The organism is Geodermatophilus sp. SYSU D00703 (genome assembly GCF_054050155.1).
Genome location: NZ_JBJGYU010000036.1, coordinates 1 through 47,925, shown reverse-complemented (window position 1 = coordinate 47,925; position 47,925 = coordinate 1). Strand labels below are relative to the sequence as shown.

The following is a 47,925-nucleotide window of genomic DNA, read 5'->3' as shown; positions in this document are numbered from 1 at the left end:
GCCCCCCCCCGCGCGGCCGGCGGCCCCCCGCACCCCCCGCGACACCCCCCCCCACGCCCGGGGGGCGGGCCGCCCCCCCCCCCCCCCCCCCCCCCACCCCGGCGCCTCACTCGGTCGGCGGCTCGTCCTGCCCCGACTCCTCGGCCGCGTCGGCCTCCTCCTTGGTCTTGTGCACCGCGCCGTCGGCGTGCTCCGGCGGGCCGTAGACCGTGTAGAGGACCAGCGGGTTGGGCCCGGTGTTGACGAAGTTGTGCTTCGTGCCGGCCGGGACCACCACCAGGTCACCCTGCGCGACCTTCTTCTTGCTGCCCGAGATCCGCGCCTCGCCGGTGCCGCTGACGAAGGTGAGGATCTGGTCGATGTCCTCGTGCACCTCCTCGCCGATCTCGCCGCCCGGCGGGATGGTCATGATGACCAGCTGGGTGTTCTTGCCGGTCCACAGGACCCGGCGGAAGTCGGCGTACTTCTCGGCCTCGGTCGCGATCTCGTAGTGGATGACGGACGCCATTCGAGGGCGCTCCTCTCGTCGGCGGACAGGGGGCAGCTGCGCCCGGGGTGCGACCCCGGCGGCTGCGCTGCTCCTGCCCGCCGACGTGCGCGGCTACTCCTCGGTCGGCGAGGAGTCGATCACGCTCACCCGGCCAGGACGAACCCCTCGTAGTCGTTGGCGGCCACCTCGTCGCACCGCTGCCGGTAGGGCCCGACGCCGCCGATGTAGGGCATGAACACCCGCGGCTTGCCCTCGACGTTCGAGCCCATGTACCAGGAGTTGGCGGTCGGGAAGAGGGTGGCGTTGCCGACCTCCTCGTTGTGGTCGACCCAGGCCTGCTCGGCCTCGGGAGTGGGCTCGATCGTCCGCAGGCCGTGGTCGCGCACATGCCGGATGGCGTCGGAGACCCACTCCACGTGCTGCTCGATCGAGACCATCATGTTCGACAGCACCGAGGGGCTCTGCGGCCCGGTGATGACGAACGCGTTGGGGAAGCCGGCCATCGCGATCCCCAGGTAGGTGCGCGGCCCGGCCGACCAGTGGTCGGTGAGCCGCTGCCCGCCGCGGCCGCGGATGTCCATCGCGGTCAGCGCGCCGGTCTGGGCGTCGAACCCGGTGGCCAGCACCAGGGCGTCGAACGCGAACTCCTCGTCCGTGGTGCGCACGCCGGCCGGGGTGATCTCCATCAGCGGGGTCTTGCGCAGGTCGACGAGGTGGACGTTCTCGCGGTTGTAGGTCTCGTAGTAGTCGGTGTGCACGCAGATTCGCTTGGTGCCGATCGGGTAGTCCTTGGGGCACAGCGTCTCGGCGACCTCGGGGTCGTGGACGATCTCCCGGATCCGCTCGCGGACGAACTCGGCCGCGGTGTCGTTGGCCTCCTGGCTGACCAGCATGTCGGTGTAGGCGGCCATCAGGTCGACCAGCGTGTTGTCCCGGTCGTGCCAGGCCTTCTCGTACCGGCGCCGGCGGCTCTCGGCGTCGTCCTCGAGCGCGGCCTTCTCGGCCGGTGGGTGCGGGATGCCGAGCATCGAGGTCCGCGCGTCCTGGCGGAACTCCGGGTAGTGCGCCTTCATCTGCTCCTGGTAGCCCGGCGGGAAGGCGTGGTTGTGCGCGGGGACGGCGAAGTTCGGCGTCCGCTGGAAGACGGTCAGGTCGGCGGCCTGCCGGGCGATCAGCGGGATGCTCTGGATCGCCGAGGAGCCCGTGCCGATGACCCCGACCCGCTGCCCGGTGAAGTCGACCCCCTCCCGCGGCCACCGGGCGGTGTGGAACCAGGGCCCGCGGAAGGTCTCCAGTCCGGGGATCTCCGGCTTCTTGTAGATGGACAGGCAGCCCGAGGCGTGCACGACGAACTGCGCCGAGAGCACGTCCCCGCGGTCGGTCCGGACGATCCAGCGCTCGGCGTCGTCGTCCCAGACGGTGGACTCCACGCGGGTCTCGAAGCGGATGTCGCGGCGCAGGTCGTAGCGGTCGGCGACGTGGTTGGCGTAGCGGAGGATCTCCGGCTGGGTCGGGTACTTCTCCGTCCACTGCCACTCCTGCTCCAGCTGCGCGTCGAAGGAGTAGGAGTACTCCATGCTCCGGACGTCGCAGCGCGCCCCGGGGTAGCGGTTCCAGTGCCAGGTGCCACCGACCCCGTCGGCCATCTCGATGACCTGGACCGAACAGCCCAGCTGCCGCAGCCGGTGGAGCATGTACATGCCGGAGAACCCGGCACCGATCACCACCACGTCGACCTGACCGGTTCCAGAGGTCTCCTGCTGGGCAGGCGCGGACTGGGTCATGGACGGGTCCTCCTCGTCGAGGCCGGGGACAGCCCGCGACCCGGCTGCCCGGTGTCGCGGGAGCGGGGGAGGGGCGATCGCGGCACCGCCCCTGTGTCCTGGGTCACACAAGCTAGGAGCGGGGCTCTGACGTGGTCAAGGCCGCCCGGAGGGGGTGCGACGTGCCCGCGGCGGCCCGGCGGACCCCGGCGGTGAGGGATCTCACGGCCGGAGCCGGAAGCTCTCGAGGGACGACGGCGTCGTCCCTGGGGTGACGACGCCGACCGCCGCCCGACCGACGGCCCGTGCCTACACCGTGTGGCTGGTGGCGCTCGCCGCGTACGCGGTGGCCGTCTTCCACCGCGCCTCCCTGGGCGTCGCCGGGGTGGAGGCGCAGGAGCGGTTCTCGGCGGGGGCCTCGGCGATCTCGCTGTTCCTCGTCCTCCAACTCGTCGTCTACGCCGGCATGCAGGTGCCGGTCGGCGTGGCCCTGGACCGGTTCGGCTCCCGCCGCCTGGTCCTGGCCGGGGCGCTCACCATGGCCGCCGGACAGGCGCTGCTCGCCGTGGCCGGGGATGTCCCCACCGCCGTCGCCGCGCGGGTCCTCGTCGGCGCCGGCGACGCGATGACCTTCGTCAGCGTGCTGCGGGTGATCCACTTCTGGTTCCCCGGCCGGACGGTGCCGCTGATTACCCAGCTCACCGGCATGCTCGGCCAGTTCGGGCAGATCGTCGCCGCCTACCCGCTGGTCGCGCTGCTGCACTCGACGTCGTGGCAGTCGACGTTCCTGGGCGCCGCCGCCGTCGGCGTCCTGGTCGCCGCCCTCGTCGTCGTCGCGCTGCGTGACGCGCCGCCCGGCACGGTGCTCAACCCCCCGGCCGGGCTGGCGGAGGTCCGCCGCAGCCTGGCGCTCACCTGGCGGGAGCCGGGCACCCGCATCGGCTTGTACACCCACCTGGTCACCCAGTTCTCCGGCACCGTCTTCGCCCTGCTGTGGGGGTACCCGTTCCTCGTCGTCGGGGAGGGCCGCAGCCCCGAGACGGCGGCGGGACTGCTGACCCTGCTGGTGGTCGTCGGCATCCTGGTCGGCCCCCTGCTCGGCCGGCTGTGCGGTCGTTGGCCGCTGCGCCGCTCCACGCTGGTCTTCGGGATCCTCGTGCTCACCGCCGCCACCTGGACCGTCGTCCTGCTGTGGCCGGGCCGGGCGCCGCTGCCCCTGCTGGTGCTGCTGGTCGTCGTGCTCGGCACCAACGGTCCCGGCTCGATGATCGGGTTCGACTTCGCGCGCACCTGGAACCCCGCCGAGCGGCAGGGCAGCGCCAGCGGCGTGGTCAACGTCGGCGGGTTCCTGGCGTCCCTGCTGACCATCCTGGCCGTCGGCGCGGTGCTCGACCTGCTCACGCCGGGCGCCTCCACCGACTACTCCCTCGACGCGTTCCGGGCGGCCTTCTCCGTCCAGTACGTGTTCTGGGCGATCGGCTTCGTCGGGGTGCTGCGGCACCGACGGCAGCTCCGGCAGCGGCTGGCGGGCGACGGCGTGGTCCTGGCGCCGCTGCACGTCGCCGTCGGGGCGCGGCTGCGCGGGAGCTCGGCCTACCGCTGACCCCGGCTCACCACCCGTAGCCGACCCGGCACGGGTGGTGGGACTACGCCGATGTCATCCCGACCCGCGTGTCGCGACGCGGGTGTCGTCCTGGCGAACCGCGCGGTTCTGGCACTGTGCGCAGCACCGAGCAGTCGTCGAGCTGTCCCGATGCCGGGCCGGACGAGACGGGGGCACGGGTCGTGGGTCGGGGGAGAGGGAGGCCCGGATGTTCCAACACGGTGAGGCCGGCGTCGCCGACGGCAGCGGACAGCCGGAACCCCCGCCGTCCGACGGGACGTCCCGTCGGCCCAACCTCGCCGGGGACCTCGAGGCCCTGTTCGGGCCGCGTCCCCTCTTCCGGACGGCGCTGCGCGGGTACGACCGGTTGCAGGTGGACAACTACGTCGCCTGGGCCGAGTCCGAGCTGGGGACCACCCGCCGGGAGAACGAGGACCTGCTCGCCCGCTACGGCGCCTGCTCGGCGGAGCTGGAGCTCTCCCAGCGCCTGCTCGCCTGCTCGCCCGAGGGCCGGGAGATGGTGCGCACCTCCGAGCGCGTCGGCGAGATCCTCCGCCTGGCCGCCGACGAGGCAGCCCAGCTGACCGAGGCCGGGCAGGTCGAGGCCGACCGGATCCGCGGGCAGGCGCGCAGCGAGGCCGACCTCCTCCTGCGGCGTGCGCGCGAGGTCAAGGACGCGGCGGTGGCCGAGGCCGACCGGATCCAGGAGGAGGCCCAGCGGGTTCGTGAGGACGCCGCCTCCGAGTGGGAACTCGCGGGGGCCGAGGCGGTCCGGATGCGGGAGGAGGCGGCGGCCGCGGCGGCCGAGGAGCGGCGGCGGGCCGCGGAGGAGGCGGCGGCGACCAAGCAGGCCGCCGGCGAGCAGGCGGCGGAGGAGCTGCGCCGGGCCAGGGCGACCGCCGCCCGCGTGCGGGCCGAGGCCGAGGCCGAGGCACGGCGGCTCACGGAACAGGCCGCGGCCGAGCGGGCCCGGGAGGCCGCCGAGGCCGCGGCCCGGATCTCCGCACAGGTGGAGCAGACCCTGGCCGAGCTGGCCGAGACCTGCACGTCCCGCGTCGAGGCGGCCCAGGCGCGGTTCGACGACCTCGTGCGGCGGCGCACCGAGGCGCGGGCCGCGCTGCGCCGGCTCACCGGCCAGATCGGCGACGCTCTCGGCACGCTCTCCGGCGTGCTGGCCGCGGAGGACGAGGCCGAGCGGGCGGAGCAGGGCACGCAGGGGGAGTCCGCGCAGGACGAGTCCGCGCAGGAGGAGCAGCTCGCCTCCTGAGCCCCCGGTGGCGGCTCGCCGCCGACCCGAGCACGATCCCCCCAGGGAGCTGGGCCACTCGAGAGGGGTGTCGTGGACGTCGTCGTCGGGCTCGACTCCGGGACGACGGCGACGAAGGCGGTGACCGCCGGGACCGACGGCCGGGTGCGTGACCTCGCCAGCGTCGGCTATCCGCTGCTGGTGCCCGCCCCCGGCCGGGCCGAGCTCGACGCCGCCCGGCTGCAGGCCGCCGCCGTGGAGGCGCTCGCCGCGGTGGCCGCCCGCGCGCGGGACCGCGGCGACCGCGTCGTCGGCATCAGCCTGAGCGCCGCCATGCACGGCCTGGTCCCCATGGACGACGACGGCCGGCCGCGGGGGCCGGTGGTCACCTGGGCCGACGGCCGCGCGGCCGAGTGGGCCTCGGCGCTGGTCGCCGACGGGCGGGCCGCCGACCTGCACGCCCGCACCGGCACCCCGGTGCACGCGATGTCCCCGCTGGTGAAGCTGTCGTGGGAGCGGGCGCAGGACCCGCACCTGGTCAGCGGGACGCCGCGGTGGGGCGGGGTCAAGGAGCTCGTCGTGGCCGCGCTCGTCGGCGGACGGCAGGTGCTCGACCGGTCGTGCGCGTCGGCGACCGGGCTCTACGACATCCACGGCAGCCGCTGGGACGACGAGGCGCTGGCGATCGCCGGGGTGCGGCCCGACCAGCTCGGCGAGGTCCTCCCCACGACGGAGGTGCTGACCGGCCTGCGCGCCGACGTGGCCACGGCGACCGGGCTGCCCGAGGGGCTGCCGGTGGTGATCGGCGCCGCCGACGGCGTCCTGGCCAACCTCGGCATCGGCGCGGTCCGGCCGGAGATCGCCGCGGTCTCCCTCGGCACCAGCGGCGCGATGCGGGTCGTCGTCCCGGCGCCCACCGTGGACGCCGGCCGGCGGCTGTTCTGCTACGCGCTCACCGACGACCAGTGGGTGGTCGGCGGAGCGGTGAACAACGGCGGCTCGGTGGTCCGGTGGGCGGCCTCCGCGCTGGCCGCCGGCCCGCCCACCTCGCCGCCCGGTCCGGGTCCCGAGCCGCACGGGGAGGACGCCGACGACCTCGACGCGCGGCTGCTCGACGAGGCCGAGCAGGTGTCGCCGGGCAGCTCCGGCCTGCTGTGCCTGCCCTACCTGCTCGGCGAGCGGGCCCCCTGGTGGCGCTCGGGGCTGCGCGGTGCGTACATCGGGCTGCGCCGGGAGCACCGCCGTCCGCACCTGGTGCGGGCCGCGGTCGAGGGCGTCTGCCAGCAACTGGCGCTGGTCCGCGACGCGTTCGCCGCCACCGGCCTGCCGGTGTGCGAGGTGCGGGCCACCGGCGGCGCGGTCGCCTCCTCGCTGTGGGTCCGCACGCTGGCCGCCGCCCTGGACCTGCCGGTGCGGGTCGCCGACTCACCCGAGGGCACCGGGCTGGGCGCCTGCCTGCTCGGTCTGCACGCCCTCGGTGCGCTGCCCGACCTCGACGCGGCCACCGCACTGGTCGCCGTGAACGACCCGGTGGAGCCCGACCCCGAGGAGGTCGCCGTCTACCGCCGGCTGCGACCGCTCGTCGACCGCTCCACCCAGGCGCTCACCGACGTCCTCACCACGCTCGACGCGTTGGACGACGGCCCCGACTGACACTGGAGGAACCGTGCCCGAGGTCGAACCGGCGCTGGGCGCCGGCCCGCTGCTCGCGATCGCCGCGGCCGCGGTCGCCGTCCTGCTGTTCCTGATCATGAAGCTCAAGCTGCACGCCTTCCTCGCGCTGGTGCTCGTCAGCCTGCTCACCGCGCTGGCCACCCGGATCCCGCTCGAGGACGTCGTCACGACGCTGACCGCGGGCTTCGGGACGACGCTGGCCAGCGTGGCGCTGCTGGTCGGCCTCGGCGCGATGCTCGGCCGGCTGCTGGAGCACAGTGGCGGGGCGCAGGTGCTCGCCGACAGCCTCATCGGCCGGTTCGGCGAGCAGCGGGCGCCGTTCGCTCTGGGCATCGCCGCACTGCTGTTCGGCTTCCCGATCTTCTTCGACGCCGGCCTGGTGGTGTTCCTGCCGATCGTCTTCACCGTGGCCCGGCGCCTGGGTGGCTCGCTGCTCACCTACGGTCTGCCGGTCGCAGGCGCGTTCGCCGTCATGCACGCCTTCGTGCCCCCGCACCCCGGGCCGGTGGCGGCGGCCGAGCTGATCGGCGCCGACATCGGCCTGGTGCTCGTGTTCGGCCTGCTCGTCGGGCTGCCCACGTGGTACCTCGGCGGGTACCTGTTCGGGCTGTGGGCCGGCCGCCGGTACGACGTCGCGGTGCCGCACCTCCTCGAGGACGAGAAGCCGCTGGACGACGAGCCCGACCCGTCGGTCGAGGGCACCTCCCCGGCCGTCGCCGATCCGGTCGGTGGACGGCGCACCGAGACCGCGACCCGTCCCGCGCCGCCCCGCTTCGGCACGGTGGTCGGCATCCTGCTGCTGCCGCTCGTGCTGATCTTCCTGAACACCGGACTGACCACGCTGGCCACCGCGGGCGCGCTGGACGAGGGGTCGTTCGTCGTCCGGGCCGGTCAGCTGCTCGGGGCCACGCCGGTGGCACTGCTCATCACGGTGCTCGTCGCGATCGTCGTGCTCGGCGTGCGGCGCGGGGAGAGCGGCGCGCAGGTGGAGTCGATCGTCAACAGCGCCCTCGGTCCCGTCTGCGCGATCATCCTCATCACCGGCGCGGGCGGCATGTTCGGTGGCGTGCTGCGGGCCAGCGGCATCGGCGAGGCGCTGGCCGACGTCCTCGCGGACATCGGGCTGCCGGTCATCGTGGCGGCGTTCGTCATCTCCGTGCTGCTGCGCGTGGCCCAGGGCTCGGCGACCGTCGCGCTCACCACGGCGGCCGGGCTGTTGGCGCCGGTCGTGGAGGCGACTCCCGGGCTGTCCTCCGTCGACCTCGCGCTCATCGTCATCGCCATCGCCGGGGGCGCGACCGTGCTCTCGCACGTCAACGACTCCGGCTTCTGGCTGGTCAGCCGCTTCTTCCAGATGGACGAGAAGACGACGCTGAAGACCTGGACGGTGATGGAGACGCTGCTGGGCACGATCGGGTTCGTCTTCGCGCTGGTGCTCAGCCTCTTCCTCTGACATCGCGGGTCCGGCGGCCGTCCACCCGGCGTGAGCAGCCCACCCGTGCCAGGGTGAGCGCATGAAGCGCGCGTCGCGTGCCGCCGTCACCGGTCTCTCCGCGCTGGCCGCGGTCGCCGCCCGCGACCTGCTCCAGCGGGAGCACACCCTGCTGCGCAACTTCCCCGTGATCGGGCACGCCCGGTACCTGCTGGAGTCGATCGGCCCCGAGCTGCGGCAGTACCTCGTCGCCGGCAACAACGAGGAGCGGCCGTTCACCCGCGACCAGCGGCGGTGGGTCTACGCCTCGGCGAAGAAGGCGAACAACTACTTCGGGTTCGGCACCGACAACGACCTCGAGTACACCGCGGGCTACCCGGTCATCAACCACCGGACGTTCGGCCGCGCGGTCCCGCCGTCGCACCCCGCCTCGGCGCACGACGTGCAGCTCCCGGCGGCGAAGGTGCTCGGCGGCCCGCGCGGCCGCGCGGCGGCGTTCCGGCCGGCGTCGGTCGTCAACATCTCGGCGATGAGCTTCGGCTCGCTCTCGGGTGCGGCCGTCGAGGCGCTCAACCGCGGCGCGGCGCTGGCCGGGTGCCTGCAGAACACCGGCGAGGGCGGGCTGTCATCGCACCACCGGCACGGCGGTGAGCTGGTCTTCCAGATCGGCACCGCCTACTTCGGCTGCCGCGACGAGCAGGGCCGCTTCGACCTGCAGCGGCTCAAGGACCTCGTCGCCGGCGCTCCGGTCCGGGCGCTGGAGATCAAGCTCAGCCAGGGCGCGAAGCCGGGCCTGGGCGGGGTGCTGCCCGCCGCGAAGGTGTCGCCGGAGATCGCCGAGACGCGGGGCGTGCCGGTCGGCGTGGACTGCGTGAGCCCGTCCCGGCACGCGGAGTTCTCCGACACCGACAGCCTGCTCGACTGGGTGGAGCTGCTGGCCGCCGAGACCGGCCTGCCGGTGGGCATCAAGTCCGCGGTCGGCGACATGACCTTCTGGGACGAGCTCACCGACCTCATGGACCGCACCGGCCGCGGGGTCGACTTCGTCACCGTGGACGGCGGCGAGGGCGGCACCGGGGCGGCGCCGCTGATCTTCACCGACTCGGTCTCACTGCCCTTCCAGCTCGGCTTCGCCCGGGTGTACTCGACCTTCGCCCGCCGAGGGCTGCAGGAGCAGGTCACCTTCGTCGGCGCCGGCAAGCTCGGCCTGCCCGACAACGCGATCGTGGCGTTCGCCCTGGGCTGCGACATGGTGAACGTGGGTCGCGAGGCGATGCTGGCGATCGGCTGCATCCAGGCCCAGAAGTGCCACACCGACACCTGCCCGACGGGGGTCGCGACGCAGAACCCCTGGCTGGCCCACGGCCTGGACCCGACGGTGAAGTCGGTGCGCGCGGCCAGCTACGTCGAGACGCTGCGGCGGGACCTGTTCAAGGTGGCCGAGGCCTGCGGCGTCGAGCACCCAGGGCTGATCCCGGTCGACGCGGTGGAGATCCTCGACGGGCGGACCAGCTCGACGCCGTTGGGCGAGGTCTACGGTTACCGGCCCGGCTGGGGCCTGCCCTCACCGGCCGACCAGGCGGAGATCGTGCGGTTGATGACCGGCAGCGCGCCGCAGGGCGACTCCGCGCCGCAGTCCGCGGACGCCGTCGGCTGACAGCGACGGGAGCAGCGCAGCGAGGAACGAGCGAGGAGCGGACCGGCGCGCGGAGCCGACCGGGGGCACCGCCGGCTGACCCGGGGTCACCTGCGCTCGGCCGGCTGTAGCGACGCGCGAGGGGGACCGATCCGTCCGCGTGCAGGGGTCAGGAGCTTCTCCGTCCGGAGGTCGGCGCCACTAGCTTCGCCCGAACCCGAGCGGTCTCGACGTCCGGAGGCCTAGATGGCGGCCTACCTCTACCGGTGCACGGCGTGCGGTCCCTGGGAGGTCCGACGTCCCATCGGCACGGCGGAGAGCACCAGCCTCTGTCCCGCCTGCGGGGCAGCCGGCCGGCGGGTCTACACCGCGCCCCTGCTGGCCCGCACCCCCGCCCCCGTGGCCGCCGCGCGGCTGCGTGAGGAGACCAGCCGCGACGAGCCCGCCGTGACGACGGCGGTGCCGCCCGCCGCGCGCCGTCCTGCACCGCGGGATCCCCGGTGGAGCGCACTGCCCCGTCCCTGACCAGCCTGCGCGGCGACCCCGCGGGCCGGGGTCGCCGTCCTTCCCCGCCGGCTCTCGAGCCGCCACGAACGGCCCGCACCCCGCGGGCCTGCTCCTCCCGTCAACGCAGATCGGAGAGTGGGGGACATGCCAGACGTCGTCTTCACCGTCGACCAGGCCAAGTCCATGCGGGACCAGGCCGTGCCGGGTCACAACCGCTGGCACCCGGACGTCCCCGTCGCCACGATGGTGCGACCCGGGCAGAGCATCCGGGTCGAGTGCCGGGAGTGGACCGACGGCCAGATCGGCAACAACGACTCCGCCAACGACGTCCGCGACGTCGACCTCAACCGGGCGCACATGCTCAGCGGCCCGATCGGCGTCGAGGGAGCCGAGCCCGGCGACCTGCTCGTCGTCGACATCCTCGACCTCGGCCCGGTGCAGGCGCCGCAGGAGTTCGGGGACGCCCCCGGTCAGGGCTGGGGCTACACCGGCATCTTCGCCAAGGTCAACGGCGGCGGCTTCCTGACCGACTACTTCCCCGACGCCTACAAGGCGATCTGGGACTTCCAGGGCCAGGTCGCGACCTCCCGGCACATACCGGGGGTGCGCTACACCGGCCTGACCCACCCCGGGCTGTTCGGCACCGCACCGTCGGCCGAGCTGCTGGCCCGGTGGAACGAGCGGGAGAAGGCGCTGGCCGACACCGACCCCGACCGGGTGCCCGCCCTGGCTCTGCTCCCGCTGGAGGACCAGACCCTCGGTGGGACGGCCGCGGGAGACGAGCTCGGCCGCATCGCCCGCGAGGGCGCGCGCACCGTGCCGGCCCGTGAGAACGGCGGCAACCACGACATCAAGAACTTCTCCCGCGGCTCACGGGTCTTCTACCCGGTGCACGTCAAGGACGCGAAGCTCTCCGGCGGCGACCTGCACTTCAGCCAGGGCGACGGCGAGATCACGTTCTGTGGCGCCATCGAGATGGGCGGCTTCATCGACTTCCACATCGACCTGATCAAGGGCGGCATGGAGACCTACGGCGTGACCACCAACCCGGTGTTCATGCCGGGCAACGTCGAGCCCCGCTACTCGGAGTTCCTGACGTTCATCGGGGTCTCGGTCGACCACGAGAACAACACGAACAAGTACCTGGACGCCACGCTGGCCTACAAGCGGGCGTGCCTGAACGCGGTCCGGTACCTGGAGAAGTTCGGGTACTCGGGGGAGCAGGCGTACCTGCTGCTCGGCTCGGCGCCGATCGAGGGCCGGGTCAGCGGCATCGTCGACATCCCGAACGCCTGCTGCTCGCTGTACCTGCCGACGGCGATCTTCGACTTCGACATCAAGCCGTCGGCGTCCGGGCCGGTGCGCGCCGACCGCGGGCAGTGCGCCGTGACCTCGTGAGCGGTCGCGGGGGTCCGGTGGCCACCGGCTGACCCCGCCCCGAGCGGGACACCGCCCCTCAGGCGGCGTCCCGCTCGGGGAGCCGCCGGACGGTGGGCCGGGCGGTCACGACGACCGGTCCACCGCAGTTCCAGCAGGTCGGGTCGGCATCGCCGCCCTCCTGCACGTCCTGGCCGCCCACCTCGCACGGTGGGCACGTCCAGACGACCTCGACCCGGTGCTCCACGGACACTCCCTCACGTGTTCCTCTGTGGCCGCCGGTGTTCGAGGCCGGCGAAGGCGGTACCCCAGCGCGCCGTCTCCCAACCGGGAGCGGACGGCACCGACCGTGACGAGGAGGGACCGTGACCGACGCGCCGCCGCCGCACGAGCGGCACGAGGCCACCGACCGCTTCGGCAAGGCGGCGCTGCGGGCGGCTCACCGGCTCACCGAGGCGCTGGACGACGACGAGGACGGTGTGCCCGGGCCGGTCGTCGTCCGCCGCAACGGCCCGCACCGCTCCCTCGACGGGCTCGCCGCGCTCCTCGACGAGGCCCTGCAGGACGACGAGGACGGGACCGGTCCCGACGACGCGGCGGGGGATCGCCCGGCCCGTTGACGCGGCAGGGGACCAGCGCCATCGTTGTCCGGCGATCGGCCGGAAGAAGCGCCGAGGCCGGCTTCGGCGGCCCGATCGGCAGGAGGTCGAGATGACTCCGGACCTGCACCCGACGACGCGGGGCGCCCTGGCCCCGGTCGCCGTCCCGGGGCGCGCCGGCGCCCCCCGCCCGCGCGCCACGCTCTCCTGACCGCTGCGTGGAGCGGCCGTTGCGCCGCCCGCGGCCGGCGCCTCGCGCCGCCGCCATCCGTCACGGGGACATCCGCACCCTTGCGGGACCGAGGAGATGAGTGCACATGGGAGCTGTCGGACTGCTGTACGTCGGAGCCGTCCTGGTCGTCAACGGCCTGATGCTGCTGGGGAAGGTGGATGCGCGGTCGGCGGCGCCGCTCAACCTGTTCGTGGGCGCGCTGCAGGTGTTCACGCCCACGTGGCTGATCGTCAGCTCCGGCGGGGACCCGGCGGTGATCCTGGGCGCCTCGGGGATCTACCTGTTCGGGTTCACCTACCTCTACGTGGGGATCAACCTGCTGGGCAACCTCGACGGCACCGGGCTGGGCTGGTTCTCGGCGTTCGTGGCCGTGTGCGCGGTGGTCTACTCCGGCCTGAACTTCTTCTACGCCGTGCCGCGCGACCCCGGGTTCGGCGTCATCTGGCTCTACTGGGCCGCGCTGTGGTTCCTGTTCTTCCTCGTCCTCGGGCTCAAGCGGGAGGAGCTCACCCGCTACACCGGCGCGATCGCGGTCGTCGCCGGCACGGTGACCACGGCCCTGCCGGCGTTCCTGCTGCTCACCGGCTCCTGGGCGCAGTACAGCGGCACGTGGGCGGTCATCCTGGCGATCGTGTTGATCCTCAGCCTGGTCGTGTCCTACCCGCCGCTGCGGGCCCGCCCCGAGCCGGCCGTGCCGCCGTCGGCACCGGTCCCGCAGGGCGCCTCCGAGGCGCCGGAGGGCGTGCCGGTGGCCCGTCACTCCACCGAGCGCGGCGGGGCCGGCACCACGACGCCGGGTCCGTCCGGACGGACGGGCGGTCCGACCGCCTGACCGGGGAACCCGTCGGGCCCCCTCCGCTGCTGCGGAGGGGGCCCGACGCGCGACGGGTCAGTTGCCGCGGAGCAGCTCCTCGAAGGACGGCACGTCCTCGAACGGGTCGGCCGGACGGCGGGCCGCGGTCGGCCGGCCGGCGACCAGGTCGGCGAGCTCACCGGCAGCGCGGTCGATCCGCGCGGCCAGCGCCTGGTCGACGCCGCCGGCGCCGGCCCAGTCCTCGGAGGCGGCGAACACCCCGGTGGGGACGGCGATCGCCCGCAGGTACGCGAACAGCGGGCGCATGGCGTGCTCGATCACCAGCGAGTGCCGCGCGGTGCCCGCGGTGGCGCCGAGCAGCACCGGCGTCCCGGTGAGCGAGTCCTTGTCCAGCACGTCGAAGAACGTCTTGAACAGGCCGCTGTAGGAGGCGGAGAACACGGGGGTCACCGCGATCACCCCGTCCGCGCCGGTCACGGTCTCGATCGACGCGCGCAGCGCGCCGTTCGGGAAGCCGGTGACCAGGTGGTCAGCCAGGTCGCGGGCGTGCTCCCGCAGCTCGACGACCTCCACGGTCGCCTCGTCGCCCCGCTCGCGCAGGGCGGCGACGGTGGCCGCGGTGAGCCGGTCGGCGAGCAGCCGGGTGGACGACGGCGTCGACAGCCCCGCGCTGACGACGGCCAGGGTGCGGGTGGTCATCGGACGGTCACCTCGGCGGAGACCTCCTCGGCGGTGCGGCCGGTGACGTCGTCACCGGCGACGTGCACGGTGCTGTCCACCGCACCGCCCCGGGCGGCGACGAGGGAGGCATGGGTGGGGGCGTCGGGCACGTGCGCCGGCTTGAGTGCGGCGAACTCGCGGCGGAGCACCGGCACGACCTCCTCGCCGAGGATGTCCAGCTGCTCGAGCACGGTCTTCAGCGGCAGGCCGGCGTGGTCGACGAGGAACAGCTGCCGCTGGTAGTCGCCGACGTAGTCGCGGAAGCCGAGGGTGCGCTCGATGACCTGCTGCGGGCTGCCGACGGTCAACGGCGTCTCGCGGGAGAAGTCCTCCAGCGACGGGCCGTGGCCGTAGACCGGCGCGTTGTCGAAGTAGGGCCGGAACTCGTTCACGGCGTCCTGGCTGTTCTCGCGCATGAAGACCTGGCCGCCGAGGCCGACGATCGCCTGGTCGGCCGCGCCGTGGCCGTGGTGCTCGAAGCGGCGGCGGTAGAACTCGACCATCCGCTGGGTGTGCTCCTTGGGCCAGAAGATGTGGTTGGAGAAGAAGCCGTCGCCGTAGTAGGCGGCCTGCTCGGCGATCTGCGGGGAGCGGATCGAGCCGTGCCAGACGAACGGCGGGACGCCGTCCAGCGGCCGCGGGGTGGAGGTGAAGCCCTGCAGCGGGGTGCGGAACTGGCCGGACCAGTTGACGACGTCCTCGTCCCAGAGGCGGCGCAGCAGCGCGTAGTTCTCGACCGCCAGCGGGATGCCGTTGCGGATGTCCTGGCCGAACCACGGGTAGACCGGGCCGGTGTTGCCGCGGCCCAGCATCAGGTCGACCCTGCCGTCGGCCAGGTGCTGCAGCATCGCGTAGTCCTCGGCGATCTTCACCGGGTCGTTGGTGGTGATCAGCGTGGTCGCCGTCGACAGCTGCAGCGTGCTCGTCCGCGCCGCGATGGCGGCCAGCGTGGTGGTGGGGGAGGACGAGAAGAACGGCGGGTTGTGGTGCTCGCCGAGCGCGAAGACGTCGAGCCCGACCTCCTCGGCCTTCTGCGCGATGGCGAGGACCGCCTTGATCCGCTCTCCCTCGGTGGGCGTGCGCCCGGTCGTGGGGTCGGTCGTGATGTCGCTGACCGTGAAGATCCCGAACTGCATCTCGTGCTCCAGGTGGTTGAGAGCGCAACTACTGCTGCGTGCAACGGTCTCACAGCCTGGGTATTCCGCCGACGCCCGCACCAGTGCGCGAGGTAACTCACGTGGCGGATGTGACTCGCGGGATTGTCACGGGACGGTAACGGCCCATACGGTGGCTGTCGTCCGGTCGGTGGAGCGCCCCATCCGGGGAGCCTGGCCGGACGCCGCCGAGTCGTGCCCGCACAGCCGCGGGCGCGAGCCGGGGACCCACCGCAGTACTGGGGTGAGTCCTGTCCGCCGAGCCTCGCTCGGAGGACAGGTAGGGCACCTTCCCGCCCGAACCCGTCAGCTAACTCGGTAGGCGGCCACGGAAGGAACGGAGAGCACCCGCTTGCCTCACCCACGGGCCCTCGCGGCCCGCAGGGTCACCCGGCCACGCGCGCCCCGCGCCTCCTCCCTGGCCCGCTGACCCCGCCAGCCCGCGACCGCCGGCGTCCGCGCGTCCCTCGCTGACCGCGCCCGGTACCCATCCGCACACCGACCACAGCACCGGGCTGTCCTCGCCCCGCCGAGGACTGCCCGCGCGCGCCCCCACGCCCTGGAGCACCACACCCCGATGACCTCCCGCACGCCGCACACCCCGCGCCCGGCCGACGCCGCCCACACCGAGCCCGCCACCCTCGAGCTCACCGCCGCCGAGCCGGCCACCGCCGAGCTCTCGACCACCGAGCTCGCCGCCGCCGACGCCCCCGCCGCCGACGCCCCCGCCCGCCGCCGCCTGCGGCTGCCGGCCAAGGGGCGCCGTCCGGCCTTCCTGCTGGCGACCGCCGCCGCCGGCGCCATCGTGGTCAACGTGCTGACCACCGGTCAGCCGGCCGCCGAGGCCGACACCGCGACGGTGGGCGCGCCCACCAGCGTCGCCGAGCAGCTGGGCCTCGCCGGCTCGTCGGCCGCCCCGGCGTCCCCCGACCTCGCGGCGCTCGAGGGCCTCACCGCCTCGCGCAGTGAGCGCGAGGCCGCGCAGGCCAGCGCCGCCCAGGCCCAGGCCGCGGCCGATCAGGCCGAGCTCGACCGCCAGGCCGCCGAGCGTGCCGCGGCCGAGCAGGCCGCCCGCGAGGCCGCCGAGCGCGCCGCCGCCGAGCAGGCCGCCCGCGAGGCCGCCGAGCGCGCCGCCGCCGAGCAGCAGGCCGCGGCTGCCGCGCCCGCCGCGGCCGCCGCGCCGGCGCGGAGCGGGTCGTTCAAGGACTACGCGATGAGCAAGGTCGGCAGCGCCGAGCAGTTCTCCTGCCTGGAGAAGCTGTGGGGCAAGGAGAGCGGCTGGAACCCCGACGCGCAGAACCCCTCCAGCACCGCCTACGGCATCCCGCAGTTCCTCGACTCGACCTGGGCCGGCACGGGCATCGCCAAGACCTCGGACGGCTACCGCCAGATCGACGCCGGCCTGATCTACATCGAGAAGCGCTACGGCACGCCGTGCGGCGCGTGGTCGCACTCCCAGTCGACCGGCTGGTACTGAGCCGACACCTCGCGCGCGCAGAACGTGCGACGCGCGCCGAGAGCCGCACGCCTCCCGAGAGGAGGGGTGCGGCTCTCGGCGTTGGTGGACACTGATGGGGTCTGTCCCGTCGGCGACGGGACGGTGGGAACCGAGACGCAGGTCGGTGGTGATCGCCGACCGTCGACACCAGGGAGATGCAGCGTGGTCCGGCGCGCCGTCCAGCAGGCTCCCGAGTCCGGAGCCGCCACCCGGCTGCCCGAGCGGGCGCCCCGCGACCGGGCTGCCGCCCTCGACCGGCCGATCTCGACCGGCAACCTGCTGGCCGACTGCGAGCGCTGGTGCCGCGACTCCCTGCCCCGCCGGGAGCCGCGCCCGCCGCAGGGAGCGCAGGTGCTGGAGTTCCCGGGGTGAGACTCGTCCCGTCCCGGTTCGTCCGCGCCCACACCCAGGTCCGGCGGCCGTCGTCCGTCCCGGAGGTCCGGCTGCACGTGGCCGACGACGTCGTGGCCCTCTGGGAGGCGATGGAGACCGACGGCGGCGCCGGCGAGACGCCCCCGTTCTGGGCCGCGGCGTGGCCGGGCGGGCAGGCGCTGGCCCGCTTCGTGCTCGACCGGCCCGCGGTGGTCGCCGGCCGCGCGGTGCTCGACCTGGGCTCGGGCAGCGGGCTGGTCGCCATCGCCGCCCGGCTGGCCGGCGCCCGCTCGGTGCTGGCCAGCGACGTCGACCCGTTCAGCCGGACGGCGATCGGCGTCAACGCCGGGCTCAACGGCGTCCCCGGGGTCAGCGTGACCGGCGACGTGCTCGGCCGCGACCTCCCCGGCGTCGACGTGGTCCTCGCCGGGGACGTCTGCTACGACCGGGAGATGACCGAGCGGGTGCTGCCCTTCCTGGACCGCACCCGGGCCCGCGGGGTCGAGGTGTACGTGGGCGACCCGGGCCGGCCCTACCTGCCGCACGACCGGCTGGTCGCCGAGGCGGTGTACGAGATCCCGGAGACCGAGGGTCCCGGCCTGCGCCGGACGACGGTCTGGCGCCTGCCGTGACCCGGCGCCGTCGATAGGGTGCGCCGCGTGGTTGCCGAACTCTCCGCCGCCGAGCACGTCGACGTCCTCATCGTGGGGGCCGGGCTGTCCGGCATCGGCGCCGCGTGCCACTTGCAGCGCGAGTGCCCCGACCGCAGCTACGCCGTCCTGGAGGCGCGGGACGCCATCGGCGGGACGTGGGACCTGTTCCGCTACCCGGGGGTCCGGTCGGACTCGGACATGTTCACCCTCGGCTACTCGTTCCGGCCGTGGACGCAGGCGCGGGCCATCGCCGACGGCGCGTCGATCCGCAGCTACGTGCAGCAGACCGCCCGGGAGCACGGGGTCGACCGGCACATCCGGTTCGGGCACCGGGTCGTCTCCGCCGAGTGGTCGACCGCCGAGGCGCGCTGGACGGTCACCGCCGAGCGCAGCGACACCGGCGAGACGGTGCGGCTGACCTGCGGGTGGTTGTCGGTCTGCTCCGGCTACTACCGCTACGACCGGGGACACCGCCCGCGGTTCCCCGGCGAGGAACGGTTCCGCGGGCCGATCGTCCACCCCCAGCACTGGCCGGAGGACCTGGACTGGGCCGGCGAGCGGGTCGTCGTCATCGGCAGCGGGGCGACCGCGGTCACCCTCGTGCCGAGCCTGGCCGCGACCGCCGCGCACGTGACGATGCTGCAGCGCACCCCCAGTTACGTGCTCTCGCTGCCCGGCCGCGACCCGCTGGCCGACGCGCTGCGCCGCCGGCTGCCGGCGCGCGCGGTCTACCCGGTGGTGCGGTGGAAGAACGTGCTGGTCTCGATGGCGTCCTACCAGTTCAGCCGCCGGCGCCCGGCCGCGATGCGGCGGTTCATCCAGCGGCTGGCCGGCAGGCAGCTGCCGCCCGGGTTCGACGTCGACACGCACTTCGGCCCGCCCTACGACCCCTGGGACCAGCGGCTGTGCCTGGTGCCCGACGGCGACCTGTTCCGCGCCGTCCGCGAGGGCCGGGCGTCGATCGTCACCGACCGGATCGCCACCTTCACCGAGACCGGGATCGCGCTGGAGTCCGGCGAGGAACTGACCGCCGACGTCGTCGTCACGGCGACCGGGCTGGTGCTGCTGCCCATCGGCGGGATGACCCTCACGGTCGACGGCGAGCTGGTCGAGCTGTCCGAGCGCGTCTCCTACAAGGGGATGATGGTCTCCGGCGTCCCCAACTTCTCGATGACCATCGGCTACACCAACGCCTCCTGGACGCTGAAGGCCGACCTCGTCGCCCGCTACGTGTGCCGGCTGCTGCGCCACATGGCCGCCGCCGGGTACGCGACCTGCACGCCGGTGGCCCCGCCCGGCGGAGGCACCGAGCCGTTCATCGGGCTGAGCTCCGGCTACGTGCAGCGCAGCCTCACCGCCCTGCCCAAGCAGGGCTCGCGGGCGCCGTGGCGGCTGTACCAGAACTACGTCCGCGACGTCCTGCTCATGCGGCGCGGACCGCTGGAGGACGAGGGGGTGCGCTTCGCCCCGCGGCAGCCGGCCCGCGACGCCGCGGAGGTCGCCGCGTGAGCCTGGGCCCGTACCGCTTCGCCGGCGGGACGGCGGTCGTCACCGGCGCCGCCGGGGGCATCGGCGCGGCACTGGCCTCCGGGCTGGCCGCGCGCGGCAGCTCGCTGGTCCTGCTGGACCGGGACGCCGACGGGCTCGAGGCGGTCGCGGCGGGGATCCGCGCGGCGCACCCCGTGCTCGCCGTCACCACGTACGTCGCCGACCTCTCCGACGCCGACGACACGCGCCGGGTCGCCGACGCCGTCGCCACCGCGCACCCCGAGGTCACGCTGCTGGTCAACAACGCCGGTGTGGCCCTCGGCGGGCGGTTCGACCAGGTGACGGCCGAGGAGTTCGACTGGGTCCTGGCGGTCAACCTGCGGGCCGTCGTGACGCTGACGTGGGCGCTGCTGCCCACGCTGCAGGCGCACCCCGGGTCCCACCTGGTCAACGTGTCCAGCCTGTTCGGGCTGATGGCGCCGGCCGGCCAGGCGGCGTACGCGACCAGCAAGTTCGCCGTCCGCGGGTTCACCGAGGCGCTGCGCCACGAGCTGGCCGACGACGGGGTCGGCGTCACGTGCGTGCACCCCGGCGGCATCCGCACCCGCATCGCGGAGAACGCCCGCGTCGGTTCCGGCGTCCCGGCCGCGGAGGGGGAGCGGGGGAAGCGCGAGTTCGCCCGGCTGCTGACGATGGACCCGGCGCGGGCCGCGGAGGTGGTCCTGACCGCGGTGGAGCGGCGCCGGCCCCGGCAGCTGGTCGGCTGGAGCGCCGTCGTCCCCGACGTGCTCGTCCGGCTCGCCCCCGGGTCGGCGGGCCGGGTCCTCGCCCGGCTCACCGCCCTGGCAGGACGCGGCCGCTGACCGGGTAGGAGGTGCACGTGGCGGTGCACATCGGGACCTCGGGCTGGAGCTACGACCACTGGGACGGCGTCCTCTACCCGCCGGGCACCCCGCCGCGCGACCGGCTGGCCCACTACGTGCGCCGCTTCGGCACCGTCGAGCTCAACGCCAGCTTCTACCGCTGGCCCCGGACGGCGACCTTCGCGGGCTGGCGGCGGCGGCTCCCCCCGGGCTTCCAGCTGTCGGTGAAGGCGCCGCGCGGGCTGACCCACGCCAAGCGCCTGTACGCGCCGGAGACCTGGATCGACCGGATGACCGCGTGCTGGCACGAGCTCGGCGACAAGCGGGCGGTCCTGCTCGTGCAGCTGGCCCCGACCCAGGAGCGCGACGACTCGCGGCTGGACTTCTTCCTCTCCCTGCTCCCGGAGTGGATGCGCGTCGCCGTGGAGCTCCGCCACCCGAGCTGGCACGACGAGGGCGTGTTCGCGCTGCTGGAGCGGCACGGGGCGGCCTACGTCGTGATGAGCGGCGCCGGCCTGCCGTGCGTGCTGCGGGCGACCGCGCCGTTCGTGTACCTCCGGATGCACGGGCCGGACGCCGACCACCTCTACGCCGGCTCCTATCCCGACGCCGACCTGCGCTGGTGGGCCGACCGGGTGGGGGAGTGGACCGCCTCCGGCCGGGACGTCTACACCTACTTCAACAACGACGGGTACGGCCACGCCGTCCGGAACGCCGAGACGCTGCGCGCCCTGGTCGGTGGTTGACCGGGCGGTTCACCGGTCGTCGGCGACCTCGTTCCACAGGTCGAGGAGCTCGTCGATCCGGGCCCGGCAGCGGTCGATGCGGGCTGCCGACTCGGGGGTGGGAGCCCTCCGCTCCACGGCGCGGGCCTCGGCCAGGTCGACGCAGGCCTGGCGGAGGTCGACGACGACCGCCTCGTGCGGGCTCTCGTTGACCACGACCATGACTGCCTCCTGACGCTGCGGCGGGCTCCCGGGGTCGTCGGGTCCGTACGTCTCCAGGGTGACTCTCCCGCGGCGTGGTTGCCAGTGCCCGGTGCGTGTGGTGACGCTTCCGAGACCGCTCACGAGGGCGAGTGCGTGTGCGGCGCGGACCGGGCGGGACAGGACGCCCCCCGGCCTGCGCCGGACGCCGCGGCGTCTCCCCGAGGGCCGGCATCGAGCCCGGTCCCGTTGCAGCGGCGTCTGCGCGCGCCCTAGCGTCTCCCGCCTCGAGGGCAGGACGACGTGCCTGTCCGCGGACCCCCGTCAGCAGATCGGAGACGCGAGAGCGGGATGCCTCCTCAGCTCTGGGCACTGTCCCTCGATGCGACCGACCCGTCCCGCCTGGTGCACTTCTGGGCCGGCGTCCTGGGCTGGGAGGAGGCCGACGACCCCGACGGCATCGCGATCTCGCCGAGCGACGACACCGGCTTCCGGATCCGGTTCCTCCCCACCCGGGAGCCGAAGGCCGGCCAGAACCGGATGCACCTCGACCTGACCAGCACCTCCCTCGAGGACCAGCAGCAGACGGTGGCGCGGTCGCTCGACCTCGGCGCCCGGCACATCGACGTCGGTCAACGCCCGGAGGAGGGGCACGTGGTCCTCGCCGACCCCGAGGGCAACGAGTTCTGCGTCATCGAACCGGGCAACCGCTTCCTCGCCGACTGCGGGTTCGTCGGAGCGCTCGCGTGCGACGGCTCGCAGGAGGTCGGGTACTTCTGGAGCGAAGCGCTGGGCTGGCCGCTGGTGTGGGACCAGGACCAGGAGACCGCGATCCGCTCGCCGCACGGCGGCCCGAAGATCACGTGGGGCGGTCCGCCCGTCGCGCCGAAGACGGGGAAGAACCGGCTGCACTTCGACCTGACCTCGCCTGCCCACGGCGAGGTGCATGCGGAGGTCGACCGTCTCGTCTCCCTCGGGGCGACCCGGATCCACGTCGGCCAGGACGACTCGGGCCGGGTGGTCATGGCCGACCCCGACGGCAACGAGTTCTGCGTGTTGCCCCCGCAGTGACCCGGCCGGATCCGGGCGCGCCCTCCGACTAGTCCTCGATGACGTCCAGTCCCTGTTCCCGAAGCAGCGCCAGGTGGTCCAGCATCTCCTTGAGGACCTCCGGGTCGTGACCCTGCCAGCTGTCCACCTCGCCGACGACGCGCAGCGGATGGCGCGTGCGGTAGGACTGCGTGGGGTTGCCGGGGAACCTCTTGTCGGTCACGTTCGGGTCGTCCTCGAAGGGGCCCAGGGGCTCCACGACGTAGATGCGTCCCCGCTCTCCGCTCCCGGCCAGCGCGGCCGCCAGCTCCGCTCCCCAGGTGGCCGTGTCCACGAGCGTGGTGAAGTAGATGTGGTTGGACACCCGACCCTCCTGGAAGTTGGAGCCGTAGCCGGGGACAAGCTCGTCGCCGACCTCGAGCGCGGACTTCGTCCCGTGGTAGAAGGGTCCTCCGATGTGCCCGCAGCGTTCGTGGGTCACGGGGACGTGGGTGGTGCTGTTCTCGCCCGTCGCCGCCTCCTCCGCCATCACGGCCGGCCGGGCGGGATCCCGGCCGGGTCGGGTCGACGACTCGGGCAGCACGGACGGCGGCGCCGGCTGGTCGCGGCGACGCGCGCCGATCTCGATCACGACGCGACCGTGTGCGTGCCGGGACGGTCCTGCCGCACCGGCGGGCCGGCGTCGAGCTCGTCCACGTCCGGACCGGCGTTCCGCCGGCGGTGCAGCGCCCGGACGGCGAGCAGCCCGTAGCCCACCAGGTTGGGCAGCAGCACCACCACGGGCAGCAGGGTCTGCACCGCCGGGCTGCCGACGTCCAGGCCCAGGGGCGCGAACACGTAGTGGCCCAGGAACCCGCCGGTGTAGGGCGGCAGGCCGGCGCCGGCCCGCAGGGCCAGCTCCCACTCGGTCAGCGGGCACGGCGCCCCGGCCAGGTACACCGCGACGACGGCGGCCGCCACCGGCGCGTGCAGGAGCGGCAACCGCGGCCACCGCAGGGCCAGCAGCCCGCCGGTCAGCACGAGGACGACGACGGCCGCGTGCACGACGGCGACGGCGGTGGCCCCGACCACGGCACCAGCCTGACACGCGTGGGAGCGCGGGAGGTACCTCCACGGCGGGAGACTGGGGCGGCCGGCCACCGGGGTGCCGGGACGACGCGAGGAGGACCGCATGAGCGAGCAGGCGGACGGCAGCCGCGAACCGGGCTCGGGCAACCGGGTGAGCCGGTCGGTCGAGGAGTTCGTCAGCCAGCTGCGCGCGTTCACCGACCGCGCCCGGGGACTGGCCGCCGGCGCCGTCCCGTTCTCGCTGCCGCGGCTGCCCTCCCCGCCGGGAGCCCTCTCGGCGGCCCAGCTGAAGGCGATCGACAAGGCGGTGCGGGGCCAGCGCCAGCAGATCCAGGCGATGTCGGCGCAGCTGCAGGCCTTCGACGAGCAGCTGGCCGTCTTCGAGCGGATCCTCGACCCGCTGGTGGAGTGGAGCGCCACCTGGGCCCGCCTCGAGGAGTCGGTGGCCGACATCGTGCGCCGCCAGCCGTCCGAGGACCGCCCGGCCGGCGACCGCTCGGCCGGGGAGGCCTGACGCAGGTCAGCGCTGGTCGCGGCGCAGCGGGTGGTCGGGCGGCACCTCGACCAGCACGATGCGGACGCCGTCGGGATCGGCCACCCACGCCTCCACCAGACCCCACGGCTCGGTCCGCGCCTCGTGCAGCACCGGGACGCCGGCCCCGCGCAGCCGCTCGACCTCGGCGGCGGCGTCGCGCACCTGCAGCCACAGGGCGAGGCCGCGCGGCGCCCCGTCGCCGCGACCGGACACCTCGAGCAGGCCGTTGCCGAGGAAGAACACCACGCCGGGGTCGTCCCGCGGCCCGAACTCCCGGTACACCGCGAGCCCGAGGACGTCGCGATAGAAGGTCCGCGAGCGCCGGGGGTCGCTCGGCCGCAGCAGGATCCGGCTGCTCAGCACGTCCACCCCGGCATCATCGAGGCGGACAGCCCCCGACGACAGGAGGAACCCGTGGCGCAGCGCTACGAGTACAAGGTGGTCGAGCTCCGGGAGGGGCTCATGGGCGGCAAGATGTCGGGTGACAAGCTGGAGAAGGTGCTCAACGAGCACGCCCGGCAGGGGTGGCAGCTCAAGGCCGTCACGTCGGTCGAGGTCAAGGGCCGGATCGGCCCCGGCGGCGTCGAGGGCGTGCTGGTCACCCTGGAGCGCCCCACCAGCTGACCCGCGGAGGAGGCCCGTGCCCGACGTCGTCGACGAGCGGGCACAGCTGCGCGCCGACTGTGCCCGGTGTGCCGGCCTGTGCTGCGTCGCGCCCGCGTTCGCCGCCTCGGCGGACTTCGCGATCGACAAGCCGGCCGGCCGTCCGTGCCCGAACCTGCAGGCCGACTCCCGCTGCGGGATCCACGCCGACCTGCGCGAGCGCGGGTTCCCCGGGTGCACGGTGTTCGACTGCTTCGGAGCCGGCCAGCAGACCGTGCAGGTCACCTTCGGCGGCCGCGACTGGCGCGGCGGCTCCGCGTCCGCCGACGAGGTGTTCGCGGCGTTCGGCGTCCAGCGCCAGCTGCACGAGCTGCTCTGGTACCTCACCGAGGCCCTCTCCCTCGAGGCCGCGGCCCCGTTGCGCCGCGAGCTGACCGCGGCTCGCGACCGCGCCGAGCGGCTCACGACGGCGGGGCCGGAGGAGCTGGCCGCCGTCGACACCGGCGCCCTGCGCCAGGAGGCCGGAGCGCTGCTGACCTCGGTCAGCGAGCTCGCGCGGGCGGGCAGCCGTCGCCGGGCGCGGGACCGGCGCGACGCCGACCTCGTGGGCGCCGACCTGCGCCGGGCCGACCTGCGCGGTGCGAGCCTGCGCGGCGCCCACCTGATCGGCGCGGACCTCCGCAGCGCCGACCTGCGCGGGACCGATCTGCTCGGCGCCGACCTCCGGGCCGCGGACCTGCGCGGCGCGGACCTGACCGGCGCGCTGTTCCTCACCCGCCCGCAGGTGGCCGCGGCCCGCGGGGACGCCGCGACGACGCTCCCCGCGGGCCTCGGGCACCCGGCGCACTGGGCATGAGCGAGGACGCCGCCCGCTGGCTGGCCCGCCACCGCGGCGGGGCGGCGCCGGCCGACGTCCTGGCCTTCTTCGACCGGCTGCCGCCGGTGCAGCCGGCCGCCCTGGCCGGCCGCTGGCGGGGCGCCGAGCTGCCCACCGGGTCGCGGCTGGACGGGCTGCTGGCCGCGCACGGCTGGTACGGCAAGGAGGTCGTCGACACCGAGACCGTCCACCCGCTGCTGTTCGCCGGCCCGGGCGGCGTCCCGCGGCCGGTCGACCCGGCCCTCGCCCCGCTGTCGCTGCTGCTGCGCCGGCCGGGCCTGGGCCGCAGCCGCGCCGCGCGGGCCGCGTTCGCCGTTGTCCGCCCGCTGCTGCGCACGGACCGGCCCGCCGCCCGGGTGCGGGTCGTCACGCACCGCGGCGTGGCCACCGGCGCGCTCGTCTACGACCGGCTGCCGGTCGTCGACGCCTTCCGCAGCGTCACGCCCGACCTGCTCCTGGGCCTCATGGACCTGCGCGGCCTGCCCGAGGTGTTCGCCTTCCTCCTGGAGAGGGACGGCTGAGGGTTCAGGGCGCCGGTGAGGCCTCTCCGGGTTCCTCGGGGCGACCCCGGCGGCGGAGCACGCCCCCGACCGACCCGAGCCGCGTGGTGGCCTGGCGGAGCGTGTGCACCAGCGGCAGCAGGTCCTCCGAGATGCGCCGCAGGGTGTCGGGGACGGTGTCGATCGCCGGGTCGTCGAGCACCTTGCCCACCCGCTCCAGCCCCGGGCGCAGCGACCGGACCGGCTCCTCGAGCTCCTCGACGAGGGTCTCCAGCCGTTCGGCGGTGCGCTGCGCGGAGGCGATCGTCTCGGTGGCGACAGCGGTCGCCGCGATCAGCTCCCGGACGGCGGTGTTGAGGTCGGTCATCGTCTTGGGGAGCTGCGCCAGCGCCTCGGTCTGGGCCTGCAGCTGGGCGATCAGCTCGGACAGGCCGGGGATGCGCGGCATGCCCAGGCTCCGGAAGGGGTCCACGCCGCAACGGTCGGGGACGCGGCGGCCCGCCGCAACCGTCAGCGCCAGGTGGTGATGCGGACCGTCGTCCCGTCCGGCGTGCTGCGGACGGCGACCAGGTCGCAGAGCTGGTGCACCAGGTAGACGCCGCGGCCGCCGACCTGCGTGGGGTCGGGGAGCCGCCGGCCGACCAGCGGGTCGGTCAGCCGGCCGGTGTCGGAGAACTCGACGACGGCGGCGCCGGGCTCGCTCCACATGGCCAGCGTCCCGCCGCCACCGCCGTGCCGGACACTGTTGGTCGCCAGCTCGGAGGCGGCCAGGGCGAGCGCCTCCACCCGCTCCGGGGGCAGGTCGCAGGAGCGGGCCCAGGTCGCGACGGTGCGCCGCACGGCGGGGAGGTCCGCCTCCCGGAACTCGCCGCGCAGCACGACGTCGGCCGGCGGCGGCAGGACGGCGGCCATCAGGTCGGCCGCCGTCAGCAGCCCACCGCCCGTCGGCTCGGGGCCCTCCGGGCCGGACCGGTACGGGTGCGTCCGCTGCGCCCGCGCGCACACCGCCGGAGGGAGCCCCTCGGCGTCGTAGGGGCACAGCAGCCGCCAGGCCGGCCCGCCGCCGAAGGCCTCGTCGAGCAGCACTTCGTGCAGCTCGCACTCGGCGAGCTCGGCGGGCGTCCGGGCCCGGTGCGCCGGCTCGCCGACGCCCCGCAGCACCCGGCCCTCGCGGACGGCGCGGTCGAGCGCCGCGGCCCAGACCCCGATGATCCGGCCCGGGTTGGCGCCGACCTCGGTCATGTCGAGCAGCCGCACCGCGGGCGCGTCGGACCCCAGGGCGTCGCGCAGGAGCTCCAGCCGGGGGCGCGGCTCGACGACCACGACGACCTCGTCGCGCTCGAGCCCCTCGCGCACGAACCCGCGGACGCCGTCGAGGAAGCTCTCGTCGCCCGAGTAGGTGACGGTCTCGTGCACGAATCCGGCGGGTGCGTTCACGCGCTCCCTCGCTGCGGCACGACCGGGACCAGGACGTCGTAGCCGAGCAGCCGCCACACCCGGGCGAACAGCGGCGAGGCGCCGCTGAGCGCGACCTCCTGCCCGCGGCGCAGGCGGTCCTGGGCCCACGAGGCGATCGCCCGGCAGCCGGCCGCGTCGGCGAACTGCAGCCCCGACAGGTCCAGCGTGGCGAGCTCGGCGGCGTCGAGGGGGGAGGCGGTCAGCACCCGGTGGAGGCGGTCGGCGCCGAAGGCGTCGACGCAGCCGGTCACGACCACCCGGCCGTCGTCGACGAAGACGGAGAACGGCGCGACGTCGTCGGGCAGCACCTCGTCGGGCACGTGCAGCCGCGGGTGCGCGGTCGCGACCGCGGTGAGCGCGTCGGCGTCCAGCGCGTCGCGCCGGTAGGCGCACAGCGCGGACATGCCGCTGCCCCCGGCCATGAAGTCGTCGGCCAGGTGCTCCCACCGGGCGAGCTCGTCCCGGGTGCGGGGGTCGGCGGCGAGCGCGGTGAGCTCGGCGACGACCCGCAGGCCGGTGCAGCCGTCCTCGACCGCCTGCCGGGTGGCCGCCCGGTAGAAGGCCAGCTGGTCCTCCGGCACGAACCGGTCGTCCCGGGTGTAGGCGTCGGTCCGGGCCAGCAGGGTCAGCCGGCCGGCGGCCACGAGGTCGTCCAGCGGGCCGAGCGGACCGGGCTCGCGGCGCAGCCGGGCGATGCCGTCGTCCTCACCGACGTAGAGCAGCCGCTCACCGCGGGTCAGCCCGGCGGCCAGGAACCCCGCGGCGGCCGCGGTGAAGGAGTCGGCGTCGTCGTGGACCCAGCAGACGTGGTCGGCGGACCCGGTGAGGGCCGGCTCGGTCATCGGCCCCGATGCGCGCACGACGATCACGGTAGGCCACGCCTCGCCCGGGAGACAGTCCCCCGGATCAGAGAGCCCGGAGGATGTCCTCGACCCGCTCCCGGGCGTCCCCGAACAGCATCCGGGTGTTGTCGCGGAAGAACAGCGGGTTCTGGACGCCGGCGTACCCGGTGTTCATCGACCGCTTGAAGACGACGACGTGCTCGGCCTCCCACACGGCCAGGACCGGCATCCCGGCGATCGGGCTGCCCGGGTCCTCGAGCGCGGCCGGGTTGACCGTGTCGTTGGCCCCGATGACCAGGACGACGTCGGTCTCCGGGAAGTCGTCGTTGATCTCGTCCATCTCCAGGACGACGTCGTAGGGCACCTTCGCCTCGGCCAGCAGCACGTTCATGTGGCCGGGCAGCCGGCCGGCGACCGGGTGGATGCCGAAGCGGACCCGCACCCCCTTGTCGGTCAGCTTCCGGGTGAGCTCGGCAACCGGGCCCTGCGCGTGCGCGACGGCCATGCCGTAGCCCGGGGTGATGACCACCGACCCGGCCTCGCGCAGCAGCTCGGCGACCTCCTCGGCGGTGACCTCGGTGTGCTCGCCCTCGACGCCGGCGGCGGTGCTGCCCTCGTTGCCGAAGCCGCCGGCGATCACCGACAGGAACGACCGGTTCATCGCCTTGCACATGATGTAGGACAGGTAGGCGCCGGAGGAGCCTACGAGGGCGCCGGTGATGATCAGCAGGTCGTTGTCGAGCAGGAAGCCCGACGCCGCGGCCGCCCAGCCCGAGTAGCTGTTGAGCATCGAGACGACGACCGGCATGTCACCCCCTCCGATGGAGGCGACCAGGTGCCAGCCCAGCGCCAGCGCCAGGACGGTGACCACGGCGAGGACGCCGAGGTTCGGCGCGGCGACGAAGGCGACGGTCAGCCCGGCGAAGGCGACCAGCGCGCCGAGGTTGAGCCAGTTGCGCCCCGGCAGCATCAGCGGGTTGCTCTTGATGCGGGCCGAGAGCTTGAGGAAGGCGACGATCGAGCCGGTGAAGGTGACCGCGCCGATGAAGACGCCGATCACCACCTCCGCGGAGTGGATGCCGAGCAGGTCGGCGGGGACCTCGGTCTGCTCGGCGCCGGCGCGCTCGACGGAGAGGTAGCCGTTCCAGCCGACCAGCACCGCGGCGAGGCCGACGAAGCTGTGCAGCATCGCGATCAGCTCGGGCATGCCGGTCATCTGCACCCGGCGGGCCCGCCACAGGCCCAGGACCGCGCCGATGACCATCGCGACGGCGATGGCGGCGATCGCGGCGGCGCCGACGCTGCGGGCGGCCAGCCCGATGGTGGCGACCAGGGCGATGGCCATGCCGGCGATGCCGTAGGCGTTGCCGCGCTTGGCCGTCTCGTGCTTCGAGAGCCCGGCGAGGCTGAGGACGAACAGCAGGCCGGCGACGATGTAGGCCGCGGCGGCGGCGGAGAGCGCGCTCATCGTCAGCCTCTCGTGAACATGCCGAGCATGCGGCGGGTCACGGCGAAGCCGCCGAAGACGTTGATGCTGGCCACCAGGATCGCCACGAACGCCAGGACGCTGACCAGCACGCTGGTGTGGCCGATCTGCAGCAGGGCGCCGACCACGATGATCCCGGAGATCGCGTTGGTGACGCTCATCAGCGGGGTGTGCAGCGCGTGGTGCACGTTCCCGATGACGTAGAACCCGACGACGATCGCCAGCGCGAACACCGTGAGGTTGCCGATCAGCTGGCCGGGCGAGAACGCCGTGATGCCGAACAGCGCCACCGCCGCCGCGGCGACCAGCACCGGCGTCCGGGTGCGGGAGGCGGGCGACCGCTCGGCCGGTGCCGGGGCGGCCGGGCGGGGAGCGGGCGCGGGCGGGGGCGCGGCGGACACCTGCACCGGCGGGGGAGGCCAGAGCACCTCGCCGTCCCGCACGACCGTCATCGCCCGCTGCACGACGTCGTCGAGGTCGAGGACCAGCTGCCCGTCCTTGCCCGGCGTCAGCAGCTTCACCAGGTTGACCAGGTTGGTGCCGTACAGCTGCGAGGCCTGCCCGGGCAGCCGGCCGGGCAGGTCGGTGTAGCCGATGATCGTCACCCCGTTCGGGGTCACCACCACCTCGTCGGGCACCGAGCCCGCGACGTTGCCCCCCTGCGCGGCGGCCATGTCCACGACCACACTGCCCGGCCGCATGGCCGCCACCATGTCCTCGCTGATCAGCCGCGGCGCGGGCCGCCCGGGGATGAGCGCGGTGGTGATCACGATGTCGACGTCGCGGACCTGCTCGGCGTACATCTCCGCGGCCCGCCGGTCGTAGTCGGCCGACGTCACCCCGGCGTACCCGGTGCCGCCGCCCTGCTGCTCGTCGGCCGGCACGCCCACGTACTCGCCGCCCATCGAGGCGATCTGCTCGGCGACCTCGGGCCGGACGTCGGTGGCCCGCACGATCGCCCCCAGGCTGCTCGCCGTGCCGATCGCCGCCAGCCCGGCCACACCGGCGCCGGCGACCAGCACCTTGGCCGGCGGCACCTTGCCCGCGGCGGTCACCTGACCGGTGAAGAACCGGCCGAAGGCGTGCGCGGCCTCGACCACGGCGCGGTAGCCGGCGATGTTCGCCATCGAGCTGAGCACGTCCAGCGACTGGGCCCGCGAGATGCGGGGGACGGCGTCCACCGCGAGCGCGGTGACCGGCCGGGCGGCCAGCGCCGCGACCAGGTCGTGGTCGAGCGCCGGGGTCAGCTGGCTGACCAGCACGGCGCCGTCCCGGAGGAGGTCCAGCTCCGGGGTCGTCGGCTTGGCCACGTGCAGGACCACGTCCGCGCCCCACGCCTCGGCCGCCGTCCCCACCAGCCGCGCGCCCGCCTCGACGTAGCCGTCGTCGAGGAAGCTGGCCGCCCGCCCGGCGCCGGCCTCGACCACGACCTCGTAGCCGAGCGCGGTGAGCTGCCGCACGGTCGCCGGCGTCGCGGCCACCCGCGTCTCCCCGGGACGGGTCTCCCTGGGCACTCCGATGAGCACGTCCACTCCTCCTGGCGGGTCGGCCTCGACGGGCATCCGGTGCGAGGTACGGGCGGCCCGCCGGGCTCGGGGAGCCCACCGGGACGGCGCGTGGTGGCGCAGCCGGGGCCGATCATGCCGTCCCCGGTACCCGGGTCGCACCGCGTGTCCCACCGGGCGGCCCGGTGACGGCCCGCAGCCGGGCGGCGCCGCTCCCGCCCCGCGGTCGGTCGACCCCACCCGGGAGGGTGAGGACCCCCGTCCGCCGGCTGGAGCCGCTCCCGAGGGCTGCCGTACTGATCGGTGAGCCGGGTCCGCCCGGCGCTGCGACCGGCACCCGCGCCGGTGCGGGGAGAAGGGGTGAGCGTGCCAGCGACGACGGTGCCGGCCGAGCAGGTGGTGTCGCCGGAGATCGTCTCGTCGATCTTCTACGGCGCCGCGGTGAGCGACACCCTCGTCCTCCTCGTCGCCGAGGTGGTCGCGGGCACGCCCCGGGTCACCTGGGGCAACGAGGGCGCGAGCCGGTTGCTCGGCTACGGCGTGTCCGACCTGCGGTCGCTGCCGGTCGCCGCGCTGGTCCCGACCCTCCGCGGCGGGGAGATCAAGCTGCTGCTGCGCCGCGAGCGGGCGGCCCGCATGAGCCTGCCGGTCCGCACCGCCAGCGGTGCCCTCATCGACACGGTCGTCGTCTGCACCCCGTCGCCGTCCGGCCGGATGTGGACCCTGCGCCTGGTGCCGGCGTCCAACGAGCAGGAGCGCGCGCTGCGCGCCACCGCCGACGCCCACGAGCAGCGCTTCGCCACGCTCACCGAGCGCTCGCCCATCCCGACCCTGCTCTCCGAGCAGGGCATGCGCCTCGCGCACGTCAACGACGCCTTCTGCAGCCTGGTCGGGCTGCAGGCCGAGCAGCTCCTGGGCACCGGCTGGATGACCACCGTGCACCCGGAGGACCTCGACGCGGTGATCGAGCAGGTGGTCGCCGTCCTCGGGGGCGGGAACGGCGAGGCGCAGGCGCGGCTGGTCCGCGAGGACGGCACCGAACGGACGACGGTCATCCGCTTCGCCCACCTGTTCACCCCCGGCGTCGGGGCGGGGTTCGTGGGCACCATCGAGGACATCACCGACCGGCTGGCCTTCGAGGCGCGGCTGGCCCACCAGGCCAACCACGACCCGCTGACCGGGCTGCCGAACCGGACGCTGCTGGCCGACCACGTCGCGGCCCGGTTCGCCCCCGGCCGCAGCGGCCTGGCCTGCCTGTTCCTCGACCTGGACAACTTCAAGGTGGTCAACGACTCGCTCGGCCACGCCGCCGGTGACGAGCTGCTGGTGGAGGTCGCCGCCCGGCTGCGCGGGGCGGTGCGCCCCGGCGACCTGGTGGCGCGGTTCGGCGGCGACGAGTTCGTCGTCGTCTGCGAGGACGTGGGGGAGGACGAAGCGGTCGCCCTGGCCGAGCGGATCGGTGCGGTGCTGGCCGAGCCGGTGCGCCTGGGCGGGGTCGACGTGCGCCCGCGCGCCAGCGTGGGCGTCACCGTGCAGACCGCCGAGCACGCCGCCGCGGAGGAGCTGATCCGTGACTGCGACATCGCCATGTACCAGGCCAAGGCGGGCGGCAAGGGCCGGATCACCGTGCTCGACCAACAGGCCCGCGCCGAGGCCCGCGACAAGCTGCGGCTGGTCGCCGAGCTGCGCGAGGCCATCGAGCGCCGCGAGATCACCCTGCTCTACCAGCCGATCTTCAGCGCCGACGACCGCACCCCGGTCGCGGTCGAGGCGCTGGCCCGGTGGGACCACCCGGTGCGCGGCCCGATCAGCCCGGCGACGTTCGTCGCGCTCGCCGAGGAGAGCGGCCTGATCGGCGGGCTGGGCGAGCTCGTCCTCGACGAGACCTGCCGGCAGCTCGCCGCGTGGGACCGCGTCCTGGGCGCCGCGGCCCCGCAGCTGGCCAACGTCAACGTCTCGGCGCTGCAGCTGGACGGCAACCTCCACGGCTCCGTGCGCGCCGCCCTCGAGCGGTACGGGCTGCCCCCGTCGCGGCTGTCGGTCGAGATCACCGAGTCGGCCCTCATGAAGGACCCCGCCTCGGCCCGCGAGGTGCTCACCCAGCTGCGCGACCTCGGCGTGCAGCTGGCGATCGACGACTTCGGCACCGGCTACTCGTCGCTGGCCTACCTGCGGCACCTGCCGGTGGACTGCCTCAAGGTGGACCGCTCGTTCGTCGCCGAGCTCGCGCACGGCCACACCGAGATCGCCTCGGCGGTCATCGCGCTGGCCGCGAGCCTGGACCTGACCACCGTCGCCGAGGGCGTGGAGACCGACGAGCAGGCCGCGGAGCTGGCCCGCCTCGGAGCCGGCTTCCTGCAGGGCTTCCGCCTGGCCGCGCCGATGACCGGCCACCGGACCGCCGCGTGGTTCGCCGCGCACGCCGCCCGATGACCCCCGCCCGCCTCGTCCTCCCGGGAGCCGACGTGCCCGCCACCCTGGCCGCCGCACCGACCTTCGACCTGGAGGCGGTGCTCGCCAGCATCGACACCATGGCCGCGCAGGAGCCGGTCGCCGCGCAGGTCGTCTCCGTGGCCAACTCCGACGACACGAGCGCCAAGGCGCTGGCGCAGATCCTCGCCGCCGACGTCGCCCTGGCCGGCCGGGTGATGAAGCTGGCCAACTCCGCCTACTTCGGCATGCGCGGGCGGGTGACCTCGCTGCAGTTCGCCGTCACCGTCGTCGGCTTCACCACCGTGCGGACGATGGCCACCGTCGCCCTGACCCACCTGGACGACGAGTCGCGGCTGCCCGCGGACTTCTGGCTGCGCAGCACCAGCGTCGCCCTGGCCGCCTCCACCCTGGCCACCCGGTTCGGCGAGCGGCCGCAGGACGCGCTCTGCCTCGGCCTGCTCGCCCCGCTGGGGGTCGCCCTGCTGCACCACAACGACCCCGACGGCTACGCGGCGCTGGCCGGCGCCGCGCCCACCACGGCGGGGCGCCGTGCTGCGGAGGTCCGCCGCTACGGCATCCACGCCTTCCGGCTGAGCGCGGTGGCGCTGGAGCAGTGGGGCTTCCCGGCGAGCATGGTCGCCCCGCTGACCGCCGTCGACGACCTGGCCGCCGGGGAGGGCGCCCTGCTGCGCGCCGCGCTGGAGATCGCCTCGCGGCTGACCGCGGAGGGCTACGAGCCCGTGCCGGTGGAGCGGCTCACCGGCGGACTGCTCCGGGAGGACGCCGTCCCCGCGGTGGCCGACAAGGTCGCCGCCGAGGCCGAGGAGCTGCGCCTGGCGATGCTCGGGTAGTCCCCCGTAGGGGCAGCGGTGGCCATTTCTGCCCCCACGGGCCCGCGACCCGGTCTCACCCGGTGTAGGGCGCCCCGATCGGGTCGACCGTCTCGTACGCCGTGACGCCGGAGGCGAGCCGGGCCAGGGCCCAGTCGCCGTCGCCGAGCAGGTGGTCGATCGCGGTGAGCCGGCTGGTGTAGTGGCCGACCTTGAACTCCGCGGTCACGCCGATGCCGCCGTGCAGCTGGATGGCCTCCTTGCCGACGTGCCGGCTCGCGCGGCTGGTCTGCAGCCTGACGCGGTCGGCGGCGCCGACGACGTCCCCGCCGGCGTCGGCCACCATCGCCGCCCACAGCGCGGTGCTGCGGGCCAGCTCCAGGGAGACGTACATGTCCGCGGCCCGGAAGGTCAGCGCCTGGAACTTGTTCAGCGTGACGCCGAACTGCTTGCGCGTCCTGAGGTACTCGGCGGTGGTCCGCAGGGCGGTGTCCATCGCGCCGACCGCCTCGTGGGCGTAGGCGATGCGGGCGAGCGCGAGCACCTGCTCGACGTCCCCGGCCCGGTCGGCGGTGCCCTGCCCGAGGAGCTCGGCGGGCGTGCCCTCGAACCCCAGCTGCGCTGCCCGGCCGCCGTCGTGGGTCCGGTACCCGGTGCGGGTCAGGCCCTCGGCGTCCCCGCGGACGAGGAACAGCGCCGTGCGACCGTCGACTCCCGCGCTGACCACGAGGACGTCGGCCCGCGCGCCGTGCGGGACCGGCTCCTTGACGCCGGTCAGCCGCCAGCTCCCGCCGTCCTCGGCCGCGGTGACCGCCGACGCCACCGGGCTCCACCGGCTGCGGGGCTCGGCGAGCGCGGCGGCCGCCACGGTGGTGCCCTCGGCGATGCCGGCCAGCACCTCGCTCTTCTGCGCGTCGGTGCCGACGGCGGCGACCAGCCCGCCGGCCAGCACGACCGCCTCGACGAACGGCTCGGGGGCGAGGACCCGGCCGATCTCCTCGGCGACGATCGCCACCTCGATCGGCCCGGCACCCATGCCGCCGTGCTCCTCGGCGAAGGGCAGCCCGAGCAGGCCCATCTCCGCCATCCGCTCCCAGGTCCTCTCGTCGAAGCCCGGGTCGTCGGCCACGACCTTGCGGCGGGCCTCGCTGTCGCCGTAGGCGCGGTCGAGCAGGCCGCGGACGGCCTCCCGCAGGTCGTTCTGCTCGCTGTCGAAGGTGAAGTCCACGGTTACCTCACAGCCCCAGGATCGTGCCGGCGATGATGGTGCGCTGCACCTCGTTGGAGCCTCCGTAGATGGAGACCTTGCGGTGGTTCAGGTACTCCGGCGTGGCCACGCGGGCCCAGTCGGGGACGTCGGAGCCGCCGTCGGCGAAGGACGCCACCGACAGCGGCCCGGCGAGGTCGACCACCAGCTCGGTGACGGCCTGCTGCAGCTCCGAGCCGCGGAGCTTGAGCACCGAGGACGCCGGGTGCGGCCGGCCGTCGGAGGAGTGCGCGACCACCCGCAGCGCGGTCAGCTCCAGCGCGAGCAGGTCGTTCTCCAGCTCGGCGATCCGCCCGGCCGTGCGCGGGTCCTCGGCCAGCGGGCGGCCGTCGACGAGGACCTCCCTCGCGAAGTCCTTGGCCTGGGCGAGCAGCCGCTTGGTGGCGCCGACGCGGGCGATGCCCACCCGCTCGTTGCCGAGGAGGAACTTGGCGTAGTCCCAGCCGCGGTTCTCCTCGCCGATGAGGTCCTCCGCCGGGACGCGGACGTCCTCGAAGAACACCTCGTTGACCTCGAAGCTGCCGTCGATCAGCTCGATCGGCCGCAGCGTGACGCCGGGGGAGTCCATCGGGAAGACCAGCATCGAGATGCCGCGCTGCTTCTTCTCGGCGGTCGGGTCGGTGCGGACCAGGCAGAAGATCCAGTCGGCGTGCTGGCCCAGCGTCGTCCACGTCTTCTGGCCGTTGACGACCCAGTCGTCACCGTCCCGGACGGCGGTGGTGCGCAGGCTCGCCAGGTCCGAGCCCGCGTCGGGCTCGGAGAAGCCCTGGCACCACCAGATGTCGAGGTTCGCCGTCGCCGGCAGGAACCGCTCCTTCTGCTCCTGGCTGCCGAAGGCGGCGATGACCGGGCCGATCATGCCGGCGTTGAAGGCCAGCGGCTCGGGCACGCAGGCCAGCTGCATCTCCTCGCGCCAGATGTGGCGCTGCAGCGGCGTCCAGTCCTTGCCGCCCCACTCCACCGGCCAGTGCGGGACGGCCAGCCCGGCGGCGTTGAGGATCCGCTGGGTCCGGACGTAGTCGTCCTTGCCGAGGTGCCGGCGGGCGGCGACGGTGTCGCGGATCTCCTGGGGGACCTCGGTCGTGAAGAACGTCCGCATCTCCTCCCGGAACGCCTCCAGCTCCGGGGACAGCTGCAACCGCATCGGGCCTCTCTCCTGACGGCAGCACCGCCGTCTCGCAGGTTGGGACCCCGACCATCCCACACGTGCTACCGGCGGGTAGTTCTCGGGGCGCGGCCGGCTCGACGCCGTGTCGGCCCGGTCGCGGCGGGGAACGCGGGTCGCCCACCGCCCGTTGCCGGGCCATGGAACTGACCTGTCCCAAGTGCCACGGCACGATGCGCACCTACGAGCGCAACGGGGTGCACGTCGACCAGTGCACGGAGTGCCGCGGCATCTTCCTCGACCGCGGTGAGCTGGAGCGGCTCATCGACGCCGAGACCGCGTGGCACCAGGGCGGTGCGGCCCGGCAGCCGTCGTCCCCCGGCGGGTCGGGGCACGCGGCGGCCGGGTACGGCGCCGGCGGCTCCGGGACGTCGGGCTCCGCCGGTGGGCTCGGTGCGGTCGTCGGCGAGGTGCTCAACCAGGTGCAGGGGAGAAAGCACTCCTCCTACGGGCACGGCTCCAAGCGCAAGCAGTCGTTCCTCGGGGAGCTGTTCGGCTGAAGAGGACCCCCCGGCCCCCGCCGCTCGCATGCTCGCGGCGGGACCCTGCAGGGGGGCCATCCGGGCACACGGTCGCCGGCGGGCGCGTGCACCGATCGGCCCGCGGGGGGACGCTCGGGGACGTGTTCGACGTGGACTGGATGGGCCAGCTGACCCGGGAGGTGCTGCGCGAGCGGGTGCCCGCGCTCGTCGCCGAGACGTGCGCCTGGAGCGTCGGCATCTCCGACCGCCCGCACCACGAGCGGCGGCGGGGCCGGCTGGTCGAGACCGGCGGCACCAACGGTGACCGGGTCGCCCGCGGGCAGGCGCTCAGCGGGGAGGAGGCCGGCCGGCTCGAGCTCGGCGACGCCCGGCCGGGCAGCTTCCGCGACGCCCTGAACGCGGTGGACGCCGACGGCGTGGTCTACGCCGACCGCTTCGACAGCGAGGTGATCGAGCCGTTCGTGCTCGCCACCTGCGTGCTGGCCGCCGAGCGGGCGCGGGCCACCCGCCGGGCGGACTGGGCCGAGCTGCTCGACGACCTCGGCGAGGACGGCCGCGACCTGGTCGCCGTGGTCCGCGCCGGTGGCTGGGAGGCGCCGCTGCGGACCGAGGCCGAGCTCGCCGTGCTGGCCGCGCTGGCCGACGTCCCGCTGCTGGAGGTCGAGGCCGAGGGGCTGCCGCTGTCGCTGGTCCGGGCGGCGGAGGCGCTGACCCGGGAGGCCGCGCCGCCGCCGCAGCCGGCCGGGGAGGACCCGGCCGCGTCGGGGGCGGTCTTCCTCGGGCGGGCGGCGCTGGCAGAGGCGGGCCTGCCCGCGCCGGTCGGCCCGCGGTTCGCCGACCGGGTGCTCGAGGCGCTGCTCGCCGAGGGGCTCGAGCCCGAGGAGCTGCCCGCGGTGCTCCCGCACCTGCCGCTGGCGCCGGGCACCGCGGACGCCGTCCTCACCCTCCTCGACGCCGGCCGCTGACCCGGCTGCCCTGTGCCGAGGGCGCTCCCGCGGTCAGAGGTCGAGCGGGAGGCCGGTGTAGTTCTCCGCCAGCTCGCGGGCGGCCGGCTCGGACGCGGCGATCCGGCGCAGCTGCGACAGCTGCAGCTCGGCGTCGAAGTCGTCCCCGGAGCGGTGCAGCATCGAGGTCATGAACCAGGAGAAGTGCGTGCACCGCCAGACGCGGGCCAGCGCGCGGTCGGAGTAGCTGTCGACCAGGTCGCCCTGCTTCTCCTGCAGCAGCCGCACCAGGGCGCTCGCGAGCAGGGTGACGTCGGCGACGGCGAGGTTGAGGCCCTTGGCGCCCGTCGGCGGCACGATGTGCGCGGCGTCCCCGGCCAGGAACAGCCGGCCCCGGCGCATCGGGGCGCTGACGAACGAGCGCATCGGCAGGACCGACTTCTCGGTGATCGTGCCGGTGTTGACCTCCCAGCCCTCGTGCGCGAACCGGGTCGCCAGGTTCGACCAGATCCGGTCGTCGGACCAGTCCTCGATCTTCTCGCTCGGGTCGACCTGCAGGTACAGCCGCGACACCTTCGGCGAGCGCATCGAGTACAGCGCGAACCCCTCGGGGTGCCAGGCGTAGACGAGTTCGTCGGTCGCCGGCGCGGCGTCGGCCAGGATGCCGAGCCACGCGTAGGGGTAGGTGCGCTCCCAGACCTGCCCGCCGGCGGCCTGCACCACCGGGCGCGAGACGCCGTGGAAGCCGTCGGTGCCGGCGATGACGTCGCACTCGAGCACCTGCTCGGTGCCGTCGGCGTCGGTGAAGCGGATCCGCGGGCTGTCGGTGTCGACGTCCTCAGGTGCCACGTCGGACACCTCGAACAGCAGCGGCGGCCCGCCGTCCAGCTGGGCCTTGATGAGGTCCTTGGTGACCTCGGTCTGCCCGTACACCCACACCGTGCGCCCGCACAGCTCCGGGAAGTCCAGCTTGTGCCGGGTGCCCGGGTACTGCAGGTAGATGCCGCGGTGCTCCATGCCCTCGCGCTGCAGCCGGTCGCCGACGCCGGCGGCGGTCAGCGTGTCGACGGTGTGCTGCTCGAGGATGCCGGCACGGATGCGGGCCTCCACGTACTCCCGCGACCGGTTCTCCAGCACCACGGAGTCGATGCCCTGCAGGTGCAGCAGCCGCGACAGGAGCAGGCCGGCCGGGCCGGCGCCGATGATCCCCACCTGAGTTCGCACGGGGCGAGTGTGACCGGCGGTACGCCGATGGCGGAACCGTGCCCTCCCGCTCAGTGGAAGCGGTGCGCCCGCGACAGCTCCCGGCCGATGCCCCGCGCGGCCACCTCGAGCACGGGGACCAGCCGGGTGAGGTCCCGCCGGTGGCTGGGCGCGACGACGCCGAGCGCGGCCACGGCCACCGGCGTCCCGGCCCGCTCGGCGTGCACCGGGACGGCGATCGAGAGGGTCCCCAGCGACATCTCCTCCGCGGTGCGGGCGTACCCGCGGCGCCGCACCTCGCCGAGCTCGCGGCGCAGGCGTGCGGGGTCGATGACGGTGTGCCGCGTCTCGCGGGTCAGGGAGCGCAGGACGCCCTCGACCACGTCGTCCGGGGCGGCGGCCAGCAGCACCTTGCCGACCCCGGTGGCGTGCAGCGGCAGCCGGCTGCCGACCTGGCTGACCACCGGGACCGACTCCCGGCCGGAGATGCGCTCGACGTAGAGCGCGCTGCGCCCCTCCCGGACGGCGAGGTGGACGGTGTCGCGGGTGGCGGTGTGCACGTCGAGGAGGAACGGCGCGGCCACCTGGCGCAGCTCCAGCTGCACCGGCGCGAGCAGGCCGAGGTCCCACAGCTTGCGGCCGATCTCGTAGCGGCCGTCGGCCCGCCGCTGCAGCGCACCCCAGTCGGTCAGCTCCCTGATCAGCCGGTGCGCCGTCGACAGCGGCGTCCCGGACCGCTCGGCCATCTCCGACAGCGACAGGCGCGGGGTGCTGCTGCTGAACGCGTCGAGCACCGCCAGCGCCCGCGAGGTGACCGAGCGCCCGGGCGTCGCACCTCCACCGGCCACGGGTCCCCTCTTCCTACTGGCCGGAAGTCCCGGCTTGGGCAGCGTAGCCCGCCGGCCGTACCTTCCCAGCATGACCGGGACCACATCCGAGAGCCGGCTGCACCTGCCGCGCTACCTGCGCGAGGACGCCACGGTGCGCACCCCCGTCGGCTTCCCCGACTACCGGAGCACCGCCCTGCGCGCGCCGCTGCGGACGCCGATCGACCTGCCGCACCGGCTGACCGAGGTCACCGGCCCGGTGCTGGGCGAGGACCGCGTCCTGCCGCAGGACGCCGACCTGACGTACCGCAACGGCGGCGAGGCGGTGGGCCAGCGCATCCTCGTCTACGGGCGGGTGCTCGACAGCGACGGCCGCCCGGTGCCGGACGCGCTGGTCGAGGTGTGGCAGGCCAACGCGGCCGGCCGCTACCGGCACGTCGTCGACAACTGGCCCGCGCCGCTCGACCCGCACTTCGACGGCCTCGGCCGCGTGGTCACCGACAGCCTGGGCCGGTACGAGTTCCTGACGATCAAGCCCGGTGCCTACCCGTGGGGCAACCACCACAACGCCTGGCGTCCGGCGCACATCCACTTCTCGCTGTTCGGCCGGGCCTTCACCCAGCGGCTGGTCACCCAGATGTACTTCCCCGGCGACCCGCTCTTCGAGCAGGACCCGATCTACAACGCCATCCCGGCCGCGGCGCGCCACCGGGCGATCAGCCGGTACGACCTCGAGCGGACCCAGGACAACTGGGCGCTGGCCTTCGAGTGGGACATCGTGCTGCGCGGCCAGGACCAGACCCCGTTCGAGACCGACGACGACGGAGATGTCGCGTGAGCAACCCGATCGTGGACCCCCTGGACGTCCCGCCGGACCCGACGACGCCGTTCCAGCCGCGCTCGGGGCAGCGCGGCACCGGCTTCCTCACCGGGCCGCTGCGGCTGGGCACCACGCCCAGCGCGACCGTCGGACCGTACCTGGCGATCGGGCTGACCTGGGCGGACGGCCCGTGGGCCGCCGCCGAGGGCACCGCGGACGGGATCTGGATCCGCGGGCGGGTCTTCGACGGCGCCGGGGACCTCGTCCCCGACGCCATGATCGAGACCTGGCAGGCCGACCCGGACGGCCGCTTCCCCTCGCCCGAGGACCCCCGCGGCGCGTCCACGCGCCCCGGCTTCCGCGGCTACGCCCGCGTGCAGACGATCCACCCGCCCGGCGAGTTCGGCCTGTTCACCCTCAAGCCGGGCCGGCTGCCCGACGGCGAGGGGGGTCTGCAGGCGCCGCACATCGACGTCAGCGTCTTCGCCCGCGGCCTGCTCGACCGGGTGGTCACCCGGATCTACTTCGAGGACGAGGCCGAGGCCAACGCCGAGGACGTCGTCCTCGCGTCGGTGCCCGAGGACCGGCGGGAGACCCTGATCGCCCGGCGGACCGAGGACGGGTACCGGTTCGACGTCCACCTGCAGGGCGACGCGGAGACGGTCTTCTTCGCGGTGTGAGCGGTCACGGTGGGGAGCCGGACGGTAGGAACACAGCCGTGACTGCACTGTTCGCCGGCACGTTCGCCCGCGGCGCAGCGGCGGCCGCCGTCTCCGACGACGCCTGGTTCCGGGCGCTGCTCGAGGTCGAGGCGGCCCTCGCCCGCGCCGCGGCGCGCGCCGGCCTGGTCCCGACGACGGCCGCCGACGCGGTCACCGCCGCCTGCGCCGACCCCTCCCGGCTGGACCTGGCCACCGTCGTGGCCAGGTCCGCCGACGCCGGCAACCCCGTCCCGCCGCTCGTGCGGGCGGTGCAGGACGCGGTGGGGGAGCGGGACGCGGTCGCCGTCCACGTGGGCGGCACCAGCCAGGACGTGCTCGACACCGCGCTGGTGCTGCTCGCGCGGAACGCGATCGCCGCGATCGACGCCGACCTCGCGGCCGCCGCCGAGACCGCCGCGACGCTGGCCCGCACGCACCGGGACGACGTGGTCATGGGCCGCACCCTGATGCAGCAGGGCCTGCCCACCACCTTCGGGCTCAAGGCGGCCGGCTGGCTGGCCGGGCTCGACGGCGCACGGCTGCGGCTCGCGGAGGTGGTCGCATCACTGCCGGTGCAGTACGGCGGCGCGGTGGGCACGCTCGCGGCCAGCGACGGGGCTGGGGTCACCGTGCGCGCCGCGCTGGCCGAGGAGCTGGGGCTGGCGACCACCGCCGTCCCGTGGCACACCGTGCGGCTGCCGATCGCCGACCTCGCGGGGGCGCTCGGCGCCGCCGCCGGCGCGGTGGCCACGGTCGCCGTCGACGTCGTCCTGCTCGCCCAGTCCGAGGTCGCCGAGGTGGCCGAGGTGGGCGAGGGGCGCGGCGGCTCCTCGGCGATGCCGCACAAGCGCAACCCGGTCGCGGCGATCTCCGCGCGGGCCTGCGCCCGCCGCACACCCGGCCTGGTCGCCACCCTGTTCGCGGCCATGGAGCAGGAGCACGAGCGGGCCGCCGGCGCCTGGCACAGCGAGTGGCCCTCGCTCACCGAGCTGCTCACCACCGTCGGGTCGGCGGCGGCCTGGCTGGCCGAGAGCCTGCGCGGGCTGCGCCCCGACGTCGCCCGCATGGCGGCCACCGCCGCCGTGGCCAACGAGGGGCCGCTGGCCGGTGCGCTCGCCGAGGCGCTGGCCCCGAGCCTGGGCAAGGGGCCGGCCCACGACGCTGCGGCCGCCGCCGTCCGGGAAGCCCGCGACACCGGCCGCCCGCTCGCGGAGGTGGTGGCAGCCCGCACCGACGTCGACGCCGCCGCCGTCCTGGCCGCCGCGGCCCCGGACGTCGGGGAGGCCGGCGCCCAGGTGGACGCCGCACTGGCCGAGCACGCCGAGTTGATCGAAGGGGAGAAGTGACAGCCGTCGAGGTCTCGTACACCGAGGAGGGGCCGCGCGACGCGCCGGTCGTCGTCCTCTCCAACTCCCTGGGCGCCACCCGCACCATGTGGGACCTGCAGGTGCCGGCGCTGGCCGAGCGCTTCCGGGTCGTCGCCTACGACACCCGCGGTCACGGCAGCTCGCCGGCGCCCGCGGGGCCGTACACCCTCGACGACCTGGTGGACGACGTCGTCGCGCTGCTGGACCGGCTCGGCGTGCAGCGGGCGCACGTGGCCGGGCTGTCGCTGGGCGGCATGACCGCGATGCGGCTGGCCGCGCGGCACCCGGACCGGGTGGGGCGGATCGCCCTGCTGTGCACGTCGGCGAAGACCGAGCCGCAGGGGTTCCTCGACCGGGCCGCGGCGGCCCGCGCCGAGGGCACCGCGTCCTTCGCGCCGACCGTCGTCGGCCGCTGGCTGACGCCACCGTTCGCGGCCGCGCACCCCGACCTGGTCGCCCGGCTCGAGGGGATGGTGGCCGGGTCGGACGACGAGGGCTACGCCTCCTGCGCCGAGGTGGTCGCGCACGTCGACCTGCGCGCGGACCTGCGTCGGATCACCGCGCCGACGCTGGTGGTGTCCGGCGCCGAGGACCCCGCGCTCCCCCCGGACCACCAGCGGGCGATCGCCGACGGGATCGCCGGTGCCGAGCTGCTCTCGGTCAGCCCCGGCGCCCACCTGGCCAACCTGGAGTCGCCGCTGGAGGTCACCGGCGCGCTGCTCGCCCACTTCGACGGAGACCCCCGATGAGCGACCTGCCCAGCACCGACGACGCCCGCCGCGAGGCGGGGATGCGGACCCGCCGGCAGGTCCTCGGCGACGCGTGGGTCGACCGCGCGGTCGCCGGCACCACGCCGTTCACCGCCGACTTCCAGGACTTCATCACCCGCGTGGCCTGGGGCGACATCTGGCAGCGCCCCGGCCTGTCCCGGCGCGACCGCAGCCTGATGACGCTGTCGATCACCATCGCCCTGCGGCACTGGGACGAGTTCTCCCTGCACGTCCGCGCGGCCAAGAACAACGGGCTGACCGACGAGGAGATCGCCGAGGTCATCCAGCACAGCGCGGTCTACGCCGGCGTGCCCGCGGCGAACCACGCGTTCAAGCTGGCCGGGCCGATCCTCGCGGAGCTGCGCGGCGAGTGATCCGGACGTGACCGTGCGGTGCCACGGCGGGGGCACACCGCGGCACCGCACGGCCGGTCCGGAGGGGCGACGGTCAGGGGGTGACGACGTCGCCCGGGCCCTGGTCGAGGGTCCCGTCGTCCGTGATCACCGGGTCGTCGGCGGGCACTCCCGGATCGTCGCCGGGGACGACGTCCACCGGGGCGTCTCCGCTTCCCTGGTCGGCGGTGCCGTCGTCGTCGGGCAGCGCGGTGCCGTCGTCCACCGCGGTGTCGCCGCTGCCCTGGTCGGCGGTGCCGTCGTCGTCGGGCAGCCCGGTGCCGTCATCGGCCGGGGCCGGGTCGGTGGTGGTGTCGTCGGCCGGGTCGGTCGCCGGAGCGTCCACCACCGGGAGCAGCTGCTCCTCGGCGTCCTCGGGGAAGAGGAACCGCCACAGCTGGCCGCCCTCGGCGTCCTCGGTGGTCGGGTCGTCGGCGTCGGCGGGGGAGAGGCTGTAGGCGGCGACGTACACCGCACTGTTGCCGCCCAGCGCCAGGCCGGCCGGGAACGGGACGTCGGCCTCGACGTAGCTCGCGTCGTCGGAGTCCTCGGTCTCGAACCGGATCACCGAGCCGGTGCCGCCGCCCGCCGGGCCCTCGCTGCCGAAGACCTGGGAGACGTACACGTGCTCCCCGTTGGGGGAGACGGCGATGCCGTTGATCGCGGTGAAGCCGCCCCAGCGGCCGGTCTCCTCTCCGTCCGCGTCGAAGCGCACGACCTCGGCGCCGCCCGGGGTCAGACCGCCGCCGACACCGCCGACGTAGACGTTGCCGTCCGGGTCCTGGGTGAGCGTGCTGGGCACGAACTGCGGCGCGTCGGGGTCCTCGGGATCGGCGGGGAAGGCGGCGAACACGCTCACCTCGTACTCGGGCAGCTCGTCCTCGCGCAGGGCGTCGAAGTCGGCGGTCACCTTCCACACGGCGTTGGCGCCGGCGTCGGCGACGAGCGCGTACGCGTCGTCGCTGTCGCCCGCGCCGTCGTCGCTCGAGTCGTCGGGGTCGCTGTCGTCCGAGTCGTCGGGGTCGACGAACAGGACCGCGTTCGGGTTGCTGTCGGCGATCCCGTTGCCGTCGGGGTCCTGGTCGGCCTCCTCCTGGCCGAGGTCGATCCACGGCCGGACCTCGCCGTCGTTGCTGACGAGCAGGTACTCCTGCGTCGCGGTCAGCGCGTCGTCGGTGTCCGCGGCCAGCGCGTCGGGGCTGAGCTCGCCCTGGGCGATGAGCAGGACGTCGTCCCGGTCGGTGGCGGCCACGCCGGCGGGACCGACCGACCCCTCGGGGCTCTCCACCGAGTAGAGGCCCTCGACGACCGCCTCGGCCTCGCCCTCCTCGACCCGGCCCGGCCGCTCGACCCCGGCGATCCCGCCGGTCGGGCCCTCGCAGACCTCGACGGCGGCCGCGGCGGCCTCGTCCGCGGCAGCAGTGTCCGCGGCGGGAGTGTCGGCCGTCGGGTCGGTGGGAACCGGCGTGTCGCCGGAGCCCTGGTCGGCCGTGCCGTCGTCGTCGGTGGAGGGAACGTCGGTGGCCGTCGTGTCGTCGGTCGCCGTGTCGCCGGAGCCCTGGTCGGCCGTGCCGTCGTCGTCGGTGGTCGCGGTGTCGTCGGCAGTCGGGTCGTCCGTCGCCGTGTCGTCGGCCGGGGCCGGGGCGCAGTCCTCTCCGCCCTCCCCGCTCTCGGCGATCAGCAGGGTGCGGCCGGACCAGGAGAGCTGGCGGGGGTTGTCCAGCCCCCCGACGACGACGGTGTGGTCGACCGGGTCGCTGCCGGGCGGGGCTGCGGTGGCCGCGGTGGCGCTGCCCAGGAGGAGGGCGAAGGAGCCGGCGGCGATGATGGTCCTGCGCATGGGGTTCTCCGCTCGCGGGGGATCGGCGGTGGTCAGGAGGCCTCGGGGGCCGGGTGGGGGCGACCGGGCGGCCGCGACCGGGGCCGAAGCTAGTTCGGCGTTCACCCGGTCGGATGCCCCCAACCGTGGGGTCGGATGGGTCCGTCACTGGGGGAGTCGCGGCGCGTCCGGCACGGTCGGTCAGGCCAGCACCACGATGAGGCGGCCCGGAGCGTTTGGTTACCCGCGAGTAGCCTCGGCGGCGGGTCGCACGGGGCGAGCCGGAACGGAGACGTGGGATGGCACTGCTGGACGACGGCGCTTGGCAGGGGCGGGTCTGGACCGGGTCCTGGACCGACGGTTCGGGCGGCACCTACGACGCGGTGGAGCCGGCGACCGGGGACGTGATCGGTGCGGTGGGCCGGGCCACCCCGGAGGACGTGCACGCCGCTGCGGTCCGGGCCGGGGCCGCCCAGCGGGCGTGGGCCGCGGCGCCGTTCGAGAAGCGGGCGCGGGTGCTGCGCCGCGCCGGCGAGCTGTTGGAGGCCAACGCCGAGGAGGTCAAGGGTTGGCTGGCCCGTGAGTCCGGCGCGATCCAGCCCTTCGGCGACTTCCAGGTGCACACGTCCGCCGCGGAGTGCTACGAGGCCGCGGCGCTGCCGTCGCACCCGTACGGCGAGCTGCTGCGCACCGGTGCGCCGCGGCTGTCCTTCGCCCGCCGGGTGCCGGCCGGCGTGGTCGGCGTGATCGCGCCGTTCAACGTGCCGACCATCCTGGCCGTCCGCGCGATCGCGCCGGCGCTGGCGTTGGGCAACGCGGTGGTCCTCAAGCCGGACCCGCGGACGGCGATCTGCGGCGGCGCGTTGTTCGCGCGGGTCTTCGAGGAGGCCGGGCTGCCGGCCGGCGTGTTCCAGGTGCTGCCCGGCGGAGCCGACGTCGGTGAGGCGCTGGTGGTCGAGCCCGCCGTCCGGGTGATCGCGTTCACCGGCTCCACCAGGGCCGGTCGCGCCGTGGGCGCGTTGGCGGGGCAGCACCTGAAGCGGGCGCACCTGGAGCTGGGCGGCAACTCGGCGCTGATCGTGCTGCCCGACGTCGACGTCCCCGCCGCGGCGAGCGTCGGTGCGTGGGGCACGTTCTCCCACTCCGGCCAGATCTGCATGGCGACCTCGCGGCACCTGGTGCACGAGTCGATCGCCGAGGAGTACACGGCGCTCCTCACCGAGAAGGTGGAGAAGCTGCCGGTGGGCGACCCGTTCCGCGAGCAGGTGGCGCTCGGCCCGCTGATCGACGCCGGCCAGCGCGACCGGGTGCACGGCCTGGTCACCGCCTCGGTGGCCGGCGGTGCCACGGTGCGCACCGGGGCGGAGTTCGAGGGGCTGTTCTACCGGCCCACGGTGCTCGGCGACGTGCCGGTCGACGCCCCGGCCTACCGGGAGGAGATCTTCGGCCCGGTCGCCCCGGTGACCGCGTTCACCTCCCTGGACGAGGTGACCGAGCTCGCCGCGGCCACCGAGTACGGCCTGTCGCTGGGCATCCTGACCCGCGACGTGTACGCGGGCCTGGAGCTGGCCGAGCGGATCCCGTCGGGGCTGGTGCACATCAACGACCAGACGGTCAACGACGAGGCGGTCGCCCCGTTCGGCGGGGTCGGGGCGTCGGGCACCGGCTCCCGGCACGGCGGCCCGCAGGCCAACATCGAGGCCTTCACCGAGACGCAGTGGGTCACCCTCCGCGGCGACCTGCCCGCGTACCCGTTCTGACCCGCTGACGACGAGGCCCCTGCCGGTTCCCGGCAGGGGCCTCGTGCGTGCGGGCCGGTCAGACGGTGGCCGGCAGGGCCATCTCGCGGACGTCGGCGGGGACGGTCAGCGGGGCGCCGGTCCGGTCGGCGACCTCCTCGGGGGTGATCCCGGGAGCGGTCTCGCGCAGGGTGA

General features: G+C 74.8%; 49 protein-coding genes and 1 riboswitch. Of the genes, 30 read left to right on the top strand and 19 right to left on the bottom strand.

The genetic code is table 11. The features are described 5' to 3' along the window. Positions 1-106: 106 nt before the first annotated feature. The gene (locus ACI782_RS22525; protein WP_456912338.1) at positions 107-508 is read right to left on the bottom strand and encodes a cupin domain-containing protein; all 402 of its coding nucleotides are present in this window, start codon (positions 506-508) and stop codon (positions 107-109) included. A gap of 125 nt (positions 509-633) precedes the next feature. Beyond that, positions 634-2,274, bottom strand: a complete 1,641-nt coding sequence (locus ACI782_RS22520; RefSeq protein WP_456912337.1) for a flavin-containing monooxygenase — start codon at positions 2,272-2,274, stop codon at positions 634-636. Between the two features lie 250 nt (positions 2,275-2,524). Here ACI782_RS22520 and ACI782_RS22515 point away from each other — a divergent pair, with 250 nt between their 5' ends. The 7 genes from ACI782_RS22515 (at position 2,525) to fmdA (ending at position 11,749) form a co-directional block, all read left to right on the top strand. Continuing rightward, entirely contained in the window at positions 2,525-3,856 is a 1,332-nt protein-coding gene (locus ACI782_RS22515; protein WP_456912336.1) for an MFS transporter, read from the top strand. A gap of 208 nt (positions 3,857-4,064) precedes the next feature. Then, complete coding sequence (locus ACI782_RS22510) at positions 4,065-5,123, top strand: DivIVA domain-containing protein (RefSeq protein WP_456912335.1); 1,059 nt, start codon at positions 4,065-4,067, stop codon at positions 5,121-5,123. A 72-nt stretch (positions 5,124-5,195) separates the two neighbouring features. Then, complete coding sequence (locus tag ACI782_RS22505) at positions 5,196-6,755, top strand: gluconokinase (protein ID WP_456912334.1); 1,560 nt, start codon at positions 5,196-5,198, stop codon at positions 6,753-6,755. A gap of 13 nt (positions 6,756-6,768) precedes the next feature. Continuing rightward, positions 6,769-8,229: a GntP family permease gene (locus ACI782_RS22500; RefSeq protein WP_456912333.1), complete on the top strand. Its 1,461-nt coding sequence runs from the start codon at positions 6,769-6,771 to the stop codon at positions 8,227-8,229. 61 nt (positions 8,230-8,290) lie between these two features. Then, the gene (locus ACI782_RS22495) at positions 8,291-9,865 is read left to right on the top strand and encodes an FMN-binding glutamate synthase family protein (RefSeq protein ID WP_456912332.1); all 1,575 of its coding nucleotides are present in this window, start codon (positions 8,291-8,293) and stop codon (positions 9,863-9,865) included. A 225-nt stretch (positions 9,866-10,090) separates the two neighbouring features. Beyond that, positions 10,091-10,369 carry an FmdB family zinc ribbon protein gene (locus tag ACI782_RS22490; RefSeq protein ID WP_456912331.1) on the top strand — a complete coding sequence of 93 codons (279 nt, stop codon included), beginning with the start codon at positions 10,091-10,093 and terminating at the stop codon, positions 10,367-10,369. 126 nt (positions 10,370-10,495) lie between these two features. After that, on the top strand, positions 10,496-11,749 hold the full coding sequence (gene fmdA, locus ACI782_RS22485; protein ID WP_456912330.1) for a formamidase: 1,254 nt from the start codon (positions 10,496-10,498) through the stop codon (positions 11,747-11,749). A gap of 58 nt (positions 11,750-11,807) precedes the next feature. On the opposite strand, the gene ACI782_RS22480 is transcribed toward fmdA, so the two are convergent. Further along, positions 11,808-11,975 carry a hypothetical protein gene (locus ACI782_RS22480; protein ID WP_456912329.1) on the bottom strand — a complete coding sequence of 56 codons (168 nt, stop codon included), beginning with the start codon at positions 11,973-11,975 and terminating at the stop codon, positions 11,808-11,810. A gap of 118 nt (positions 11,976-12,093) precedes the next feature. On the opposite strand from ACI782_RS22480, the gene ACI782_RS22475 reads away from it, so the two are divergent. Next, complete coding sequence (locus ACI782_RS22475; RefSeq protein WP_456912328.1) at positions 12,094-12,348, top strand: hypothetical protein; 255 nt, start codon at positions 12,094-12,096, stop codon at positions 12,346-12,348. 296 nt (positions 12,349-12,644) lie between these two features. Beyond that, positions 12,645-13,391: an AmiS/UreI family transporter gene (locus ACI782_RS22470; protein WP_456912327.1), complete on the top strand. Its 747-nt coding sequence runs from the start codon at positions 12,645-12,647 to the stop codon at positions 13,389-13,391. Positions 13,392-13,448: 57 nt separating this feature from the next. On the opposite strand, the gene ACI782_RS22465 is transcribed toward ACI782_RS22470, so the two are convergent. Together ACI782_RS22465 and ACI782_RS22460 are read right to left on the bottom strand one after the other, a co-directional pair. After that, positions 13,449-14,072 (bottom strand): FMN reductase, encoded by a 624-nt coding sequence (locus ACI782_RS22465; RefSeq protein ID WP_456912326.1) that lies wholly within the window; start codon positions 14,070-14,072, stop codon positions 13,449-13,451. Then, entirely contained in the window at positions 14,069-15,229 is a 1,161-nt protein-coding gene (locus ACI782_RS22460) for an LLM class flavin-dependent oxidoreductase (RefSeq protein WP_456912325.1), read from the bottom strand. Before ACI782_RS22460 ends, ACI782_RS22465 begins: the two co-directional genes overlap by 4 nt. Before the next feature lie 208 nt (positions 15,230-15,437). After that, positions 15,438-15,587: riboswitch (cyclic di-AMP (ydaO/yuaA leader) on the top strand. Positions 15,588-15,824: 237 nt separating this feature from the next. Between ACI782_RS22460 and ACI782_RS22455 the strand changes: the two genes are divergently transcribed. From ACI782_RS22455 to ACI782_RS22430, 6 genes are all read left to right on the top strand, one after another. Next, positions 15,825-16,724 carry an aggregation-promoting factor C-terminal-like domain-containing protein gene (locus tag ACI782_RS22455; RefSeq protein ID WP_456912324.1) on the top strand — a complete coding sequence of 300 codons (900 nt, stop codon included), beginning with the start codon at positions 15,825-15,827 and terminating at the stop codon, positions 16,722-16,724. Positions 16,725-16,907: 183 nt separating this feature from the next. After that, a complete protein-coding gene (locus ACI782_RS22450) occupies positions 16,908-17,117 on the top strand; it encodes a hypothetical protein (protein WP_456912323.1) in 210 nt (69 codons plus the stop codon). Next, positions 17,114-17,749: a class I SAM-dependent methyltransferase gene (locus ACI782_RS22445; RefSeq protein ID WP_456912322.1), complete on the top strand. Its 636-nt coding sequence runs from the start codon at positions 17,114-17,116 to the stop codon at positions 17,747-17,749. Before ACI782_RS22450 ends, ACI782_RS22445 begins: the two co-directional genes overlap by 4 nt. A 27-nt stretch (positions 17,750-17,776) precedes the next feature. Continuing rightward, positions 17,777-19,279 carry a flavin-containing monooxygenase gene (locus tag ACI782_RS22440; RefSeq protein ID WP_456912321.1) on the top strand — a complete coding sequence of 501 codons (1,503 nt, stop codon included), beginning with the start codon at positions 17,777-17,779 and terminating at the stop codon, positions 19,277-19,279. After that, a complete protein-coding gene (locus ACI782_RS22435; protein ID WP_456912320.1) occupies positions 19,276-20,121 on the top strand; it encodes an SDR family NAD(P)-dependent oxidoreductase in 846 nt (281 codons plus the stop codon). The genes ACI782_RS22440 and ACI782_RS22435 overlap by 4 nt, the downstream gene beginning before the upstream one ends. A gap of 17 nt (positions 20,122-20,138) precedes the next feature. Then, complete coding sequence (locus tag ACI782_RS22430) at positions 20,139-20,867, top strand: DUF72 domain-containing protein (RefSeq protein WP_456912319.1); 729 nt, start codon at positions 20,139-20,141, stop codon at positions 20,865-20,867. Between the two features lie 9 nt (positions 20,868-20,876). On the opposite strand, the gene ACI782_RS22425 is transcribed toward ACI782_RS22430, so the two are convergent. Beyond that, a complete protein-coding gene (locus ACI782_RS22425) occupies positions 20,877-21,068 on the bottom strand; it encodes a hypothetical protein (protein WP_456912318.1) in 192 nt (63 codons plus the stop codon). 330 nt (positions 21,069-21,398) lie between these two features. Between ACI782_RS22425 and ACI782_RS22420 the strand changes: the two genes are divergently transcribed. Further along, entirely contained in the window at positions 21,399-22,118 is a 720-nt protein-coding gene (locus ACI782_RS22420; RefSeq protein ID WP_456912317.1) for a VOC family protein, read from the top strand. 28 nt (positions 22,119-22,146) lie between these two features. Here the strand turns inward: ACI782_RS22420 and arr are convergent, their stop codons facing one another. Continuing rightward, positions 22,147-22,626: an NAD(+)--rifampin ADP-ribosyltransferase gene (gene arr / locus ACI782_RS22415; RefSeq protein WP_456912339.1), complete on the bottom strand. Its 480-nt coding sequence runs from the start codon at positions 22,624-22,626 to the stop codon at positions 22,147-22,149. 98 nt (positions 22,627-22,724) lie between these two features. Beyond that, complete coding sequence (locus ACI782_RS22410; RefSeq protein ID WP_456912316.1) at positions 22,725-23,168, bottom strand: DUF2784 domain-containing protein; 444 nt, start codon at positions 23,166-23,168, stop codon at positions 22,725-22,727. A gap of 100 nt (positions 23,169-23,268) precedes the next feature. On the opposite strand from ACI782_RS22410, the gene ACI782_RS22405 reads away from it, so the two are divergent. Continuing rightward, positions 23,269-23,679: a hypothetical protein gene (locus ACI782_RS22405; protein WP_456912315.1), complete on the top strand. Its 411-nt coding sequence runs from the start codon at positions 23,269-23,271 to the stop codon at positions 23,677-23,679. 6 nt (positions 23,680-23,685) lie between these two features. On the opposite strand, the gene ACI782_RS22400 is transcribed toward ACI782_RS22405, so the two are convergent. Further along, positions 23,686-24,069: a VOC family protein gene (locus ACI782_RS22400; RefSeq protein WP_456912314.1), complete on the bottom strand. Its 384-nt coding sequence runs from the start codon at positions 24,067-24,069 to the stop codon at positions 23,686-23,688. A 45-nt stretch (positions 24,070-24,114) separates the two neighbouring features. On the opposite strand from ACI782_RS22400, the gene ACI782_RS22395 reads away from it, so the two are divergent. From ACI782_RS22395 to ACI782_RS22385, 3 genes are read left to right on the top strand one after another with little or no spacing between them, the layout of a single operon-like run. Further along, positions 24,115-24,324, top strand: coding sequence for a DUF4177 domain-containing protein (locus ACI782_RS22395; protein WP_456912313.1), 210 nt, complete (start codon positions 24,115-24,117; stop codon positions 24,322-24,324). 16 nt (positions 24,325-24,340) lie between these two features. Continuing rightward, the gene (locus ACI782_RS22390) at positions 24,341-25,159 is read left to right on the top strand and encodes a pentapeptide repeat-containing protein (protein WP_456912312.1); all 819 of its coding nucleotides are present in this window, start codon (positions 24,341-24,343) and stop codon (positions 25,157-25,159) included. Then, entirely contained in the window at positions 25,156-25,701 is a 546-nt protein-coding gene (locus ACI782_RS22385) for a GXWXG domain-containing protein (protein ID WP_456912311.1), read from the top strand. Before ACI782_RS22390 ends, ACI782_RS22385 begins: the two co-directional genes overlap by 4 nt. A 4-nt stretch (positions 25,702-25,705) precedes the next feature. On the opposite strand, the gene ACI782_RS22380 is transcribed toward ACI782_RS22385, so the two are convergent. The 5 genes from ACI782_RS22380 to ACI782_RS22360 are packed head-to-tail and all read right to left on the bottom strand — an operon-like array spanning position 25,706 to position 30,992. Next, the gene (locus tag ACI782_RS22380; protein WP_456912310.1) at positions 25,706-26,152 is read right to left on the bottom strand and encodes a hypothetical protein; all 447 of its coding nucleotides are present in this window, start codon (positions 26,150-26,152) and stop codon (positions 25,706-25,708) included. A 38-nt stretch (positions 26,153-26,190) separates the two neighbouring features. Beyond that, on the bottom strand, positions 26,191-27,117 hold the full coding sequence (locus tag ACI782_RS22375) for an anti-sigma factor RsbA family regulatory protein (RefSeq protein WP_456912309.1): 927 nt from the start codon (positions 27,115-27,117) through the stop codon (positions 26,191-26,193). Then, complete coding sequence (locus ACI782_RS22370; protein WP_456912308.1) at positions 27,114-27,998, bottom strand: MEDS domain-containing protein; 885 nt, start codon at positions 27,996-27,998, stop codon at positions 27,114-27,116. The genes ACI782_RS22375 and ACI782_RS22370 overlap by 4 nt, the downstream gene beginning before the upstream one ends. 46 nt (positions 27,999-28,044) lie before the next feature. Further along, complete coding sequence (pntB, locus tag ACI782_RS22365; protein WP_456912307.1) at positions 28,045-29,448, bottom strand: Re/Si-specific NAD(P)(+) transhydrogenase subunit beta; 1,404 nt, start codon at positions 29,446-29,448, stop codon at positions 28,045-28,047. Positions 29,449-29,450: 2 nt separating this feature from the next. Then, a complete protein-coding gene (locus ACI782_RS22360; RefSeq protein WP_456912306.1) occupies positions 29,451-30,992 on the bottom strand; it encodes a Re/Si-specific NAD(P)(+) transhydrogenase subunit alpha in 1,542 nt (513 codons plus the stop codon). Between the two features lie 339 nt (positions 30,993-31,331). Between ACI782_RS22360 and ACI782_RS22355 the strand changes: the two genes are divergently transcribed. Next, positions 31,332-33,404 carry a putative bifunctional diguanylate cyclase/phosphodiesterase gene (locus ACI782_RS22355; RefSeq protein ID WP_456912305.1) on the top strand — a complete coding sequence of 691 codons (2,073 nt, stop codon included), beginning with the start codon at positions 31,332-31,334 and terminating at the stop codon, positions 33,402-33,404. Between the two features lie 32 nt (positions 33,405-33,436). Further along, on the top strand, positions 33,437-34,255 hold the full coding sequence (locus tag ACI782_RS22350; RefSeq protein ID WP_456912304.1) for an HDOD domain-containing protein: 819 nt from the start codon (positions 33,437-33,439) through the stop codon (positions 34,253-34,255). A gap of 55 nt (positions 34,256-34,310) precedes the next feature. On the opposite strand, the gene ACI782_RS22345 is transcribed toward ACI782_RS22350, so the two are convergent. Continuing rightward, the gene (locus ACI782_RS22345; RefSeq protein ID WP_456912303.1) at positions 34,311-35,462 is read right to left on the bottom strand and encodes an acyl-CoA dehydrogenase family protein; all 1,152 of its coding nucleotides are present in this window, start codon (positions 35,460-35,462) and stop codon (positions 34,311-34,313) included. A 7-nt stretch (positions 35,463-35,469) separates the two neighbouring features. Continuing rightward, the gene (locus ACI782_RS22340) at positions 35,470-36,645 is read right to left on the bottom strand and encodes an acyl-CoA dehydrogenase family protein (RefSeq protein WP_456912302.1); all 1,176 of its coding nucleotides are present in this window, start codon (positions 36,643-36,645) and stop codon (positions 35,470-35,472) included. 161 nt (positions 36,646-36,806) lie between these two features. Between ACI782_RS22340 and ACI782_RS22335 the strand changes: the two genes are divergently transcribed. Both ACI782_RS22335 and ACI782_RS22330 read left to right on the top strand, forming a co-directional pair. Beyond that, entirely contained in the window at positions 36,807-37,166 is a 360-nt protein-coding gene (locus ACI782_RS22335) for a TFIIB-type zinc ribbon-containing protein (RefSeq protein WP_456912301.1), read from the top strand. 122 nt (positions 37,167-37,288) lie between these two features. Beyond that, complete coding sequence (locus ACI782_RS22330; protein WP_456912300.1) at positions 37,289-38,113, top strand: hypothetical protein; 825 nt, start codon at positions 37,289-37,291, stop codon at positions 38,111-38,113. 33 nt (positions 38,114-38,146) lie between these two features. Here the strand turns inward: ACI782_RS22330 and ACI782_RS22325 are convergent, their stop codons facing one another. Together ACI782_RS22325 and ACI782_RS22320 are read right to left on the bottom strand one after the other, a co-directional pair. Beyond that, positions 38,147-39,316, bottom strand: a complete 1,170-nt coding sequence (locus ACI782_RS22325) for a 4-hydroxybenzoate 3-monooxygenase (protein ID WP_456912299.1) — start codon at positions 39,314-39,316, stop codon at positions 38,147-38,149. A 50-nt stretch (positions 39,317-39,366) separates the two neighbouring features. Beyond that, on the bottom strand, positions 39,367-40,143 hold the full coding sequence (locus ACI782_RS22320; RefSeq protein WP_456912298.1) for an IclR family transcriptional regulator: 777 nt from the start codon (positions 40,141-40,143) through the stop codon (positions 39,367-39,369). A 70-nt stretch (positions 40,144-40,213) separates the two neighbouring features. Between ACI782_RS22320 and pcaH the strand changes: the two genes are divergently transcribed. Genes pcaH through pcaC form a run of 5 tightly spaced genes read left to right on the top strand, consistent with a single transcriptional unit; the run spans position 40,214 to position 44,154 of the window. Continuing rightward, positions 40,214-40,960, top strand: a complete 747-nt coding sequence (gene pcaH / locus ACI782_RS22315) for a protocatechuate 3,4-dioxygenase subunit beta (RefSeq protein WP_456912297.1) — start codon at positions 40,214-40,216, stop codon at positions 40,958-40,960. Next, the gene (gene pcaG, locus ACI782_RS22310) at positions 40,957-41,622 is read left to right on the top strand and encodes a protocatechuate 3,4-dioxygenase subunit alpha (RefSeq protein ID WP_456912296.1); all 666 of its coding nucleotides are present in this window, start codon (positions 40,957-40,959) and stop codon (positions 41,620-41,622) included. The genes pcaH and pcaG overlap by 4 nt, the downstream gene beginning before the upstream one ends. 38 nt (positions 41,623-41,660) lie before the next feature. Then, on the top strand, positions 41,661-42,989 hold the full coding sequence (pcaB, locus tag ACI782_RS22305; protein ID WP_456912295.1) for a 3-carboxy-cis,cis-muconate cycloisomerase: 1,329 nt from the start codon (positions 41,661-41,663) through the stop codon (positions 42,987-42,989). Next, a complete protein-coding gene (gene pcaD, locus ACI782_RS22300; RefSeq protein ID WP_456912294.1) occupies positions 42,986-43,759 on the top strand; it encodes a 3-oxoadipate enol-lactonase in 774 nt (257 codons plus the stop codon). Before pcaB ends, pcaD begins: the two co-directional genes overlap by 4 nt. Further along, positions 43,756-44,154: a 4-carboxymuconolactone decarboxylase gene (gene pcaC / locus ACI782_RS22295; RefSeq protein WP_456912293.1), complete on the top strand. Its 399-nt coding sequence runs from the start codon at positions 43,756-43,758 to the stop codon at positions 44,152-44,154. The genes pcaD and pcaC overlap by 4 nt, the downstream gene beginning before the upstream one ends. Before the next feature lie 73 nt (positions 44,155-44,227). Here the strand turns inward: pcaC and ACI782_RS22290 are convergent, their stop codons facing one another. Continuing rightward, on the bottom strand, positions 44,228-46,012 hold the full coding sequence (locus ACI782_RS22290) for a ScyD/ScyE family protein (protein ID WP_456912292.1): 1,785 nt from the start codon (positions 46,010-46,012) through the stop codon (positions 44,228-44,230). A 278-nt stretch (positions 46,013-46,290) separates the two neighbouring features. Between ACI782_RS22290 and ACI782_RS22285 the strand changes: the two genes are divergently transcribed. Further along, positions 46,291-47,751 (top strand): benzaldehyde dehydrogenase, encoded by a 1,461-nt coding sequence (locus tag ACI782_RS22285; RefSeq protein ID WP_456912291.1) that lies wholly within the window; start codon positions 46,291-46,293, stop codon positions 47,749-47,751. The last annotated feature ends 174 nt before the right edge of the window (positions 47,752-47,925 follow it).

Coding starts and splice junctions, on each gene's coding strand:
- ACI782_RS22525 (WP_456912338.1), bottom strand. CDS start 508: ATGGCGTCCGTCATCCACTACGAGATCGCGACCGAGGCCGAGAAGTAC.
- ACI782_RS22520 (WP_456912337.1), bottom strand. CDS start 2,274: ATGACCCAGTCCGCGCCTGCCCAGCAGGAGACCTCTGGAACCGGTCAG.
- ACI782_RS22510 (WP_456912335.1), top strand. CDS start 4,065: ATGTTCCAACACGGTGAGGCCGGCGTCGCCGACGGCAGCGGACAGCCG.
- ACI782_RS22495 (WP_456912332.1), top strand. CDS start 8,291: ATGAAGCGCGCGTCGCGTGCCGCCGTCACCGGTCTCTCCGCGCTGGCC.
- ACI782_RS22490 (WP_456912331.1), top strand. CDS start 10,091: ATGGCGGCCTACCTCTACCGGTGCACGGCGTGCGGTCCCTGGGAGGTC.
- fmdA (WP_456912330.1), top strand. CDS start 10,496: ATGCCAGACGTCGTCTTCACCGTCGACCAGGCCAAGTCCATGCGGGAC.
- ACI782_RS22470 (WP_456912327.1), top strand. CDS start 12,645: ATGGGAGCTGTCGGACTGCTGTACGTCGGAGCCGTCCTGGTCGTCAAC.
- ACI782_RS22465 (WP_456912326.1), bottom strand. CDS start 14,072: ATGACCACCCGCACCCTGGCCGTCGTCAGCGCGGGGCTGTCGACGCCG.
- ACI782_RS22460 (WP_456912325.1), bottom strand. CDS start 15,229: ATGCAGTTCGGGATCTTCACGGTCAGCGACATCACGACCGACCCCACG.
- ACI782_RS22455 (WP_456912324.1), top strand. CDS start 15,825: ATGACCTCCCGCACGCCGCACACCCCGCGCCCGGCCGACGCCGCCCAC.
- ACI782_RS22425 (WP_456912318.1), bottom strand. CDS start 21,068: ATGGTCGTGGTCAACGAGAGCCCGCACGAGGCGGTCGTCGTCGACCTC.
- ACI782_RS22420 (WP_456912317.1), top strand. CDS start 21,399: ATGCCTCCTCAGCTCTGGGCACTGTCCCTCGATGCGACCGACCCGTCC.
- arr (WP_456912339.1), bottom strand. CDS start 22,626: ATGGCGGAGGAGGCGGCGACGGGCGAGAACAGCACCACCCACGTCCCC.
- ACI782_RS22405 (WP_456912315.1), top strand. CDS start 23,269: ATGAGCGAGCAGGCGGACGGCAGCCGCGAACCGGGCTCGGGCAACCGG.
- ACI782_RS22385 (WP_456912311.1), top strand. CDS start 25,156: ATGAGCGAGGACGCCGCCCGCTGGCTGGCCCGCCACCGCGGCGGGGCG.
- pntB (WP_456912307.1), bottom strand. CDS start 29,448: ATGAGCGCGCTCTCCGCCGCCGCCGCGGCCTACATCGTCGCCGGCCTG.
- ACI782_RS22340 (WP_456912302.1), bottom strand. CDS start 36,645: ATGCGGTTGCAGCTGTCCCCGGAGCTGGAGGCGTTCCGGGAGGAGATG.
- ACI782_RS22335 (WP_456912301.1), top strand. CDS start 36,807: ATGGAACTGACCTGTCCCAAGTGCCACGGCACGATGCGCACCTACGAG.
- pcaH (WP_456912297.1), top strand. CDS start 40,214: ATGACCGGGACCACATCCGAGAGCCGGCTGCACCTGCCGCGCTACCTG.
- pcaC (WP_456912293.1), top strand. CDS start 43,756: ATGAGCGACCTGCCCAGCACCGACGACGCCCGCCGCGAGGCGGGGATG.
- ACI782_RS22290 (WP_456912292.1), bottom strand. CDS start 46,012: ATGCGCAGGACCATCATCGCCGCCGGCTCCTTCGCCCTCCTCCTGGGC.
- ACI782_RS22285 (WP_456912291.1), top strand. CDS start 46,291: ATGGCACTGCTGGACGACGGCGCTTGGCAGGGGCGGGTCTGGACCGGG.